The organism is Acidilobus sp., assembly GCF_049973875.1.
Classification (GTDB): Archaea; Thermoproteota; Thermoprotei_A; order Sulfolobales; family Acidilobaceae; genus Acidilobus.
The window spans coordinates 110,501-165,094 of sequence record NZ_JBMFJI010000001.1 but is presented as its reverse complement, the minus strand read 5'-3'; the positions used below and the strand labels follow the sequence as shown (position 1 = coordinate 165,094).

Genomic DNA, 54,594 nt, shown 5'->3' with positions numbered 1-54,594 from the left:
GCTTCAGATAATGTCATGGAGCTCTCCCTTGACGGCTCAACAGAGAGCATAGCCAGGCTTCTTTCCCTGCTGCCGCCTGGCACTAAGCTCGTTCAGGCAACCGCCACTGAGGAGGGCCTAGTGGACGTTCTGGAAGCTGCTAGGAGGGCTGGCATCGACGTCGCTTCCTCCAAGCTTTCGCCAATGAGAACGGCGTTCATAGTGGCCGCTGTAGTGGCTAGAGGAGGGGGCCAAAGCGTAGGCTTCAGCAGGGAGAAGACGTACATAGTGGTAAGCAGGGGACGAAACACTAAAAGTGGAGGATGGAGCCAGGCAAGATATCAGAGAAGGATAAGGGCCTCCGTCAAAATAGCTGCAGACAAGGTGAAGGAGGCCCTAGATAATGCCAATATAGACTATGACGTCTTCTACAAGACAAGCGAAGGAGGACTTGATTCAGCCATATTCATTATATACGCGCCTCGCGAGAAGCTGATAGGAATAGTCAGGCCGCACCGTGGCATAGATTATTCCATAAGAATAGAGACCAAATATGAAGGTGAGCTAGTTTTTGGTGACGCGACGTCGAAGCCGTCAAGGCCCCTTATAGTCGGTGTCGACGCTGGCATGACTACAGGCCTCGCTGTGCTTGACCTTGAAGGTAGGGTACTGCACCTGGGCAGCTATAAAGAGCTTGACAGAGGCAGGATAGTCAGCATAGTCTCAAGTCTTGGAAAGCCCGTTATTGTGACTACCGACGTCGCAGATCCACCTGAGCTCATTAGAAAGCTTGCCGCCCAGTTAGGCGCTCAGCTCTACCTGCCTAATTATAACATGTCCGTGGCCGAGAAGGAGTATCTCGCTTCAAGAGCTACCGCGGATTCAGAGCTTAAACCAAAGACCCCACATGAAAGGGATTCCCTTGCGGCGGCGTATAGGGCGTTCATAGAATATCACAACAAGCTCTCACAGGTGGAGGCCTACGCCTCAAAGCTAGAGTTTGACATAGATATAGATGAGCTTAAAGCCGATGTAGTGAAGGGGGCTACCCTGGCTGAAGCTGTAGAGAAGCAGATAGCAAGGCTTTTAGGCAATGTTGATGAGAAGTACGAGCACATGAATGTTACTAATAGGCGACAGGTGCAACAGCCATGCGCAGATAGTTCAAAGGTTGAACTCCTCGAAGCTCAGAAGATGTCGCTCGAGAAACAGCTTGAAGACCTGCGCCAGAGGCTGTTCTATGAGGAGAGGGAGCTCTATCTTGCCAAGAAGCAGCTCAAAGCCGAGCTACTTAAGGATGATGAGATAAGGGCCCTCAAGGGAAGGGTCTCAGAGCTTGAATCCTCGCTTGCCAAGCTTCAGGGAGAGCAGGAACACCTTCAAGAGGAAATTCAGAGCCTCAGAAGGGTACTCGTTGACGTGGCCTCAGGGAGACTAGTTGTCGCCCGGAGAGTAAGTGAGCTGAGAAGCTCGCAGCTCAAAAGGTCTGAGGAGCAGCTTGGCCCCATAAGCGCTAACGAAGTAGTTATAGTAGACAATGTTACAGCATTTGACGGTAACGCCGTAGAGTACCTTTCTAAAGCTGGGGTGAAGGCCATACTTGTTAACGACACTGACTCGCCGCTGGCTAACGCAGCCAAGAATCGCGGGATAGCCCCGCTCAGAGTTAACGAGTACGCTATAATACAGGTGGCAGGACTATACCTCGTTAGCTCTAAGGTAGTAAGTGATGCCATGGAATTCGTAGCAAAACTCAAGTCTCAGGAAAGCTCTGATGCCGCTCTGTTAAGTCTGCTTAACGAGTACAGAGCCATGAGAGGCAAAGGCTCTACACCTTAAAGATCTTAGGTTGTGAATATGCGACCCTAATAGAACGCCGTGCGGCTGGTAAAGAAAATGAAAACGAATGCCCTAACTCTAATAGAGCTGTACCTCTCCCTTAAGGAACCTGTCCGAGAGCGTTGGCAGCCTGGACATGTACTCGTTGATGAGGCTGGCGATTTCCTGCCTGGAGTCAGAGGTAAGCTGAGCGCCCTTGTCCGGTATTACAGACACGTCAGCTATTAGCGGGTCGTCTATGGGCCTCCCTATCTGTCCGAGGAGCCTTACATAGACCTCCCTTATGTTAGGCACCTTAGCGTATATCAGCTGTGCGATCTCCATAGCTGCCACGTTGTAAATCTTGCCTACGTGGGTTACAGGGTTCTTGCCAGCCGCTGCCTCAAGGCTCATAGGCCTCATGGGAGTTATCAGCCCGTTGACCCTGTTGCCTCTTCCTGTGGCCCCGTCGTCCCCGTGCTCGGCGCTGGTCCCTGTGACTGTAAGGTAGAAGACCTCCTCTTCAGGTATATCGCCGCTGTTTATGTAAACCTTCACGTCATAGTCTGGCGCCAGCTTGCTTGCTAGATTAAGAACGGCATCCTTTATCTCCTCTTTCGCGCTCATGTACTCTTCTGGGCCGTTCACGAAGCGGCTTACTATGGCGTCGGCTACTGTCAGCTCTATGCTCTTGCCTCTCCTGAGGCCCATTACTTTGACGTCCTCGCCTGAGGCTGGAACCCTTGACTTAAACTCCTTGCTGTTGAGCAACCTCTCGGTTTCAAAGACCAGCCTCTCAAGCGTGCTGAGGGGTGCGAAGCCCGCTCCAAAGCTGGTATCGTTCGCCCTGTAAGTTGCAGTTCTCGACTCGAATATCCCCCTGAGATCCGCGCTGCCTTTTCCTACCTTGTAATCAACCACTACATGGACCTCGGGGTCCAGGAACCTGAGATTTCTTGATATCCAATCCTTCACGGCCTTTATTATAATCCTTCCTACCGGAACCTCCTCTATTCCTGAGGAAGTTCTGACCTCTGTCGTGGCTCTTCCAGACACTATAATGTATATAGGAGTTATAACATCGCCTCCTCCCCACTTGGGCGAGGCCTGGCCTCCTACCAGCAGCACCTTGTCCAAGTTATGATGCATTATGGTGCCGAAGTGCTCCTTATAGTAAGCGCTGAGCTGCCTGCTGGCCTCTTCAGCCACGGCGTCGCTTATGTAATCGGGATGACCAAGTCCTTTCCTCTCAACTAGCTCTACTTCCGTGTCCTCTATGGGCTGTTGACCTAACTGCCTCACCACTATGTTCCTTGTCACTTATACGCTCACCTGCGCGGGTTTCAGACCCCTCACAAATTTAAATTATACCCTAATTTAACGGAACGCCCAAGGATGTTAATCTGTTGTCAATACTCGCTCACAGACCTAAATCTTTGCTTGCAGACCTTATCCTTCTCTTAACATCGTCAGGCAGCGCCAGGTCCTCCTTACTGAAGTTGGCGGGCCCTAGTATTGCAAGCCCTTCGCCGTCCCTTATGTCGATATAATTAACCCTGAGATCATGAGGGGTCTGCCTCATCTTTTCAACTAAGATGTACCTTTTAAGCTCCCCACCTATAACTTTTCTTCCAAACCTTATTATACCATCGGCCACATGCTCAAGTCCCCACCCAAAGGCGCTGGACGTCGTTATAGCATACTGACTTGTCATGAGCACAGTAAAATCCCACCTGTAGAGGACCCTCTTTACGGCATAACTGTACTTCCTAGCCATGGCGGGTTTGTCAAGCCAGAACGTGCTCATACTGTCAATTATCAGCCTTGATCTGCCGTAGCCCAGCTTCCTCTTGGCCTCTATTACTTTGTTGACAAGGGTCTCGACGTCAACCTCTTCCAGGGACCACTCGTCGTTCTGAGACTTAAGAAGGGCGTCAATTACTATAGCCTTGCCTTCGTCAACAGCCTTATCCAGGTCCATGTTAAACATTTTGGCCTGCTTTATTATGCTTTCCCGGCTCTCCTCCGTGGTCACATAAATCACCTTGTCGTTATCCTTTATGCCCTGCCATGCGTAGTGAAGTGCGAAAACAGTCTTCCCAGTGCCCGGCTCCCCAACAACTGCCACAAAGAAGCCCCTAGGTATACCGCCTGCCAACATCCTGTCTATACCAGGAACTCCTGTTGAAAGCCTCTCTATGTGCACGGTCATCTTCGGCGCTTCCTAGTACTTTGTAGGGCTCAAAGTTAATATTTTGACTTTAGGCCTAAAATCTCTTTCATGCTTTCTGAAAGCCTTCCCGCCATCAGCTAGACGCTACCCCCACCGCCTTAAGCTAGACTTAAGAAGCCTGGCAGCCGTGGCCCTTAGGCCCTTGTCTATCAACACTATAATCCCATAGTAAGCTGCAAGGTACGGTATGCCCATCTCGGCAAGGACATATATTGATCTTAAGAGCCCCTTGCTGGGGGGTTCCAGCGGCTTAAAGAGGAGCGAAAGCAGAACCGCCAAAGCCGCATAAGCTAGGAGTTTCCCAGCGTAACTTCTTATGACCGACTTCCCGTAGCCAGAGACGAACTTGGAGTAGTAAATCGTAACGGATATCATAAACCTGGCCATGTATACCAAGGACCACGCTGTTATTAGCACAGCCACGGCCTCTCCTTTGAGCACAGCCAACGCGGCCGCCAACATAACCACATAAATTAGAGAGGGCACCGAAGCCATGATGTTAAGCCTCTCAAACTTGGGCAAGCTTTCCTCTCCAACCTCGCTTATTGAGCCCATAACAACGTTTGACAGTCCACCGTTGACTATCTCAATAATGGCCGTTATCATAAAAATAGTCAAAGCCATGGAGGCCCAAGAATACTTATAGTTAAACACATAGATGATATAGAGAGGATGAACGGCAGCGTATATCAAGAGCGGAGCCGCGAGCATAGCTACCAGGAATGTCGATCTCAGGCCGCCGGCCACGTCACTAGTAGTAAGTACGTACGTATGAAGATACCTTAGTCCTGTATTTGACGACTCCCTTACCAAAGTGGCTATCGCGGCCGCTATGAAGAAGGCTGCAACCACGTTGGGGCCTGCGAGTGGGTACGCTATTGTTGCGTCTAATGATGCTACAAACCCTGTAACGTAAGCTATTATCAGGGGCCTTGAGGTCCTGGCCCATTCATTTAAAGTGCTCCAGGGCGGCTCAATGGCCTTCCTTCCCAGAGCCTCGTAAAGCCACCTGAACCCAAGAGCCGTAGCTATTGATATTGATATTGATGTAGCTATAAAGACGTGAAGAAGCGAGGGCACCTCAACGTATAGGGCTAGAATTATCAGTAGTGAGTAAAGCAATCTATAGATTAGTAGGAGGAGGCCCAGCCTGAGGGGCCTCACCGCATCCATCATGGTAGTTATACCGCCCATTATAGATTGTAACATTACAGTAACTCCCGCAGCCATGGCTACTAAAAGGCCCACCTTTGCCTCTACATACTCCAACGCGAAGCCCAGGACGATGCCCATGAGGCCGCTCAGAAGGGAGAGTGCAAGTCCTGCAGTAAAGGACCCTCTTCTCCTGGTAACTAGATACCTATACATCCAAACTCCAAAGAGGCCTATAGGTATCGTTGCGTAGGTTATTATTCTCTTTGTCGCATATTGATATACAGCGTAGTCTACGTCGCTTAACCTTCTGGCCAGCAGTATGCTTACAGCGATATTTAGAACGAGGGCTGCGCCGTAAAGTACTATCCTTCCAAATATCAGCCTTGTTGGAGTGCGGCTCAAGGCGTTAAAGCACCGTTATTGGAGCAGCTTAAGCTCCTTAAGCTGAGATATAACATAAGACCTTATTTCGCCAAGCGACGGCAGATCGCGCACGAGCTTTCCGTTGTCTAAGTACTTAACCAACAGGGGAGTCGCCCTCCTGCCATCATCACATGTAGGGGGCTCTGCGCTCCACGGTACCACGTGGTGTTTCAATGCGCCACAGGAGTAAACCATCTTAGCCCCTGGCATCTTGCCCCTCTTCGAAATAGGCTCCCATCCGTTACCCCTGTCGACCTCCACGATATCCATACTGAGGTCGACGCTCTTAGGCATGGCTACGCTTGTTCCTACCCCAAAGCCGTCTGCCACGTCACGGAGTTCCGCTATCTCTTGCTCATCAAGCCCCCCACTGACTATAACCTTGACATTGTCGTAGCCGTGCAGCTTGAGCGTCCACTTGACCTCCTCGACAATGTCATGCATATTGCCTCTCCTGCTGGAGGGCGTGTCTAGCCTTATGCCCCACAGCTTTTCCTTAAGCAGCTCAGCCGCCGTGAGGGCCTCTATTCTCTCGTCATCAAAAGTGTCTGCCAGCGCTACTATGTTTATCTTATTGCCGTAAAGCTCTGCAAAGAGCTGCCACGCCTTCTTCTGGTCTCCCACAGTTATTATCAAGGCGTGAGGCATGGTGCCTTGGGGCGTGAGCCCTAGGTACTTCTCTGAGAGTATGCCACTCACCGAATCCGCCCCACCTATGAAGGCGGCCCTGTCAGCGGCTGGAAACACTGCAGGGTGCAAGGCCCTTAACCCAAAGAACAGGTATAGCTTGTCGCCGGCTGCAACGCGTATTCTGGCTGACTTAGTAGCTATGCTGCTCTCAAATCTTAGAACCCCAAGGACTGGCGCCTCAAAGGGGGCAAAGGCCTCATATGGAGCCTCTATGAGCATAAGCGGCGTCTTTCTCCTGAAAACCGTTCCCTCGGGAACAGAGTAAACGGTGAAAGGCTTGTCCTTAAGTATTGCTAGAGCCTCCTCCAGCCCCGCGTAAACTGCCCAGTCGCCCTCTGGAGGGTTGCTGTACAAGTGGACCTCCATTCTGACCTTCACATTACTCAGGTTAGCGAATCTTAGGACTTCCTGGGTGCGCTTGAAATATATGTCGCTCGCCTCACCGTTTGTTATCTCCTCCTTGGTGGCAACAAATATGCTTGGCTCCCTGGGCACTACGCTTCGCCCCCTCATTTAGACCATGTTAGCGATTTTAAAGTTCCCTAGGACAACGCTTAAGAAATCTTTGACTAGCTCAAAAGTTTAATCGCCATAATCCATTGAAATAGCAAGCCCAAGGGTAGCTACTGTGTAGTTTTAACAAAAGCTTATCTAGGCCAGTTCTCCTAATGAAGAAAACAGAGGCGAGCAAAGTGAAGGTTAGGGCCGTTGAAGCGAGAAGAATGAAGGGCAAGAAGGAGGTTGACGGCAAAGTCTATGAGTATGAGTACTACGCGCTGCCTCTGAACCTTTACATTAAGAAGTACGTTATTGAGAGGTGGGGCAGGGATTTCGTTGTAGAAGTTGATGAAGATACTGGAGTAGTGTGCATTAAGCCTAAGCAGATAGGTGACCTCCTGGGCCTTGCCAAGTGCCCTGCCATACCCCTCAAGGGGGGAAGCTGAGCTCATGGCCTGAATTTTATTATTAAATAATATCATTAATAAAGATGCTACTGGAAGGACTTTTGCGCCAGGGCTCTAGCGGCTAAACGACCTTGGCATTATGTGGCCTGCGCCTAGTATTAAGGCCTAAGTGACCTAAGGCAGCTATTATTGCGATTGCTCGATGAGCCCTCTCCTTTTGACAAGACTCACCACATCACCGTACCAGTGTTGCGCGACACGGGCTTCTCCGCGAGACACTTTATTATAAAATTAATATTAACCATCGTAGCAGTAGAGCGCTGAAGGTGAACTAGTTGCCACTCTTCGGGACAGCTGGAGCCAGGGGGCCGTTCCCAGAGAAAGTGAACCCTAGGCTCATATACGACATCTCGCTGACCGCCGCCAGATTAATAGCTAGCTCTAAGGGAAGCGCCGTAGTTGGTCACGACTCAAGACTGACAAGCCCCTTGCTCTCACTGGCTGCTGCCTCAGGCTTTATGGCTGGGGGGCTCGATGCCATCCTTATAGGCATAGCGCCGCTACCAGTAATAGCCCACGAGGTCAAGCGCTCCCGATCATCCCTTGGCGCGTCAATATCTGCTAGCCACAACCCTCCCATTGATAACGGTATAAAGCTGCTGAAAAAGGATGGCATGGAGCTCTTTAGGAGTGAGGAGGAGTCCATCGAAAGTAACCTTGGGTCTGTTCACGAGATTTCTTGGGACAAGGTGGGATCCTTTACCATGGAAACCTACGCCGTCGATTCATACATAAATGATGCCTTAGAATTTATAGATGCTAATAGCTGGAAAAGGCTTGAGAAGCCCAAGGTACTGGTGGACTGCGCCAACGGAGCCGCAAGCATAGTGACCCCAAAGCTGTTGAGGGAGGCCGGCATCGAAAAAATTGTGAGCATAAACTGTAACTTGGATGGGACTTTTCCTGGCAGGCTCCCAGAGCCCAGGCCTGACGTGATGGCGTCTATACAACCAATGCTTGAAAGCTCGGGAGCCGAGATGCTGCTTGCCCATGATGGTGACGCTGACAGGCTGGCACTGCTGGTGAGGGGGCTCGGCTTTGTCAAACAGGACCTCGTAATTGCTATGCTAGCCCGCCGTAAGTTAATGGATAAGAGAGGCGACATAGTTGTCTCAGTAGATGTTGGTTACGAGGTCCAGCAGGTTGTGGAAAGAATGGGAGGCAGAATCGTTAGGGCCCCGCTTGGGAGGTTACACGAGTACATAACAGGCAACACCCTGATGGCTGCCGAACCTTGGAAGCTTATAGATCCGGCCTGGGGGCCCTGGCCTGATGGCATCTACCAGGCGCTTCTGATAGTTGACGAAGTGATGAGAAGCGGCGCCTCAATCGATGAACTGGTGCTCTCCCTGCCATCATACCCTAGTGCGAGGCTCTCCTTTGTAGTGAGGGAGGATCACGACAAAGACCTCTTATACACGGGCCTCTCGCATCACATAGAAGAAGCCATTGGAACCAAGGTAGTTAACATGCTCACCCTGGACGGTGTTAGAGTCGAAGGTGAAGATGGAAGCTGGATACTTGTTAGAAAAAGCGGCACCGAAAGCAAGGTAAGAGTTTATGCCCAGGCTACAAGGCCTGCAAGACTTAAAGAGATAGTTGACAAAATTAAATCTATAGCTTTAAGTTCAGCGCAAGAGCTTAACATAGGTTTGGTCAACATCGAGGAGGCAGTAAGCATGATATAGCAGCTTTCACTTTTAAAGGGGCCTCGCTCAGCAGACGACTAGGTGTAAGCGTTGAACGGAGAAGAAAAGGGGGCTAACCCCTGGATTGACCTCTCAGAGAAGCTGGAGGAAAGGGCCCTTTACCTGGAGAAGGTATTGAAGGAGTTCATAATAAATGTCAGCTCCGCGAACCTTGACTCGCTACTTAAGGAAAACAGGATAGTGTTCCTTTATTTTACGGCCGAGTGGTGCGGCCCCTGTATAAACTTTTATAAGACCTTCAAGGACGTGGCGACGGAGCTACTAGTGCCCAGAGTCGCCTTCGGCAAAGTTGACGTGGACGCTGCTTATTCTGTTGCAGACAAGTACCAGGTAAGGCACATACCCTCAATACTAATAATATCTGACGGCAAGGTAGTTGATACTATAGTGGGCCAGGTAAGTAAAGACGAGCTCAAGAGAAGAATGAGCGCGTACGTTGGAAGGGCCTCCAAATAGCTCCTGAGGGCTGGGTCCTAGCCGTCCTTGAAACGGGTCTCCAAAACTGCCATCGCCGCGTGCACGTGCCAGCTATTGACTTAAGAGATTGCCAACTATACCGATACTTAGGCTACATTAGGCGTGGCCCTACGGATACTTGTACAGGCTTAAATAACTGACGCCTCCGTAAAATAATCTCAGGAGGTAACATAATTGGCTGTAACTGAAGTATCAAGAGCCCGCGTAGAGGGGCCGCCTACCCTGGCTGCCCCTGGCAGGCTTGTTAAGGAAGGCAATGAGGTATTTGTAGAAATAGCTGGGAAGAGAATTCCGATAGGTGGGCCTCTCCCTGAGCTGAGGGAAGGTGAGAAGCACGTAAACTACACGACGAGCCTCTGCCCAGTGTGCATGAGGCTCCTGCCAGCAAGAATCATAGAGAGGGACGGCAAGATCTACATAAGGAAGGTCTGTCCAGAGCACGGCGAGTTCGAGGAACTTTACTATGGGGACGCCAAGATCTACTATAAAATGATGAAGTATGAGGAGAGCGGCAAAGGAGCGGGCCACGTGAAGGCTTATGTAGCCCTTACGTTGCCATGCCCATATAACTGCGGCCTGTGTCCAATGCACGAAAACCACTCGGCGCTCGTAAACCTGGTGGTGACGAACAGGTGCGACCTGAGCTGCTACTACTGCTTCTTCTACGCAGAGAAGGCCGGTTATGTTTACGAACCATCCATAGAGCTGCTGAGGTACCAGGTTAGGCAGATAAAGAAGCAGGGCTTCACCATGGCAATCCAGATAACCGGCGGCGAGCCAACCCTAAGGGAAGATCTGCCAGAGATCATAAAGATGTTGAAGGAAGAGGGAGTAAAGCACATACAGCTTAACACCGCAGGAATTAAGTTCGCCGAGATGTACTTTAACGACCCAGAGGCCGCCATAAACTACGCGAGAACGCTCAGAGAGGCAGGCGTAAACACCGTCTACATGAGCTTTGACGGCGTAACACCTAAGGCTAACCCCAAGAACCACTGGGAGGTGCCCTTCATATTCGAGGTCTTCAGGAAGTCTGGCATGACGAGCGTGGTCCTCGTCCCGACGCTTATCAAGAACGCCAACTTTAACGAGATGGGCCTCATACTTAAGTTTGCAGGCAAGCACATGGACATAGTAAGGGCCGTCAACTTCCAGCCTGTGAGCCTAAGTGGGCAGCTGAAGAGAAGCGAAAGGGAAAAGATGAGGGTAACCATAGCTGACGCCATAAAAGGCATAGAGGAACAGACTGACGGCCAGATACCCGCAGATACATGGTACCCAATACCCGTGGCCGCCAAGTTCGCTAAGTTCGTAGAGGCGTCAGTTGGCAGCGAGCAGTTCTGCATGGCCAATCACCCCATGTGTGGCGCCGCTAACTACGTCTTCGTTGAGAGAGGACCTGACGGCGTGCCAACTAAGTTCGTTCCACTGGGGGACTTCTTCGACATAGAGGGCTTCATAGAGTTCCTTGACAAGGAAAGGTTTAACGTAGAGGACTCGAAGTTCAAGAAGTTGGCGTTGCTTAAGGGAGTCATAGACCTCAGGAAGTTCACCGACAAGGAGAGGATGCCGAAGGAGCTCAGCTTCTCCAAGCTGCTCACTAGTGTCCTGATAAGGAGGAACTATGACGCCCTGGGAGAGCTGCACTACAAGATGCTCTTCATAGGCATGATGCACTTCATGGACCTCTACAACTACGATGTGGAGAGGGTCAGGAGGTGCAACATACACTACACCATGCCCGACGGCAGGGTGGTGCCCTTCTGCACCTTCAATGTGATGGAGAGCCTCTATAGGGACTATATACAGGCTAAGTACAAGAAGATGGACCTACAGGTAAACAAGATGGAGGGCTTCAGCCCAGGAGAAAAGTACAACAGATCCAAATACATACTGAGGATAAAGAAGGACCCGCTCTACTATGAGACGTATAAGGGCCTTATTTACTAAAACCTTTCAAAAGCCCTCACTGCAAAGTTTACTCCTTTTTGCTATCCACGTTGATGCAGCTATCACTCACTTTGTTTATTTATGGCTAGATTCCTCTCTCACTTTCACCCTTAATGACCTTATACCTTAAGTGGATCCAGCCACCGCACAGTACCTTGAGTTCCCTCAGGTAGAGGTCCTGAAGCAGGCTCCTCTCGCCATTAATTACGCTTATGCCAGAGCCAAATACTACAGGTGAAAGCGTGATCCAGAGTTCGTCTACAAGCCCCTCCTTCAGAAATCTGTAACTGGTAGTTCCTCCGCCCTCTATCATTAACCTTCTTACGCCCATTTCAAATAGGGCGCGCACGGCAGCGCTTAGATCAACTTCAGGCCCTACGCCGGCCCTTATTATTACTATGCCTCTCTCCTTGTACTTAGCCAGCTCTTCTTCGCTATGATTCTCCGTGGTTATTATAACGCCCTTTCCAGGAATCGAAAACATGTCAAGAGTGGGAGGCACCTTGAGTGACGCGTCCACCACGACTCTTAATGGGTTTTTGCCGACGGCCTTCCTGACCGTCAGGGAAGGATTGTCCTTTATCGCAGTGTTGGCACCCACTAAAACTGCATCTGACCATGCCCTTAGTTTATGTTGAACTTTAAAATCTTCGTCGCAACTGAGCCTTGAAAAGCCTTCCTCGGTGGCTATACGCCCATCAACGCTCATAGTTGAAAATATTATAGTATAGGGCCTCATCTGATCCCCTAACGGTTTATGTGCTTTAGTTTTAATAAAATCGAAGGCCGTATACGGTACGGGGTGAACGTTGAAATTCATTAACGAGACTCTAGATGTTAGAACCAGGGACAGGTTTGACGTAATAGACGTAACTGATAGTGTCAGGGAGTTTCTTTACAGGAACAACGTAACAAACGGCCTCCTCATAATATCGGTGCCTCACACAACCGCGGCTGTCACTATAAATGAAGCCGAGGCAGGGCTCATGGATGATATACTAACCGCCGTAAAGAGGCTCTTTGAACCGGGAGGGCCATGGAAGCATAACCTAATAGATAACAACGCTCACGCGCATATAGCGGCATCATTCATAGGCAACTCTAGGTGTCTCACCGTGATAAATGGTAGCCCTAAGCTAGGTCGTTGGCAAAGGGTTCTGCTCATCGAAATGGATGGCCCAAGGACAAGGCATCTAGAGCTGACGTTCATCGGGGAGTGACCTAACTAAAGCGTTTTCAGCTCAACCCGTGGTAGTCCTTCACCTAGAGTAATAATTGCATATTTACCCATGCTCAGAGGCCCTGGATTTACCGAGAGCGTTACATCATTAAACTCTACTCCCGGGGACTCATGTACATGACCGAAGAGGTGAATCTTCGGCTTCAGTTCCCTGACCAGAAGCCCTATCTCAGGCAGTCCTATGTGAACTCCTATATACGCCAGGTCCAGCACACCTCTAGGCGGGTAATGAGTTACCAGCAGGTCTATGGGCTCGCTCCCGCTCACAGTCCTCCTCAGCTTCACAATGTCGCTCCTGAAGTCTATGCCCCCAACTCCCGCTATATTGAGGCCCTGCACCCTAACGAGCCTGCCGTCCACTAGAACTCCTCCTCCGTCCAAAGCCCTCCTTATGGAGGGATCATCCAGGTTGCCGGTCACCGCCAGCGCCTTCCCTGGACAGCAGGACGCCAGGAGCTCGGCGGTCTCTAAACACTCAAAGTCTCCAGAGGCTACCAGGAGATCGAACTTCTCAGAGGACAAAAACTCCCTAAAAATCTCGTGGTTACAGTGTATGTCAGAGATGTGAGCAATTATCATAGTACCACACCATATCTGGCCAGGTACTGCCTTAACCTGGCCATGGCCCTTAGCCTTTGTGCGTTTCCCAAAGCTGACTCCTCTATGGCCCTCGCCAGGTACTCTATGGCTTCCTCGGCAACCTTCCTGTCAAATGGGTATGGAACCCCATCCTTACCCCCAACCGCGTAAGCGTAAGCGAAGGGGTCCATTGACAAGGTAACTGGGTCCCTCTCCGAGGTTGGCACAGAATATATTACATCGGCTATGAGGGCCAAGGCCCTCACCACAGCGGGCCCGAGGCCTTCCACAGTGGCTAAGTCTTTCTCGTCCTGAGGCGGGTTCTTATAGATTATGTCAAGCGATCTAAGCAGCTGCCTCGAGGGCACGACCGGCCTATAATAGGCCTTTGGCTCTGACGCTTTGACTTCCCCCTCAATCTCGATGTACCTTAGGAGGTTAGGCGCGCCCAGGGCAGCGTTGCTCTGGGCCAGCAGCCTTAGAAGCCTCTCTTTGCCCTCGGCAATTATATCAAGGTAAGTTTTCCTGGCGGCTCCGCTCTCCTTTGCAGTCGCGTTGAGCGTTATTTTGCTGCGATATCCTGTGACGCCAGAGAAAGGCTCCTCTATCGAAGCCCTATCTATATGATACCGCCTTGCCATCCGTGTCCTTAAGTTCATACCCTGTTGAATTACAAGCTGAGGTCCCTTGTCCGTGAGCACCAGCGCATGTACGTACGTTTCATAACCGTCTTGCAAGAACGTCGAGGCGGCGCGGGCGGCTACCTTACTAAACGTGAAGGCCTCCTCAGAGTTTACCCCTAACAGCCTCTCGGCCTTTTCAGCCTCTTCCTTCACCTGCAGCATCCTCTTGCCCTTACCGCCAAGTACTAGAAAACCCAGCTCGTTGGACCAGCTGATCTCCTTAAGCAACGTTACCACCACGGTTGTGCTCCCGCTGCTATCCCAATCCATCCCAATGACGTTGTTAAATGCCTGGAACCAGAAGGGGTCAGCCAAGGCCCTCACTAGGCCATCAGGTCCTCTTTCGTCAACGATAACCTTAACTATGCTCTCTGTAAGAGACCTCATAACCTTTAGCATCCAAGGAGGTACGTGGCCGTCATGTAATGGGAGGTCGGCGGCGCCTGTCAACTGTTGGCCCCGTAAAAGGTTGCCCAGCGAACCTTAATTGTTTTGGACTTCGGATTAGCTTTGCGCCATTTAATGCAAAACGTGGCCGTCAGGCTCGATTTATGCGGTCAGCAGTTTAGCTCAATGCCGTTACGGCTTAGGGCCTCCAAGATCTTCGAACTATTAGACAGCTTAGCTATCACGTCTTTAGCTTCTTTACATGAGGAAGTAACTATGTCAGATACCTTAAAGCCAAGGGCTTCATAATAGCGACCCTGAAGCACCGTTGAGACCAGGTCACCCACCTTAGCCGCTTGGGCCTCAGGGGTCTTCCCTTCAGAGTATTCCATGGCAGAGGCTTTTATAAGGCGACTGATTTCTAGGCCTTCTATGGCTCTCCTTTCGGCGGCCTCCTTTTCCTCCTTAATGTCCGCGCTCCTTGATATATCGCCTATAACTGATTCGCCTATGTCGTGAACTAACGCTATGAATGCCGCCTTAAAGGGGTCGAGGCCTGCTGAAGAGGCCACTTCCGCCGCTATGAGCGCTGAAGCGAACGAGTGCTGAGAGACGCTTTCAGCCAATGAAGATGGGACTCCCCTTAACATCCAGCCAGTCCTTGAGAGCGAGTTCAGGGCTACTATGACATCGGGCAGCCTCATCCTGGGTCACCCATATGGCCGTTGATCACAAATCTATAAAAGAAAAGATAGGATTCAAAGTGAGCTGAAAACCTCGCCCCTTCTAGAGGCGGCGCAGCTCACCTTGAGTTAAACCTACGCGACTAGGTAAGTTCATCTTCATCACTTAGAAACGTATATGGCTGGCTTACCTGGCAGAGCGTTGCTCTTCCTTGGTGAGACGCCCTCCTCCTCCTCCTCAATTCTTATTTCAATTCCTCCCAGCTCTCTTGAAAGGAAGTCCCTGGCCTCGGCCAGAGCTTTAAGCTCCACGTCCCTTGAGACCAGCAACTCTAGCACCTCTGGGCTTCTGAGCACGCTCTGCAGCACTTTTGACAGCTCCTGGCGGGGCACGCCATAATCTTTCCCCATGACATCTTTAACAGCTTCCTTTAATGGTTTGCCAGCGTCCACTGCCCTCTTGAGGTCGCTGAGAACTGCGTACTTCCACTCGGCCGCCACGGTAACTGTAACGCTCTTGGCTGCACCTAGGAGGCCTATGACGTCCCTTACATCGTTTAACAGAACCTCTACTATCCTCTCCGCCGTTTCAACGTCATCCCTTATCAGCCTCTCATCGTATTCAGGCCACTTTTCCGTGACAACAAATGTGGTGTGGCCGGTAACATGCCAAGCCTCCTCAGCCGTGTGAGGGGCGAAGGGGGCCAGCATCAAGGTGACGTATTCGATGTACTTCTTCAACAGGTCCCTGTTAGGCGTCCCAGCCCTCTTGAGGTACCACCTGAACTTGTTCTGCAACTCGTAGAAGGCCAAAGTAAAGGCTGTCTTGAACTTCAGCTGCTCCATGCTCTCAGTTACTCTCTTAACGGTTGAGTTCAGCGTGCTCTCAAACCAGTCGTCTATAGCTAACCTCTCGTCCCTACCTTTCCCGTAGTTGTCCTTAACGAAGTCAAGCCAGTCAACTAGGCCTGAGAGCGCGGTATCCACGTCACGTAAGGTGAAGTTAGCGTCATCAAGTCCGCCGTCAGCGCCGGCTAGCACCTCTGCAATGCGCGTGGCGTCAGCTCCGGCCTCATTGAGCATTTGACGTAGTGTTATAAAGTTCCCAGTTGACTTGCTCATCTTGGCGCCATTTATCAGAACCCAGCCGTTTATTCCTATGCCGCGGGGCCAGAGGCTCTCATCAAATATTGCCGCGTGATGGTACATGAAGAACAGCAGATGGTTCTGCATCAGGTCCTTGCCGCTTATCCTAAGGTCTACCGGGTACCAGTAGGTGAACTCCCTCCTCGCTGCCTCTATGAGCTCCAGGGGCAGTCCCGTGGACCTTGATACTTCCTCGGCTGATCCCCTGCCAAGGAATACGTAGTCGAAGAACTCAGGCTTAAGCTGTTCAGGGTTTACCTTGCCCTGCAGCAAATAGTCTATGGTGTAGTAGGCCATGTATATTGTAGAGTCGCTGAGGCTCTCTATGACCCAGTCCTTATCCCAAGGCAGCGGCGTGCCCAGCTCGTTCTGATGAGTGCACGCCCAGTCCTTGAGCCAGTCGACGAGCTGCATGAAGTCTGACTTAAGGTGCGGAGGGTAGATGTTCATGTTAGAGAGCAGCTTCTTAGTCCTCAGCTTCCACCCCTCGTCACTGTAGGTGAGGAACCACTGGTTCTCGACGAACTTAACGTGGGTCCTGGCGCCGCACCTGCAGTAGACCTTAGAGGGAAGGGTGTAGACCTTGATCGCGTGGCCTAGTTTAACGAGCTCGCTCTCTATGGCTGGCCTGGCCTCTATAACTTTAAGTCCCTCGTAGCTTCCCACCTCGCCTTTCATTACACCCATGTAGTACTCCCTTGAGTAGAGGTCCTTAGTTGCCTTCTCGAGAAGGTCCCTGTCCTCTTGGCTCTTAGCGCCAAGCTTAGATACTATGCTCTCTGCTGGTATCCCCTTAAGCCCAGGCGTCTCTATTATCTTCTTGACCCTTATTGAGCGAACTTCTGATGGGTCTATGCCATACTCTCTTAACGCGTCCTCGTTCATCTTCTTTAGGTCCATCAGTGCGACGTAGTCATAGGGGGCGTGTGCCGGAACGCTCATGACGAGCCCAGTGCCCTCGTCTGGCACGACAAATGTGGCCGGCAGGACAGGCACCACTGCGTTTGTCAAGGGCACTATGACTTTGACTCCTATGAGCTCGCGGGCGGAAACCCTACCTATAATCTTAACCTCGTGCCTCTGATCCGCCAGCTCCTCAGCCATATACTCATTAAGTATAACCCTCTTTCCGTCAACCTCTGCTAGCACATATTCAGAGGCGGGATTGACCCACAGGTTAGTCACGCCTAATATGGTCTCAGGCCTGTATGTTAGGGTGGCTAAGTAGGTATCGCTGTTCATCTGCTTGAACAGCACTATAGTAGCCTCAACAGGACCTATGCCTACATACTCATCAGGCCTATCGTGGTCGCCTACGACTTTCTTCTCGTGGGGGCACCAGACTACGGGGTGCTCTCCTTTCCTTATATAACCCAGGTCTCGCAACTTAAGGTACTGCCACTCGACAAACTTGCTGAAGTAAGGATTAAGACTTGTAGTGAAGAACTCCCTCCTCCAGTCTATGCTAAGTCCATACCTCATGAGGTCCTTCTTCCACTCCTGAGTGAAGTACCTGACCCACGTGGCGGGGTCCTTAAACTGCGGTATCACGGATTCGGGCACTCCCATGGACTTAAGTTCGTTCAGTATTTTTGCGTCGCCCTCGCTGAGCCTGCGAGCGGCGGCCACTATTGGACCTCCCGTGGCGTGCCAGCCCTGAGGAAAGAGGACGTTATAGCCCCTCATCCTCTTATACCTTGCCGTTATATCAACCCTGAGTATGGTGAACGCGCTGCCCAGGTGAGGTAAGCCATTCATATACGGAAATGGAAATGTGACGAAGAACTTAGGTTTTGATGGATCGACGTTAGCTTCATAGACCTTAGCTCTGCTCCACTCGGCTTGCCACTTATCCTCTATGGACTTCAATCTTTCAGCCGCTCTTACATTTGTTATTAGCGTCAACCGCTCCACCTTCTCTGGGCATTACCTAAGACCCTAACTTAAAAGCTGTTGCCCACTCGCAGCTTAAACTAGGCTATAACCCAAGAGAACCTTAAAGTTTTCAACGAGCTTAACATATATAATAAGCTCAGCTGTGACAGCCTCAGTGGTAGTAAGAGATGAGCGGGGAGGAGAGAGCTGAGATAGTAAGGCATGTGCAGGCCGAGGCAAAAGTAGGCAAGGCACTTAAAAACATTGCCATGATAAGCCTTAAGCCTGATGACCTAGCGAGCCCCGCATCCTTCCAGATGGCTATATCAAGGCTTTACGAGTCCATAATGAAGATGATGGAGTCAGGAGGGCCTGAACAGACCTACATAGCCGAGGTGAGGTTCACTGACGACCTGGGTAACCCGGTCAGCATCGCAATAGATTTAGGCAAGGAAACGCCGCCCTTCTCATCGCAGAAGGTTAAAGCTGAAATAACCATTAGGCTCTACGAGGAGGAATGACGGAGGCCACGCCTCTTTAAATCCATGATATTAAGCCCTGCCCACTCTATATTCCTAAGATAAGGCAAGCTCCTCAAGCCACTTGTTTATAGCTGCAGCAAATGACACTAGCACTGCCGCCCCTCTCTGCTCGTCGCTGAGCATTTTATGCGGCGACACCAGCCAGCCCATGCAGTCGGCGAAGAGCTCCAGGTCACTTCTGTAGGCTTCCAGGCTCTCACCCTCCAAGGCCTTAGATGCGGCCACGAGAAGCGAGGCTACGGCCCTATAGCCCATGCAGTCAACGACGTCGGCAGCGCTGGAGAGGGGCTCGCCCATGAGGTTAATTATTCCATCAGCGTGGTCCCTCAAGTTAACCTTAGCTATCAGCTCATCATAAAGAAGTGACGCATAAACGGACAGCTGGGCCGCGGCGCTGCCTCTAGTGGACCCTGCTATAAAGAGGAGCCTGGCGACCTCATCGGCTATCCCCTTTATATCCTCCATGTAAAGCTCCGCGGCAGCGGGCTGCGAGCCAGTCTCTACGTCGCTGGACATAGCACGCACCTCTGGAGAGAAAGTAAGGTGAAGGCCTCCCTTTTTGGAAGGAGGCCTATACACTAACCTTGACGCCTAATATACCTACAGCTTCAGCTTAAAAGGCACGTCCACTAGAAGTTAAGAACTTGCCTGCTCGGCTAATTTAACTTAAAGGCTGCTGTAGGCTCTTCTCAGCTTAAAGATCGTGTGAGTCCCTTAGAGAAGAAGTTTAAGCTCCCTGGCTGTGCCTAGACAATAGGATGAAGAGTAGAACCCGGACAGCGGAGGGCACCCCCAATGATGAATCCTAGTCCATCAGACCCCTGACGATTCTCCCTTAGGTTACATCAAAAGCGGCGTTAGCCTTCAACGTTTTTAATAACTAACTACATATTTATCAAAATAAATAACATTATATACGTTATAATGTACTAGGTGAAACATTTTTATAAAGGACACATATACTTATACTTAGAATCTAAAACTGGCGGTGCGAGGTGTCCAGCATCAACGTATGGCAACAGCTCGTGGACTACGGCTCGTGGAGCACCAGGGCCATGTCGATTGTCGGCATAGGTATACACTGGGGGATCCTCCAGTACGTCCTCGGTCTTCCATTCATGGCCTTCATAGCGGAGCTCATATACTTCAAGACGAAGGACCCTGACTGGATGAGGATAGCTAAGGTCCTAGTTAAGGGCACAGCGCTAGTCTTCGCCGTAGGGGCTGCCACGGGCACCCTAGTGGAGTTCGGCCTCATAACCGTGTGGCCCAGGGTCCTCACAGCCGTTGGAAAGTGGCTCTACTTCCCGATGTACGCCGAGGTCTTCGCGTTTATCATGGAGGTCCTGGTCATTTACATGCTGTGGTATGGCTGGGACAAGCTGTCGCCTAAGGCCAGGCTAGTCCTAACGTTCTTCGCGTTCGTGGGCCCATGGTACTCAGGTGCCATGATAGTCGCTGCAAACGCCTATATGCAGGTGCCCACTGGCTTAATACCTGACTATAATGCAACTACCGGCCAGTGGCTTTATGCTGAGGGCTATCCAAAGCTGACCCTCGTGATACCTAACAGCATAGCGTCACTGCTGAACATAACGACCCTCCAGTCACTTCACGTCCAGATAATGGGCACCACCAGCGATGGCGTTATAGCTGCCGTGCCAGTTACTATAGTAGACAGGCTAGTCTATGAGTCGTTTGCGGGCTACACATTAAACCAGAGCATACTAAAGCTTGTGCTGAAGCCAAGCGCCTTAAATGACCCAGGGCTGGCGGCTGTGCCGGTGCTCAACGTAGTCAACTCAATAATGGACTCCACTGTAAGGTACTACAACATATACCTGTACCTGTTTGAGAGCCCTGACTTTGCCCCTTCCGTGATGCACTCCATAGGTGCTGGCCTAACTGTATCAGGCTTCACTGCAATGGCCGGCTTCGGGACCAGGCTGCTGAGCGTCAAGGATAAGAGGTATAAGGAGTACCTGCTCAAGGCGTTCAAGTTCTCAGTGGTCTTCTCACTCATAGTGATCATATACCAGGGCCTCATAGCTGGTCACGAGATGGGCGTAGCTGTGGCGCACTATCAGCCTGAGAAGTTCGCCGCCTTCGAGGGTCTAGGCGTCCCAGGCTTCACCTCCATAGCTGAGCTGCTCCACACTGGACCCATAGAGAAGCTCCTGGCCTATGGCACCTTGAGCGCGCACCTGCCAAACTATGGCTACCTTATGACGCACTACAGCAGCTGGGGCAACCTCTCGCCAACATTAGGAGTGCCCGGCACTTCGACTTACCTGCCGCCACTAATAGCAGATTACGCTTACTACGCCATGGTAATTCTTGGCGTAGCACTAGGCGTCTATGCTCTGATACTAACAGGTTACATAGTGTTCCACAGGGCTGACAGGATACCCAGGTTCTGGCTTTACCTCCTTGTTCCAGCCGCCGTGCTAGCGCAGCTCTCAAGCTACATGGGCTGGGCTGCCAGGGAAATAGGAAGACTGCCATGGGTAGTATACGGCATGATGACGCTAAGCGACACTATTACAGTTAACGTACCACCGGCCTGGGGCGAGGCCCTCTTCAGCGTGTTCTACATAGTCATAGGCGCCGCGCTGGTCTATGCTGTTTACAGGTTCCTCTGGGTGCCCTCCAAGAGGGAGGTCCTTGATGAGGTGACGTATTAAGGAGGTGGGATCATGTTCTACAGCTCCATATTCTGGCTGGCCTTCAACTTTGGCATACACATAGTTATGGTAAACCTGGTCATAGGTCTTGCCGTCCTGATACCGCTCCTTAAGTACCTTGGCATGAAACGCGGCGATCAGCTCACTGTAAGCATGGCAAGAAGGCTCATGAAGTACTATGCAGCCACATATGGCATAGCTGGCGTCTTCGGGACAGCATTTACCGTGTTCCTCTTCTCCTATTACCCGTTCGCCACCTTAGTGATAGGAACCGTGGCCATAGTTCCGTTTGCCATAGCCATAGCCATGGTAGCGCTGAACTTCTTCTCGCTCATAACATACTGGTACGGCTGGGACAGGTGGTCGCCAAGGACTCACAACTTAATAGGCTTCCTAATGGCTGCGTCTGCGGTCCTCATACCGTTCGGCTTCAGAGGGGTATTTGCGTTCCTTAACGAGCCAGTGGGCCTTTACTTCACTCAGTCGGGGCCCTCGCTCAACGTTGCTGAGGCCTACTCCAACCCGACGTTCTGGCCGCTTTACCTCTCAAGCGTAGTGGGCGCGCTGACGGCAACTATGATAGCAATAATGGCTGGCTTTGCTATAGCTTATTTGAGGCACCCGGACAGCGAGAAAGCCTATTTTGAGGCCGCGCTGAGAAAGTTCTTTATACCCTCGCTGGTAGGCCTCCTGCTGATGGTTCCACTCATGTTTGCCTACCTTATGTCGCTCACCGGCGTTCCCTACAAGTTCAACAACATAATGGTAGGATTTGGAGTTACTATCGGAGGCGACGCAGCTTATAACTTCACCTGGATATTTGCTTTGCACCTAGCCCTGGCCGCCCTACAGTTCATAGCCCTTCTGTACATAGCCTATGCCGCGTTCAGAGGCAACCTGCTCTCCAGGCATGTGGCCTTCTGGTCCGTCATTGGAGGGGCGGCAGCCTTAGGAACCATAGAGGCCGGCGAGATGCTCAACGCGTTCTCTCAGTTCCCAAGATTTATAGCGTCGCTTAACGCCACGCAGGCCGCGTCCTTCCCGAAGCCGTGGGACGCGCTCATAGCGACCTACAATAACCTTACTAATTATAACACTCTAGCCGCAGCGTCGTTTGGCCAGTTCTTCACGAGCTTTATGATGGCCATAATGATAGTGGTTATAATAGTGTTCATTTATATAGTCTTCTTTAAGGGTTCTTCTAAATAACATTAATCAATTAGCCGCGACTAAAAGCAACTCGGCTTTTTTCCGCTGGCTATTTTATGGCAGTGGACTAAGGCAGACGTAAAACTGCTTTCGAATATCCGATACAAGGAGTCGGTGAGCGCAATGGAAGAGGCCAAGAGAATATTGATGATATCTATAACAGCTGCCGCTTTAGCTTCCGTGCTTAACACAGCAGGAGGAGTGGTCTTTCACAGCCGGCTGCTTGTTATCAATGGACTCACCTGCATAGCCAACCTAGTGGTAATCATATCTAATACCTACTTTTACAGGAAAGAGCTTGAGCCCGAGGACTTAGATCACCCGTTTGGTCACGCCGGTTACTCGCTGAGCGCCTCGGTGCTAACACTTCTCGTGTACGCCTTCATACTTGGGCTTGGAGTTGACGAGGTGCTTAACCCCTCCAGTTACTCAGTGGCGGGCATGGCCTGGCTAGTGCCGCTAGTAGTGGCCGGACTCTACACGGCCAGCGTTATAACAATAAGAAGGCTTGGCGAGCAGTTCGTAACGTACTCTAATGTGACTACCAGTGAGATAGCTGAGAGCCTTGTTGCTTTAGCTGTCCTGCCGCTGGCCCATTACATGTCATTTGAAATAGACAGGCTCGGGGCTGCGGCTATGCTAATTTACTTGGCCTATCAGGTAATAGCCAACTCAAAAACTATACTTTACAAGGTTACCGGGCCAGCGCCTCCTAGGAGCGTATCTGAAGGACTTACTAAGGACATAAGCTCCATGGGAGTTAAGGTCAAGGATCTTAAGCTCAGGAGCGTCGGGGACAACTACGTAGCTGGCTATGTGATAATAGAGACCCCTCCCACGGAAAGCGTGGAGGCAGCACATGAACTTGCTGATAAGATAGAGACTATGGCCCTGGAAAAATATAACGTCAAACTGGTGGTCCACATTGAGCCTGAGCGGGCCTAAACTTTTAAAGGGACCTTTCCTCAGTCAGCGCGGGTGCGGCTATGCCTAAGGAAATGACTTGCGCGTTCTGCGGTAGGCCCATAGAGCCAGGCACAGGTAAAATGTATGTCGGTGAAAGAGGGGAAATACTCTGGTATTGCAGCAGCAAGTGCTTTAAGAGTGCCATTAAACTAAAGCGTAACCCGAGAAAGCTCAAGTGGGCCAGGCCCTGGATCCTTAAGTCACTAGCCTAAGATCCTCATCAGCAAGGCTAACGCTACTCTCCTGCTTATGAACTTAAAACGTGGGCCGGGTTGTTGCTTGATAATGTAAAATACAACCTAATTATATCATAGTTATGCCATGTCGCTGAATAATAGCAAGGGGTCTTTAACTAAAGCGATATCTAGAGGAAGTTACCAATAGATACTTAAAAATGTGTGCCTACCGAACTGCTGGGGTATAGAGAATGGCTATGGCCGCGCCTCCGTCTGCTTACGATCGTGCAATCACCATATTTTCCCCCGACGGAGAGCTTTATCAGGTAAGATATGCCTTTGAGGCTGTTAGGAAAGGCTGGACGAGCCTAGGCGTGCTAACGGACAGCGGTGTAGTTTTAGCTGCCGAGAAGAGAAAGATAACGCCGCTCCTGGACCTTGATGGTATAGAGAAGATCTACAAGGTTGATGACCACATAGGCGTAACCTTTGCCGGCATGGGCAGTGATGGAAGGGTCCTGATAGACTATGCCAGGCTTGTAGCGGTCAGACACAGGTTGACGTATGGAGAGGCGCCGAGCACCGAGTATGTAGTTAAGTCCGTGGCCGACCTAAAGCAGCTTTACACACAACATGGCGGCGTTAGGCCCTTCGGCGTTGCGTTAGTATTTGGCGGCGTGGACTCCGACGGAACTCCGAGGCTTTTTAGGACGGAACCGGGAGGTCAGTACTTCAGTTACTACGCTATAGCTATCGGCCTTGGAGGTGACGCCGCTAACAGCTACCTGGAGAAGAACTACAAGAAGGACCTCAGCCTTGACGATGCCATAAAACTGGCTATCATAGCGCTGTTCAAGGGAAGGGTTGCCTCCTCCGACGAGAAGAAGGAGGACTTAGCGAACGCCTTTGACGAATATGTAGAAGTAGCTTATATTGATACTAAGGAGAGGACTTTTAACAAGGTAGGTCGCGACGTTATCAAGGAAATAGTGAAGTCCAGCAAGGGCGAGATGTTATCCTCATAAGCATAACATGGACGCTCTGTTGCCATAGGTTCTTGCTTAAGCCTTTTATAGCTATTAAAGCTTCTTGCACTTATGGATCGAAAGCTGCTGGGGCGAGATTTTGCCTAAAAAGCAGGACTATGTAATTGCCTGGATTGATATAAAGGGGCAGCACTTTGAGATCCTGGTAAAGCCCGACGAGGCCTTTAAGTTCAAGGAAGGGGAAAAGGTATCTATATCAGACGTGCTCTGGTCCGACACTGTCTACAAGGATGTTAGAAAGGGGTTGAAGGCCAGTCCAGAGGCCATAAAGAAGGCCTTCGGTACGGATGATATCAACTCTATTGCTGAGCGCATACTCAAGGAAGGGCAAATTCAAATAACTGAGGAGGAGAGGAGGAAGATCATTGAGATGAAGAGGAGGCAGATAATAACATATATCGCTAGGAACGCCGTTGACCCTAAGAGCGGCTCCCCAATACCTGAGCAGAGGATAGAGAACCTCTTTGAGGAGTTAAGGATAGGGGTGGACCCCTTCAGGCCTGTAGAGCAGCAGGCTCTGGAGGCCATTAAGAAAATGGCCACGGCCATTCCCATAAAGATTGCAAGGGCCTTAGTTGAGGTTACTATACCCCCTGAGTTTGCCGGAAGAGCTATAAGCGAGGTTAAGAGGCTAGGTGACGTGAAGAAAACCACGTGGCTTGATGACGGCAGCCTTAAGGTGGAGCTTGAGATACCAGCGGGCATGCAGCTTGAAGTTATAGATAAGATCCAGGGCCTCACGAGAGGGCAGGCGCAGATTAACGTGAAGGTGAGCTCACCGTGAGCCAAGAGGAGAAGGTTAAAAAGGTGCTAGTGCTGCCGGGGGATAAGGTAGAGGGAATCAAGCAGGTCCAGAACATTTACCTCTTTGATTATAACGGAGAGAGGAGAGCCGCGGTCGTTGGACTGTTAAATATAAAGGATGAGGGCGCTTCCTTCGTGCCGCTAAAGGGCTTTTACTTCCCCAATGAGGGCGATATAGTAATTGGCCTAGTAACTTCCCACGCTGCCGCCAACTGGTTCCTCGACATAAACTCGCCTTACCAGGCCACGCTCAGCATTCAGGACTTCTTCGGGGTCAAGCAGGGAGGCCAAGTTCCCGACGATCCGTTTACATACCTCAAAATAGGTGACTACGTTAAGGCAAGAATAGTTGCCTTTGACAGGGTGAGGAGCCCTGCCCTTACGGTTCAGGACAAGGGCTTGGGGAGGATTACAGAGGGTACCGTAGTTACCGTGAGACCAGTTAAGGTGCCAAGGATAATAGGCAAGAAAGGCTCGATGATAGAGACTATAAAGAGCGCCAGCGGCTGCGATGTCTTTGTAGCGGTGAACGGAAGAGTACATATAACTTGCCAGAACGAGGTTCTTCAGGAAATAGTGGCTGAGGCCATAAAGATGATTGAAACTCAGTCCCACACGACAGGTCTCACGGCCAGGGTGAAGCAGTTTATAGAGGAAGAGAGAAGGGTTAGGGGGGTCTGAGAGGATGCACGTAAGGCCAGCTAAGTTCTTCGACGAAAGCGGCAGAAGGCTTGACGGAAGACTGCCCGACGAGATGAGACCCGTAGATATGAAAGTCGGCGTCTTAAGTAACGCCGACGGATCAGCCATAGTTTCCTATGGTAAAACTAAAGTCTTAGCGGCCGTTTACGGCCCCAGGGAGCCTTTACAGAAGTACACAGTATTGCCTGACAGGGCGTCATTGTTCGTCAGATATCACATGGCCCCATTCTCTACAGAGGAGCGCAAGAGCCCTGTGCCAACCAGAAGAGAAGTGGAGATCTCCAAGGTCCTAAGGGAGGCTTTAGAGCCCGTCGTAATAACGGAACTCTTCCCACGGACTGTAATAGAGGTCTATGTAGAAGTGCTCCAATCCGACGGGGGCACCAGGACTGCCAGCGCAACCGCTGCCTCGTTGGCCCTAGCCGACGCCGGCATACCTATGAGAGCCCTCGTGGCAGGGGTCGCTATCGGCAAGGTAGACAACGTTGTAGTGCTAGATCTTAATGAACCAGAGGACAACTTTGGTGAGGCTGACATGCCTGTAGTGGCTGCACCTGACCTGGGCCTGATAACGTTGTTCCAGCTTAACGGCGTTATGACTGTGGAGGAGACGCAAAAGGGCCTTGATATGGCGCTTAAAGCTATAAGCGAGCTAGTTGAAAAGGAAAAGCAGACCCTAAGGAGCTCCATAGAGGAGGTCGATGTGGAGTGAGCTACACGCCATACAGGGTACCTATAGTGTCAAAGATCAGGAGTAAGAGTCTAATTAGCCTTTACAAGAAGGGCGTGAGGAGCGACCAGCGCGATTTTGCTACGCCTAGGAACCTCTCAATACAGGTAGGCGTAATAGATAAGGCTGACGGCTCGGCGTGGGTCAAACTTGGCAACACGCAGGTGCTCGTCGGCGTCAAATTAGAAGTGGGAACCCCATATAGGGACACGCCAAATGAGGGAGTCCTTCAAGTTAACTCCGAGCTGACCCCAGTGGCCTCGCCTACGTTTGAGCCAGGACCTCCTGATGAAAACGCTGTCGAGCTGTCAAGGGTCATAGATAGAAGCTTAAGAGATCCCAAGGCGATAGACCTGAGTTCCCTTGTGATAAGGCCCGGTGAGAAGGCCTGGGTCCTTTGGATAGACGTCTACGTTCTCGACTATGATGGCAACTACTTTGACGCTAGCATGTTAGGAGTTATGGCTGCACTAATGAACACTAAGGTTCCTGAGTACGAGGAAACAGAGTCAGGGGAGATAATAATAAACAGGGAGAAAGAGACCCCGCTTAAGCTAAATAGGCGTGTCGCGCTAGTCACGAGCGTGAAGGTGGGCGACTACATACTAATAGATCCCAACCTCGATGAAGAGCTGCTTGCAGACAGCAGAATGGTCATAGCATTTGATGAGCAGGGAACTATAGTAGGCATGCAGAAGAGCGGCATGGGAGGTTACACCAGGGACGAGCTGCTCAAGGTCATCGATATTTCAAGAAACGCCTCACAAGTTTACTTTAAATTGCTAGACCAGGCGCTTCAGAGCGGCGGCAGCCAAGGGTGAGGCCCTGTGGTCTATAGTCACACCAAGTCAGTGGGGATAACGGGAAGATATGGTGCTAGATATGGCTCCACGCTGAGGAAGAGGGTCAAAGCGGTTCTTGAGAAGAGGTACGCGGACCACACGTGCCCGTTCTGTGGAAGTGTAGGCACCGTCAAGAGAATTTCGACAGGGGTGTGGAAGTGCACCAAGTGTGGCAGAGTGTGGGCAGGAGGGGCTTATGTGCCGCGCACTGAGGTAGCCACCTACCTGCCTCCATACTACTCAACGTCAGGGATGTGAGGTTTTTGAGCGAGAGGCCCCTAAGGCTCGTAAGGAGACTGTCAGGGAGGGCCTCTGAATTTACAACACTGCTCACTAGCAGCAGAAGGCCTAGCAGGAGGACCCGCACCCTCATAAAGGATCTGGAGTCCGCCATATATGGAGTAGTTAGGTTTACAAGGGGTCATGAGTCCTTAAGAGACCTCAACAGCATAGCCATCGCCAATGGATTCAAACGCGTTGTTATAATAAATGAGTGGAGGGGCAACCCGGGCCTGATGGTGATATATTCCCCTTCTGAGGAGAACCTTGTTGAGATTGGAAGACTAAAGATAGTTGGGGTTAAGCTGAGGAGGGAGCTGGGCCGGAGGGACGCTGGGCAGTGCAGAGAGGTGGTAAGTTCAAGTAAAGACGAGACCACTATCTACATAACAAAGCTGCTGGCTGATGCCTTTCAGCTCAGGGCTGCTGAAAGGCCTGATGCTGACTACCTAGAAGTTTCCTTAGATGGGGATCAAGTAGCCATAGCGCCGCGGAAGCGTAAAACTAACGCCATCTTTGGGCCCCTGTTAAGGGTGGTGGTCCCAAACGGGCCTCGCAAAGGCAGAGCTTGAGCTCTGCGGGGAACTTAATGACGTAACTGCAATATATAGGGCCTTAGTTGCAGAGGCCTCTCAGCCGGGCACTCCAAGAAAGGGCAGCATCAACGTAGAAGTTAAGGATAACTGCCTTAAAATATCTGTGACCTCTGATGATTTGGGCGACTTGAGGGCTATTGTAAACTCATACCTTTATCTAGTCCATGCCTCCTACTCTGTTGTAAGAGGCTTATCGCTGGACAGGCATGAGGAACCTTAGGCGTCTAAAGGCTAATGTTAAGTGATTAGCCTGTCAAGGCCTCTAAAACCTCGAGCCACCACTTTACTTCATCGATTGAGAGGGGCCTTCTTCTATCGCCCTCCTCTACATAAGCTTCTATTGGCGCCACTTCGTTATCTTGGCTCAGTTTAAATAATATGATCATGCGACGGGACTCCGCGGGCTGCGCCTCAGTATCGGAGGCTGCCTCACCAATGCTTGGGGTGGTTGCTATAAGCTCTACGGCGCCCTCCATTAAGTTAACCTTATACATAGGATTTCCTGAAACGAACTGCAAAAGCTTATCTAGCTTCATCTCTCAGGCCTGCCTTTCTATGTGGAAAAGCTAAGACTAAAATCTCCATATATAGGGCTCTTGAGAAGATGCTAACTAGTCGAACCTTAGCAAATAGTTATCCCGAGTTTCATGATTTCCCTTATATCAAAGCGAGCCGCTGGGGATGCTGTCAGCTTAAAAACCCAAACCTGCAGCAAGTGAGTAGGAGGCTGCAGGCTATGGCCTATGGACTATACCACTACATAGCTGAAGCGTGGAAGAGGCCCTATGATGGCGATCACGGTAAACTGATGAAGGAGAGACTAGTAGAGTGGAGGGATGAGCCTACAATAGTCCGCGTTGATAAACCCCTGAGGCTCGATAGGGCCCGTGCCATAGGATATAAGGCAAAGCAGGGCTTCGTTGTAGTCAGAGTAAGGGTCAGAAAGGGAGGACAGAGGAAGGTAAGGCCTGACTCAGGCAGAAGGCCGAAGAGAATGGGGGTAGAGGGCTATACCTTAGCTAAGAGCCTACAGCAAGTCGCGGAGGAGAAGGCGCAGAGAGCTTACCCCAACCTAGTGGTCCTTGGAAGCTACTACCTGGCCGAGGACGGCCAACATAAGTGGTATGAGGTAATAATGGTAGACCCCAACGCGCCTACCATAAAGTCTGACCCCCAGCTTAAGTGGGTTGCCGTCAGTGCCAGTGCTAGGGGAAGGCCCTTCAGAGGACTTACAGCAGCTGGGAAGAAGGCCAGAGGCCTGCTGAGCAGCAGAGGGCTTAAGGGAACCCATATACAGAAGTGGAAGGAGAAAGCTAGGGAGAGGGCCAGAAAGGCTAGGCATGAGGCTAGCAGGGGGGCAAGGCTAATAGTGCCCCACACTAAGAGCGATAACAAGTAAGCCAAAGAAATATTAAACTTCCGAACTAAGCCCTGTCGTAATTTAACTCTTAGAACGCGGTGAAGTTAATTGCGCGTTAGGTTGTTAGAAGCCAGGGTTTACGTCCATGCTACTGAGAGCGAGGAAAAAGTTGTTCAGGCACTACATAACTTGATAGGTTCCTCTAACATAGTTGTAGAGGAGCTCAGAGGATACTTTGGCAATCCTATAACAGTAGTCTCGACCTCGAAGGAGAAGGAGGAAGCGGAAGAGGCCTTTAACAAGATGATCTCAATGCTGACGGAGCCCGACAGGAGGTTCCTGCTATCATCACTAGAGGAGAGGGTAGACAAGGAGGGCTCGCTGCACCTGAGATTCGATAAACAGAAGGCCTACTTAGGCAAGGTAGTGCTTTCCGACTCCGATGACGTAATAAAGGTTAGGGTTAGATTTTTCAGAGAATCGAGGGAGCAGCTGATTGAGGAGCTCAGGAGTGAAATAGAGGGCCTAAAGAAGTGACGCATAGCATATTTGCGGATCTTTCCGTCAGGTTAGCTAGGGAGCCAAAGGAACTTGTAGAGAGAGCCTCTAACCTTGGCTTCAAAGTTATTGGGGTCGAAGAGCGTGCAGAATATAGTCATGGCAGTTTAGAGGACCTCTTTAAGGTAACAATGGTGAGGAGGGTGACCTTTGAGGTTGATAGCAACACCGACCTTGACAGCTTGCTGAGAAAAGTTGACAGTAAAACCTTAGTGTCTGTGGTTCCGCTAGACTTTCGCACGTACAGGGAGGCAGCTAAGAATGAGAGGGTTGACATGATAAGATTTGCGCCAGGGACCCCAGTTCGCCCTGATAAAGAAACGCTTAACTTACTGCTTCAGAGGGGCGGCGGCGCCGTTGAGATACCGCTCAGACCGTTAATTAGCAATGAAAGATGGCTGAACTTCCTCTACGAAGTCCTGATAAGATGCTATAGAGTTGGACTAAGGTCTGTAGTCGTCAGCGACGCTGAAAACCCTTATGAGCTCTGGCACCCCCTTGAGATTATTGGCCTACTCTCAAGCCTTGGAATTCCTAGGGAGTACGCGATTTCTTCACTCACTAGCTCCCCCGGCTTCGTCCTCTCCCGCAGAGGACTCAGGCTCGAGGGGGTTCCCGCTCAGGGAACGGGAGGCAAACAGTAAGCAGCTTTGTATGTTCCTGTTCGACACCAACTCAGGACATTTAGCTATGACGAACTTTGCCTTACCTGATAGGTAGTCCTCAAGGCCTGCCGGCTCCTCTAGTTGGCCGTTGTTAAGCAGCACACAGCTAGGCCCAGCGTACCTGAAGAGCTGAGGGTGAACCTTCATGAGCTCGGACCACGTTAGCCAGGCTACATGCCTTATCTCCCACTGAGCATGGGTGCACATCCTGAGGGGCAGGAATGAGGCCACAAGCTCCCTCCCATTCATTGTGAACGTTAGCTTAGTCCTCACAGCCATGGGGATGACAAACCTTGAGTCCTCCTTCGGGGCGCCCGTTGAAAGCAGCCTATAGTAGGTGGAGGTCGCCAGCAGCAGACCTCTCGCGTAAGCCTCAAGCCTCTTCTCATCGTTCAGCGAGGGAGGTATGACGTAGGCCGCTGAGGCCAGCCTTGCCATCTCCTCTAGGGACAGCCCCTCCGCCGCCCGCCTGAGGGACTCTGAGTAGCAGGCGTAGGCTTCCCTTGCCCTCTCGCCCTTGGGCCTCTGGGGACATTCAAGGCCAAGCTTTGAGGCTGCCGTCAAGGCCATCTCCCTTAGTGAGGCCTCGGTGTACCTCATGCTCTGCTGCGTAAAGCTCGCTATCCTGTGCCTCACAAGCTGATGAGAGCAGACCCTGGAGCAGCCCTCAACTATGAACGTGTAGCTTGAGTGCTCCCAGGGGCTCAGGTGGCCCCTCTTTAGAGTCTCCCTTATCCAGGTCTCGACCTCGCCCTCGTCTATCTTCAGGAGTTCAGAGGAACCCTTCCTTGACGTGCTCATCTTTGAGGCCGCGGCAACTATCCTAGGCGCGTCAGGGGTGTACTGAACCAGCGTCACTGTTATGCCAAGGCTTATTTGTAGGGCTTCCAAAGCGCCCCAAATAACTCGTTGAGCGGCTACAGTTTTAAGCCAACAGGCTTCTTGACATGTTTGCTCCTGAAGTTGTTTTAAAAGTCCTTAAAGGCTCTTTTACATAAGCTTAGTCCGACGTAGGGTCTACACTACTTAAGGCGGGGCTTTTCATAGATTCGACGGTGAGAGGGCATCTCCGTGTTCGCTGAAGCCGCTAAGAGATGCGAAGAGTCGCCGGCGGAATGCCCTCAAATAGCTGAGGGCGTTCTCAGGACCATGTGTCCAAATGTAAACGTGTGCAGCGCTGCTGCTGTCAAGAGTAGGGGCGGCTTTTCATGGATAGAAAGTATACTGAGCACTGGAGTTCCAGACGGGAGGCATAGGCTCATACTTTACGTTCTTTCAAGATATTTAGCCAATGTAAAAGGCCTAAACGAGGCAGATGCTGTGAACGAGATAAGAGGTTTCCTTGAGAGAAGCTGCAAAAATTTTGGCAACTGCAGCAAGGTGTACGATTCCTGGATTAGGAATGTTGTAAGTAAAGTTAAGTCCGGAGGCTGGAAACCGTGGAGCCTCGAAAAGTTAAAGGAAAAGGACCCAGACCTCTACAATACAGTACTTAAACTGACCAGCGAGAGCGGCAAAGGGCAGGTCGACACCCTAACTACTACTAGGTCGTAGATTTTGCGCTGTCAAATGAAGGGGCTACACTATCGTAGGTTGCTTTAGCCTTTCTGGCATCATGTCCCTACAGCAACGATTATATCAAGGGTCGTCCTTACAACCCTAGGCCTACAATCCTTTTAAACCCAAAACGAAGGATCTCTGTACGGGTAGCCGGGTCGTCTAGCGGCCAAGGATGCGGGGCTCTGGACGCGCTGGCCGCTAGATTGCGGAGGCCGGGAGAGCCCCCGTGACCGGGGTTCGAATCCCCGCCCGGCTACCACATCGTTGCTCATATGACTCTTTGATTAACCTTTTAACCATGAAACCTTCTGCTAGAGAAGTGAAGAGGGAGAGCTTTGACTTTCAACGTAGCCAAGATGCAGGTGTTTGGTAACAGTAACGTAGGAGTGTACATATTCGCCAATGACAAGATAGCCCTCGTACCCCCAGACATGGAACAGAAGGATAAACAGCTAATAGAGGATATACTTGGTGTTGACGTTTATGAAGTGACAATTATGGGGACCAGGCTGATAGGAGTTCTTGTTGCTGGCAATAATAACGGTCTCCTAGTGCCGAGCACTATAACTGAGGGGGAGCTCCAAACGCTCAAGGAAGCCTTAGGGAGCTCCATGAACATAGGTGTCGTCCCTTCGTCTAGCAATGCGATAGGTAACTTAGTGGCGGCCAATAGTCATGGAGCGCTGGTGTACCCTGGCCTTGATAACAGCGCGACTAAGCTTATCTCGGATGTACTTGGCGTGGAGGTGGCGAAGAGAGCTATATCAGGCATAAGCACCGTTGGCGCGGTCGTAGCTGTGACTGATATAGGAGGGCTCTCTCACCCTGACACCGGCGACGACGAGCTCGAGTTCCTGAAGGATTTATTTAAGGTGCCGTTCAAGACAGGCACTATAAACTTTGGGGTGTCTTTTATTAAGACAGGCCTAGTTGTTAACAATAGAGGGGCAATAGTAGGTGCCAACACCAGTGGCCCTGAGATAGCAAGGATACAGATGGTCTTCTCAGGACTTTAACCAAAATCCCGGACATCAGAGATTATTCAGCCCCTGTCTGGAAAAGGTTTATCTAAGTTTTACCGACTCTTCTCCTTGAGTTCGATCTTGCCTGGCCTTAGCTTCTTATTGGCCATCTCAACTAGGGCCTTCACGTTCCCTTCCTCGTCCTTGATAACCTTTACTAATATCTTGACCCTTCTTGGTGGCCTTTGTATGCCCCGGCTCCAAATGTAATTATTAACATCATCGAGTATCTTTACCGACTCCGGCGAGACCTTGGCGTGTCTGGCCACCAGAGACCTCAATAGGTCCACTGCTCTCTTGGCCCTGTTTGATCTGCGGCCATAGTAGACTTTGCTTAGATTGAAAGTATATACGAAGGCCTCTCCAGGCTCCATGGCCATTCACCTCACACCTTCAGCTTTGATACCCTCCAGTGTCTTCTTCTAGGATTCAATGTAAACTTCCTTAAAGTTTTTACTATTACCCACGCAGGCACCGGCTGGTTGCTCTTGAATGCCTTGGCCAGGCGCAACTTCCTGGCGAGAGGCTTGTGCCTTGACATGTAACCTCCCTCACTTCCACTTGAACTTTATCTCGTATTCCCTGCGAGACCTGCTATCTAGCTGTATTAAAATGTTTTTCACGGTATCATCGTTTACCGGAGGTACGAGCCTTCCTGCCTGCACTAGTGATATTATAGTCTGAATGGCGGCATCTGCGAGCTCGGGCTTCACAAGCTTGAGGTTGTTTATCCTGTTTAAAGCTTCAGGATCAAGTATAGCCCTTAAGATTGCCATCAGCTCTGCCTCGCGTTTGGCCGCCTCCTCCTGCTGCCTCCTCTGGGCCTCCGCCTGTCTCCTCAGCTCCTCAAGCCTCCTCCTCTTGATCTCCTCAAGCTCCTCATCATACTCGTCTGAGTCGTCGTAGTCTCCGTACCCGCTCACTGCCGATCCCAAAGAACTTTGGCCCAGAGGCCTAATAAAACATCTTAAGGGTGCAAGTGACACAGCTCAAGGGAGCAGCGTTGAGGGCCTTCATAGCAGTTGACATAGACAGGCCAGAGCTAGTTAACAAGCTTAAGGAGCTAGAGCTGGAGCTGGAGTCAACAAGGGTCAGGATGAAGCTCGTGGAGCCGGAGAACTTTCACGTAACCCTTAGGTTCCTCGGGGAAATACCTGACTCTGCAGTAAGCGACATAAGGTCTGGTGTGCTGCCTAAGCTGAGGTTTAAGCCTTTTACTTTGAAGCTCTCTGGAGTAGGCGCCTTCCCCTCGCCAAGCTCCGCGAGGGTAATCTGGGTCGGCATAGTTCAGGGCTTCGATGAGCTCAAGTCAATAAGGGATCAGCTGGATAAACTACTTAGAGATACTGGCATTAAATATGAGAGTGACGAGGAGTTCACACCACATATAACTATAGCAAGATTCAAGGAACGCTCTAATCCAGAGGTCGCCAAGTTTATACTAGAACACTCCTCATACGAGGTTGGCGAGATGGTAGTTAACGCAGTTAGACTTAAGAAGAGCATTTTGACACCAAGAGGTCCCATCTACGAGACCATAGCGGAGGCCCGCGTTGGATGAGCCTTAATGATCATCGGCGGCTTGAGGAGGAGGTCCTGGAGAGGCTAAGGCCCACGCCACTCCAGTTAAGGACCCTCTCTAAGTTCTATGAAGTGATTAAGTCACGCCTGCAGGCCAAGCTTAGCGAGAGAGGTCTTGGCTTTATTATAGAGCCCGAAGGCAGTTTCGCAAAGGGTACGCTGCTTGCAGACCACTGGGAGCTGGACATTTTTGTTCTACTTAAAGGCGTCAGCGACGAGTGGATAAAGAGCAAAGGAAGGGAGCTGCTCGAGGGCTCCCTGAAGGGCCTTCCAACCATAGTAAAGTATAGCGAGCACCCCTACGTTACCGTGTCCTTGATGGGAATTGAGGCAGACGTCGTGCCAGCAGTTTACAGAGAGAAGCCTACGGGAAACCTGATGGGGGTCAGCAGAACCCCATTTCATACTAGGTACGTGGCCTCCAAACTTGACAAGGGTAGCGCCGATGAAGTGAGACTGCTCAAGTCCTTCTTCAAGGGCGTGGGAGTCTACGGGGCTGAGGCGCACATAGGTGGCTTCTCAGGCTACCTCACGGAGCTTCTGATAATAACCTATGGCAGCTTTGAGGGAGCCCTTCAGGCCATCTCTAAGTGGAAACCTCCTGTCTATGTGGACCCTGAGAATGTTGGCGATAAGAACCTGCTTTCTAGGCGATACCCTGACTCGCCGTTAATAGTTGTAGACCCTGTTGACCCCACAAGGAATGCCGCCGCCGCGGTAACCCTAGAGAAGCTCTCAACTGCAGTGGCCGCAGCCAAGCTTTACCTTAAGAGGCCTCGGAAGGAGTTCTTCCATATCTTCACCAAATACGCTAGCATAAAGTATGGTATCCCAGTGGCCATAGTGATCTGCGAGGGCGACTATGCAAACTACCCCCCGGGCGATGTGTGGGGAAGGCTTGCAAGGGCGTCAAGATCTATAGCTACCTTGCTGACCAAGTATGGGTTTAAGTTGATTAAGCACTCATTTTACACCGACGAGCAGTCTAAGGCCGCGGCGGGTTTCCTAGTTAACACGCTACGGCTAAACAATTTAGAGGTCGTAGAAGGTCCCGAGCCTTACATCAACGTAGACTATTTGGAGGACTTCATAGCCAGCAGAATTAATGATGGTATCTGGATAGGCGAAGGGAGGTTAATGAGCGTAAAAAGGCTTAGCCGTCCGGACATAGAGTTTTTCCTGAACCTCGCTATCAGGCAGGCGCCCCTTCCCGAGGGCACCAGGAACTGTAAAGTTATGGTATCTGATGACGCAAGGAACGTCGAGCTGGCTGACTGGGGGCTTAAGGAATGGATTCGCAGGGAACTGGCGTCAATGCCTGCATGGTTAGTGCCCCCCTCTGCTCCTTAGCGGCGAGGCTCCTGCTCTGCTATCCTAAAGCAACTGCAGGCTGTGACGTAAGCAGGCTCATATCCGAGGCTTCCTCGCTTGGAGTTGACAGGATATGCCTAGAAGGCCCCACAAGGCTTGACTTTATCCTAAAGGGACTTAGGGTATTAGGTAAAGGCCATGCTGGTATAGTGGTGAAAGTTTTAGCGGATGGCGCCCTAAGAGCGCTTAAGATCAAAAGGACCGACAGCAAGAGGGCAAGTCTGTCTGACGAGGCCAGAAAACTTATTCTGGGCTCCCGCTATGGAGCAACTCCTATGGTCTATGGGTACACCGACAACATGATACTAATGGATTACGTAGGTTCGACGTCATTAAAGCAGGTGATAGACCTGTACTTCACACACCTGTACAATACGGATGACTTGGCTACCGCTGTCAGAGGAGCCCTAAGGGCTGCGAGAGCGCTAGATTTGGCTGGCCTGCTTCACGCAGAGCTAAACAGGCCCCTGAGTAACGTAATGTATCCTGATCCGTTGAATTTAAATAGTGCCTTAATAGTAGACCTTGAATCTACCTCCTATGGCTGTGGTAACGTAAACAAGGTAGCAAGCTTCTTTCTCATAAGGTTCCACGGCGGCGTTTCTAAACGTATACGTGAGTTGCTCAGAACTTATGAGGCTGGCTGTAGCTTTCGGGAGTATGCTGAAGTAGAGGGTTCCATCATAAAATTAGTACTAAACAACATAAAAAGTAGGAGTTTACAATAAACCCTTTCAAAACTCACTCGTCATCTATATCAACAGTACTGTCTGCAGGATGCTGTGCGGAAAGCAGGCCGCTTGGCAAGGAGCTCCTCAGCAGAAGCCTATATTTATCTTCTATGTATAGATTTCCAAACTCTTCCATTGAGTGGAACCTGATACTTACAGGCCTTAGCGACAGCCTAGCTCCGCACATGGGGCACGTCATGCCGTCGAAGCCGCTAAGGGCCTTCTTAGGAAGCGGTGGTCCATTAAATTTGTTTCTATCGCTCTTATCTCCTATAGCGTATTTGTAAAGGATTGCGCCGCACTTATGGCACCTTATAATTATTCTACCGACCCCTTCTCTGGCGCTCTCCATAAGGCCTCCACCAGGCTTCCTAAGTAATACCTACCCTGAAGTTACATTAATAGAAATCGAGGTCTCTCAGCAACGGCTTTTTCCAAAGGATCGTGATAGAGCATGTGGCTAGTAAGTTGAAAGTTGTTAAATGCTATTACATAAAACACCTCTGAAATAATATTATGACAAGGTATACTTTTACACAGCTTCTATGAAATCTTAAGAAGTTGAAATCCCGTGTTGTTAGTATAGCAATATTCATTCCAATTTCAGTAAATGTTTTAAAGGTAATGCGTTATCATAAGTTCTATTATCTGCTGAGAGCTTGCACCTCAGGTCAGGCAAAGGACCTGGTTAACAGTTTTAAACCCATAGAGCTTCAGTGTGAAGTATGGTGGGGCCGTCGTCTAGCCTGGTAGGATGCCAGCCTGGGGAGCGGATCCCCATGCCAGGCCCGCCTAGATCGCTGGTGGTCCGGGGTTCAAATCCCCGCGGCCCCACCACTCTCTTCAAAGACGCTATAAGCGATCTTATTGACACGAAAGTTGGTTCTACAATTAATATTGGGCTATGAGGTTAAATGAAGCCACCCGGTAAGATCTGTACCTCAACATTAAGAGTTTCAATAAGAGTACGTCACTGCAAAACCTTTGTCAGCCCAGCCTGAAGCGCTCAACACTTTTAAACCTAACAACCTGAAAGTCGCTGGGAGGCTATATGGAGAGGCCCAAAGTTAAGATTGATGATAAGGAGATAGAGCTTACTGACGAAGTAATAAAATTGCTTAGAAAATACGTTAAGACGAATATGACGCTGGAGCAGCTGGCCAGTGAGCTGTCATTAAACAGTTGGGAGGAGGCCTACGAGCTCGTTAAAAACGTCCCTTCATGGCTTCTGAGAAACTACACCGGCTAGCCGATGGTTTTACTGCAGTCCCTGAACTTTAACTAAAAATTACTGCCTAGCCTAAGCTTGAACCATGATGCTTGAGGGGATAAGTCTAAGCAATCTGGTCTGTACCTCACGTGATATAATGACATTTGTCACTACAACCGCGGCACCTCTATTTGGTATCCCATAAATTATAAGACTGTTGGCAGGCGCGCAGGAAAGCGCTGCGAGTGTAAGCATGTCCTCCTCACCGTTTACTTTAATAGCCGTTCTGCCATTGTAACTGTTTATAGCGTCACATAAGGTCTCCATAGCTTCAACGCTGAGGCCGCCTGGAGGATTGCTTACTTCAATTAAGCCAAAGCCCACGCCCCTGAGCAGATCCTCCTTGACAAATCTGCTCTCAGTGCGCTGGGTCTTGCCATCAAAGACTATCACATCGGGGAGCCTGGCGCTTTCCATACAGTAGGCTGACACCACATCACCAAGGCATATCACTTTAACCCAGTCTTGCATCTCTATAATACGCCTAAGCTGTCCACTCACGAGAACTCCTCTTGGGCTAGAGAAGTCGATCCTTGCAGGAGCTGGTATGACATAACTTATTAACGCATCAGCGGTTCTCCTACTTGAACACATAGGAGCCTGACACCTTGAGCGCAAACATGCCCTTCTTTGCGAACTTTAGTCTCGCAGCAAGCTCTGAATTATCTAATACCACCACTACCCCGTCCCAGTCGTCAACGAAGGTCGTCCCACCACATACAGGGCATACGTTTGAGTCCCTGGGAACCAACGCGCCGCAGTTTTTGCATGCTTTGTAAGGCATTCTCTTTGTTGGCGCTCTAACAGGCACTTTTGCTCTCCTTGTTAGGTAAGGTTATAGCAGCTGCTTAAAAGGCTAGTTACCTTCAAAAATACCTTATAAATCCTCCTGTCAAGTCTGCTCACCACATATTATCATGTATTGCTATTATTTTATGTTTAGGGTTACCCATACCGTAGCATCTCACAAGTAGACACTTATATAATTTCACGCAAAGAGCAACCAAAAAGCGCCGAGGTGAATGCACGTGCCCAAGGATATAGAGTTCGAAGACGAGGAGGGAGAGGAAGAGACCGAGGAGCCTGAGGAAAGCGAAGAGGAGGAAGGGTGGGACGAAGAATACGTAGGCGACGAGGAGGGAGAGGAAGAGGAGGACTGGGGAGAGGAGGAAGAGGGCGGCGAAGAGAGCGAGGAGGGAGAGGAAGAGGAGGAAGAGGAGTTCTAAGATCATATATCTCAAGTTTTTCGGAAGCGCCAGCCTTTTAAACATAACAGGCGTAAAGTTTAACGAGAGTTAGAGAGCCTATGGAGGGCGGCAGGGAAAGCAGCTCTAAGGATACTGCAGGACCCTTGCATGACACCAGCACCTCGCAGCAGGAGTATACACAGATGGTAAATGGTGACAGTAACCTCAAGTTCCTCCTGTTTAAGGTGCTGAGCGCGCTTAAGCACTTCTATTCCTTTAAGGAACTCGAAGGCAGACTCGGAGTCTCAGCGCAAATACTTTGGCGCTACGTCTCGCTCAGGAGCGTCCCAGAGAGGGTGACGGCAGAGAAGCTACTCCAAAAGATAGAGAGGGAGGGGCTCATAGATGAAGCCATAAAGAAGTCCCTGCAAGACAGCGATGAACCGTGGCAGATACTCAGCAACCCTGGTATAATGACGTTGGCTGAGCTTAAGGCCATGGAACTGTTCAAGGGCGAAAAGGTAAGCGCTATAGTGACAGGCAAGGACGGGTACTCAACAGCCTTTGGGGCCATGCTCTCTGACGCGTTTCACTGCAGGTTATGTGCCCCTTCAAGCACCCCATATTCACGCCATATAATAGTTAAAAACTATAAGGTTGCGCAAGATTACTATGACTCGCTGATCTTCCCCAAGGAGTGCGTCCCACGTAAAGGCAGGGTAGTCATAGTTCTCGTAGATGGAAATAAGCTTTACCAGCTCTCATCGCTCATAGATGTTGTCAGGGTTAGGCAGGCCTCTCTAGCCGGGGTCGTTGTAGTAATGGGGTCTGAGAGCAAGCTCAAAGAGTTCTTAAAGAACAAGCTTGGCATCGAAGTAAAAGTTGTTTCGCTCATGGAATTTTGCGACCGTAATCCTCAAGAGTGCAGAAAAGTCTCGCCAAGCGAAACTATAACGGAGTTCTAAGTTATTGTGTCAAGACTAAAGATCCTGAAGTGGCGCAAAACCTAAGCCAACACTTTATGACTTATTGTTAATGAGCGCGCTGTGCAGTTCTAGTTATTATAATTTAAATCCTTTAAAAGCCATAAAATATTGGGGACAGCTTGTGTTATCTGGCACAAAGAAGAGTTCCTCATTAGGCAAGATAGGTGAACTCAAGATAATGAACGTTATTGATTTAGGCCGTTCCTCCAAGATTTCAGTAAACCCCCAGACGAAGCTCTCAGAAGTAAGAAGGATCGTACGGGAAGAAGCCGTTAGGAGCGTTGCCGTCGTTAATAATGACGGCAGATTGCTTGGCGTCATAACTAGGGGCGCCATACTCACTGTGGCGTCCTCTAAAACCGAGGCCGTGGCTGGTTCTCTGGCCGAGCAACCCTTAGTTACTTTAAGGCCTGATCAGTCCGTTAAGGAGGCAGTGTCCCTTATGATAAAGGCTGATGAGTGGGCATCCCCAATCGTTGGCCTTGATGGCCGCTTCCTTGGCTTCTTTACATTTGATGACCTGGTCTCGCTGGCAGCCAACTATTGTAAGGACGACCTTAAGGATCTTGCGGTTGAGAATTATATGACTAAGGGACCTGTTGCCGCGGAGGAGGACGAGTTCATTTCTAAGATATGGAATAAGATGCGGGAGCTTAGGTATGCAGGCCTCCCAGTGGTTGATTCCAACGGAAGGCTCGTAGGTATGATAACTCAGTACGACCTAATTAGCAAAGGTTACAGCAGGATACACCTTGAGAGCGAGGCCGGAGCCTCACGGGGGCCTCGCGTTAAAGAGGTTATGACGCGGGGACCCGTTTATCTGTTCCCTTGGTCCACGGTCTACGAAGTCGTGAGCCTGATGTCAAGGCGCGGCTATGGAAGGATCCCTGTAGTTAACTCCAGTAAGGAACTTAAACTAGTAGGCATCATTGATAGAGAAGACATAGCCAGGCTAGTGACGAGGTGAGATAAAAGTGAACAGGCAGAGCAATCTCAGACTATCGAGGAGCGCCAAGGTAGTGTCCACAGTGGGAGTTCGTAGGTGGGAAGGCACTAAATATCTTAGAGCAGACTCCGAGCCTAACTGGAGCCAGAGGGTCAAGGAGAAGGAGGGCGACATTGTTTCGATAGCGTCAAAACCAGCCATATCTATAACCTTCACTAGCACAATACTAGAAGCCCTGGAGCTTATGTATTCGAAGAGGGTAAGGGGGCTGGTGGTCGTTGATTCAAGTAATAAGCTGAGAGGCACCATTATGGCAACTGACATCGTGAACTACCTGGGAGGAGGAAAGCTTTACTCTATAGTAGAGCAACGCCATAAGAGGGACGTATTTAGCGCGTTGAGGTCCGAGAGCGTTGAAAGCCTTATGAACCCGACCCCCCTTTATGCTACTACCTCGTCAAGGCTCTCAGAGGTCCTTAGGATAATGGTACTCAATGGCATAGGCCTCGTACCCATAATTTTAAGCGATGGCACGCCTTACGGAGTAGTTACAGAACATGACCTAGTAAGATACCTTATAAACAAGGACGTCAATGTTAAAGTAAAGGACGTCATGACAACCAGTCTAGTTGCGGCCTTTGAAACTGACTCTCTTAAGAGGGCTGCGCAACTGATGTCTTTATATGGATTCAGGAGAATACCCGTGCTCTCTGCAGACGGCTCCTACCTAGTTGGCGTTGTAAGCGCTATGGACTTTATCTCATACTTTGGATCCCATGAGGCTTTTGAGAAGCTATCCAGCTATGACATAGAAGACGTGCTCTCCACCAGGATTTCAGAGATTATGAGCAAAGACGTCGCCACTATTAACGAAGACGCTGACATCGCAGAGGCGGCTTCTCTGATGAATGCCCGTAACACCAACAGCCTCATAGTTATAGATCAGAATAACGAAGTTAAGGGTATAGTTACTGAGAGGGATGTACTTATCTCGATTGCCTTGAGGTGAGGTATGTGGCCCCGAGAGTCTCCACTTATATGAGCAGTCCAGTCTATGTCGTAAAACCTAACGATACGCTTGCTCATGCTAGAAATCTGATGCTCAAGAAAGATATAGGGAGGCTTGTCGTTGTAAATGAGTCAGAGAAGCCTGTTGGAGTTATAACCATGACCGATATCATAGACTCGCTTTACGGCTCGAATTATTATAGACCCCTCGATGACATAAAGGTCTCCGAAGCTATGAGCAAGAATGTAATAACCATAGATCAAAATAAGAGCCTTAGAACTGCGGCCTCGCTCATGATAAGGCACAAGGTGGGTGGGCTTCCAGTAGTTGATAAGGATGGAAAGCTTGCGGGTATAATCACCCGCACAGATGTCGTAAGAGCCTATGGAGATAGGTACGAGGGCAAACTAAAGGTTCTGGACGTCATGAGAACGGACTTCCCTAAGGCCAGCCCGACCCATAGCATATATTACTTAGCAAAGCTGATAGAATCGAGCCCAGTGCGCAAAGTAGTAATTGTGGACAGCGACGGAAGACCTATAGGCGTGGTCTCTAAGAAGGACCTAGCCTTTGCCTATATGCCGTCGACCCTCTTCATGGCCAGGGGCAAGGACAGGTATATAAAAAACAAGGTCGTAGACCCACTTAAGGGCAAGATAGTGAGCCTTAGGAGTTACTTAGTGCCAGTAGCCGAGGATATAATGTCAAAGGAGCTTATAACGGCCAGAGGCGATGAGGATTCCGCAGCAGTTGCAAGATCTATGTCAGCTGAAAGAATAGGCTGCGTGCCCGTGATCGATGATTCAGGAAAGTTAATTGGAATAGTTACCAAGCAAGACATAGTGCAACTGGCAGCCAGGGTTCTTTAATTACCAAATATCGCATTAATTATATAATCTGGGCTGAAAGGCTTTAGGTCGCTGTAGTTTTGCCCTACACCTACGTAAATCACGGGTTTCTTGGTGGTTGCTGCAACGGATATGGCTACGCCCCCCTTTAGGTCCGCGTCCAACTTGGTGAGTATTATAGCATCGATGCCCACGCTCTCGTTAAAGCTCTTCGCCTGTTCAACAGCGTCATTACCTGTAAGGGAATCGACTACCAGCACTTTCAAGTCAGGATTGGCCACCCTGACTATCTTCTTAAGTTCGGACATTAGATCGGCATCTACGTGCATCCTGCCGGCTGTGTCTATTAGAACAGCGCAAGCTTTTCTATTCTTAGCGTAATTTATGGCGTTGTAGGCCACGCTTGCAGGGTCAGCGCCGTAGCTGCCACCTATAAATGCGGCCCCCAGCCTCTCAGCGTGCGTTCTCAGCTGTTCCTGGGCCCCTGCCCTGAAGGTATCAGCGGCAGCTATAACTGGCGTCAGCCCTGAGCTTTTTAGCATGTAAGCTACCTTTGCAATAGTCGTCGTTTTCCCAACTCCATTTACGCCGAAGAACGTTATCACATAGGGCAGCCCTGAGCTGCACTTCCTCTTAGCCTCAGACACTAGGTCAATGCCGTTACTGAATAACGTAGCTATGTAGCTCTTAAGAGAATTTAAGACGTAATCCTCTACATCGGTGCCCCTTGGTACCTTACTTCCAACAAGCTTAGTCTTAAGCTCCATTACTATGGATTCTGCAACATCATAGGCTACATCCGCTTCGACAAGGTTAACCATAAGCTCCTCCAGGGGGGTTTCCAGGTCCTTTTCGCCCAGCTCCTTTTTCTCAACAGCTTCCTTTATAGACGCCGCAAAGCCCTTCAGAGCGCTTCTCAGCTTATCGAACACAACGGCTCAACCCTGCCTGGTCCTGCCCTGCTGGGCTGATGCCACGGCCTGCTGAATCACGCTTTCATATTGAGCCTCCAGGGACTCCAGCTGGGCGAGCCTCTGGCTCACCTCATTTATTAGCTTGTTAAGCTCGCCCTCCCGCTCGCTCAGAACCTTGAGGCCCTCAGCCACATCAAGCTTTGCATATATGTCTGCCCCAAGATGAATTATCACTTTATTTCTGTCGCTTGGCGTTGCCTCTACCAGGGCCTCGTAGCCGCTGCTCAAAGGAAAGAGCACTGGGGAGCCCTCAGGGGACCTGGCAATAGCGTCAAGGCCTTCCTTGGTCTTGGTGACGGAGTCCCTCTGAGCTACTAGTTGTGTGAGGAGATCCCTTAAGTTTGAAACTTCGGCCCTTATTGCGTCAAGCTGAGCCACTAGGTCGTCAAGCGTTACGACGCGCTTTTGCTGCTCAGCCAAACTTTACTTCACCCTGGTAGCCTCTGCTAGGGAGAGTATATGTGCATCTGTCACCTGTTCTAAGGGAACTTCCTTCACATTGAGAATCCTTATATGGTACCTCTTCAGCTTATGCCTGCTCCCTAGCTCTGAGTAGACCCTTTCGAGAGCATCCCTTTCCTTGACTGCTCTTACAAATACCTTAAATTTATGCCATTCTGGGAACTTATCGTGAGATAGCATCATCTGGCCCTCTATCAGGTATACCCTCGGCCTCGCGTCGCTGCTCATTAGTAAGCCCCTCTCAGCAGGTAGAACCTTACCTGAAATAAAAGCGTACCGCCGCCTCAAACGCATTGGCGACAAGATGTGATAGCATGGCCTCTTATCGACGCTGCGAGTTGAGTCAGCGAACTCACAAATAACAGGTAACCGAGTAGCAGCACAACTTCTTCGAGAAGGTCTTACTCCGTTTCAAAATAACTTAATAACGCAGGGTCACAGCAGGTATGAGGTGCTTAACTTATGCCAAAGAAAAGGGAGAGCAGAGGAAGAAGAAAGGGCGACAAGGGCAAATCTAAGATGATTCAGTGTGACAACTGCGGAAGGCTTGTTCCTGAGGATAAGGCCATCTGCGTCACAAGGAATTACTCTCCCGTTGACCCGCAGCTTGCCGCAGAACTTGAAAAGAAGGGGGCTATAATACCCAGGTACCCAGTCACCAAGTGCTACTGCATAAGTTGTGCCATACACTACGGCCTAGTTAAGATAAGGCCTGAAGATGAAAGAAAGCCAAGACTGAACTTAATCTAAACCTGAGGGCTTAAAATAAACTGCCTAAAGAGAGGGCTGCGCAGGCTATCTTTCAGCACCTGTTAAATCCCTTTCTTCAATCGAGTTAATTTTAACGTAATGTGGCAGGAACCAACGCTATAGAATAACGACCATAAGGCTGAGACGTCTAGCTATTTTGCCTCCAATAAGGGCGTTTAGGCGGCCTTTACCTTAGCCAGCTCCTTCCTCTTAGGCCTCAGATCCTTACTATGGCACCTCCTGCACTTAGTGGCGCCTGGAGGGTTATGGGCGCCGCACTTCCTGCATATGAGTACATTGAACACCCTGTTCTGGACGATCTTAACCAGCTCTGGGTCAGTTACTGGCATGCTCTGTACCTCCTGCAGATCTCATATTTCATCCAATAGGTTTTTAAGCGTTATAGAGCCTTAATTAACTTAAAAATTTTTATACTAGAAAAGACATTCTAATTAGTGGCGCGATACATATGTACGCAAGTTCGGGCAAACTTTCCATAGGCGAGGAGGCTTACTTAAGGGCCCTCACGGGCAGGCTAGTGGGCATAGGGCTCTTCAAGGGCTTCAACAGAATTGCAGTCATACCTTATCCTGACAGAATATGCGAGTCCATAGCTGCGGCGGCTGCAACGGCGTACCTAGACACCTATGGCTACGGTCCCGGCAAGGTAGCCTTCTTTGACTACGCAGATAACATGGATGACGTTGCCAAGAGAATAGTTGCATGGGGCGCAGAGGCCGTCTATATAGCCTTCGGCGGGGAACAGAGGATGAGCGACGTTGCTAAGATGGTCCTGCAGACGCTAAAGTCACTCAGGTCAGCTAATTATAGAGGATCGCTCTTAATACACGTTAGGGCATGGCTGGCCACCAAGCAGTTCTCGACCATAACGTCTGACCCAGACCTGAGGGAGTACCTGAGATCGCTGAAGGAGATCAGGCTATTCACTGCAGATGCGAATTCAAAGAAGTTCTTCTTCCACACCGTTAATGTAGCCCCTGATGGCAGCATGTCGCTAGCCAAGTACATGGAAATTGACATAACTGATGAGCATGCAAACCTGCTGAAGCTTTCCCTGCCACCTCAGTGATGCCACTAATCTTTTTAAAACTCAATAGCCACCTGGTCTCCGAAGGGCCCGTAGCTCAGCTCGGTGGAGCGCCCGGCTGATATCAGCCAGGTACGTCAGAGACCGGGCGGTCGGGGGTTCAAATCCCCCCGGGCCCATCACATAAAAGGCCTGAGGCCTCCTGCTTAGGGGTGCTCGCAATGGATGTGAGGGATATAATACCTTCGGTCGTTGAAAGCGCTGACAGGTTTCTTAAATCGTTAGACTCTGACAGAGAAGAGATAGTCAAAACGTCAAGGGATGTCATAAGGTACAGCGGCTGGAGCATTACATACCTACATCAGGGCGATATAGCCAAAGCTAAGGAAAATCTGGACAAGTGTGAGAATCTCACCAGAAGAATGCTTGACCTCTCCTCTGCCCATCCTGAACTTGCGTACTCTGGGCTAGTATATAATGCAGTAAGTGAGTACGTGGAGGCCAAACTCTTTTACTCTATAGTAGTCGAAGGTAAAGTTCCCAGCTTTGAGGAACTCAAAGTACATCCGGTGCCCTATCTGCAGGGGCTAGGTGATGTGGTTGGAGAACTTAGAAGGTTATCGCTTGAAAAGCTAAGACAAGGCGACATAGATCTTGCGTGGAGACTCTTAGAAATCATGGAGGCCATATATACTTCGATGAGATCTCTCGACTATCCTGATTCCGTGCTTCCTGGAGTTAGGCATAAGGTAGACGTCGCAAGAAGCCTTATAGACGACACTAAAGCTATCCTGGTTGACATACAATCTAGGGAAGAACTTAAAAGAGCGCTAGCTGAGGCTAAAAGGGTCTAACACGAAAACCAAGGCTCCGTTCCTTTGTTGACTTCCCCTACGACCCCTTTAAAAGCCGATTTAAGTCCTCTTTAGCCTAAGTTTTTCCATGGAAGGCGTATGACTAGAATAGAAGTGGCCAGCCTAGGATATGCAGCCGCTGAAGCGATACCCCTTTTCCATATGTTAAGCGGCGGGTCCGTCGTGAGAGTGGTAGTTTTCGCCAAGACTTCATATTCCGCGGAAAACTGCGACAGTTTTAATGATCTCAGTGAAGTCTACAGGCTCTCTGCAGAAGGTCCCTCCTTGAAGAGCCTTGACAGCCAAGACATCTTAAAGGTTGTAGAGAGGTGGAAGGCCTCAGGACTAGTCTTTGATGTAATTAAGCCCGGGAAGGAACTTGGCGAGCTGGCTAAAGAGATAAGAAGTCACAAACTTAAGGTCGGCATTAAGACGCCATCGCTGGAAACCCTGGAAGGCCTGGACTTTCTCGTAATAGATTACCTGAAGCACTGCTGCAGCAGCTATACCTACAGCGGGCTTGACCTTGATAGAACTCTTAGGCTCGCAAAGGAGCTCGATCAATGGGTTGAGGTAAACACGTACCTGGAAAGGCCTAGGGTTGAGGACGTGCTCGGGGAGGCGGAGGTAACCGCAAGCTACGGCTTTCCGCTTCACGTACATTTGATCGAACATGAAGGCGGTGGCGCGGTTAGATACCTCTATAACAGCCTGCTTAGGGTTAATCCCTACACATACGTCCACGTAGATCTCTATGAGCAGCTGAACACCTATTGCCCAAGATGTGGAAGCCCTGTGGCCTATAGGGAGGACGGCGCGCTCAAGTCGCTTGAGCTAAAGGATGGGACTAGGTGCTGGAAGTGCGGCTTTGAACTTCCGTTCCATTATGTAGTATCAAAGAAAACCTCCGCCCAGCTACTAGCTCTAAGCGGTGGAGGAACTAGGTGGTACGACCCTAGAGCGGTGATCATATAATGAACAACGAGCAGAAGCCTAACCTGAGGGAGGCTAAGTTCTGGGAGCCCCTTGCAGACAGGAAGGGCTGGGTCAAGTGCAACCTCTGCCACAGGCGCTGCCTAATAGCGCCAGGAAGGTGGGGCGCCTGTGGCGTTAGGAGGAACCTGGATGGAAGGCTTTACACCTACGTGTACGGGCTCCTCACGGCCTATAATCTGGACCCCATAGAGAAGAAGCCTCTGAGCCACTTTAACCCAGGGAGCGAGGTGCTAAGCATATCCACCGTTGGCTGCAACTTCTACTGCCAGTTCTGCCAGAACTGGGAGATAAGCCAGAGCAGGCTTGAGAAGGGCCTTTACGGCGAGTACCGCTCCCCCGATGATGTTGTTAGAGATGCTGTCAATGTTGGTGCTGACGGCATCTCATACACCTATAATGAGCCAACCATAATGTATGAGTACATGTATGACGTGGCTGTCCGCGCCAAAAAGTTTGGCCTCTTCAACACTATGGTCACCAACGGCTACATGACGCCGGAAGCCGTGGATGAGATCGGAAGTCACATGGACGCCGCCACAGTAGACTTCAAGGGAGGCGGCAACAAAGAGTTCTATAGGAAGTTCATGGGAGTGCCAGACCCTGAGCCGATATTCGAGACCCTTAAGGCCATGAAAGAGAAAGGAATGTGGATAGAGATCACAAACCTTGTGGTCCCAAAGTACGGTGATAACGAGGATGACATAAGGAGGCTTGCGAGGTGGATAGTTGATAACCTAGGCGACCGAGTGCCCTTCCACTTACTAAAGTTTTACCCTGAGTATAAGATGATAGACCTTGAAAGCACGCCTGTCAAGACCCTTGAGAGGTTGGCCAAGGCAGCCAAAGAGGAAGGCCTTAAGTATGTCTATATAGGTAACGTACCTGGTCATCCACTAGAACATACTTACTGCCCCAACTGCGGCTACCCCGTGATAGAAAGGTATGGCTTTTATGTAACTGCGTGGCGTCTTACCAAGGACAACAGGTGTCCCAGGTGTGGGGCCAAGATTGATATAGTTGGCGCCTTTAGAAATAAAGCCGGAGCGACCTCTATATCACTAATGTGAGCCTTGATATGCTACCTCTCTTCTCTGGTACCTGATTTGACCCGAAATTCCACAGAAAACGATATTAGCTCTACAGAGCCCCTTTCTTAGGCCTGTGAGAGAGCCTAGGAGTGAGAAGTATGAGGTTCTGTCCCAGATGTGGAGGCGTCATGGTTCCAGTAAAGAAGGGAGATAAGACCATACTCAAGTGCACTAGGTGTGGTTATGAAATGGCGCTTGACAAGTCAAGCGAGAGAGATTACAAGGGTGCCTCCAAGGCTGACGAGAAGAAGGTGCTGACAACTACTGTCGTTAGTAAGGAGGTTCAACAGAACAAAGAGGAGAGCAAAGAGGAGCTAGAGCAGGCCAAAGAAGATTATTATGAGCTTGTGCTCGATGAAATGGGTGAATATGGGGATCAGACCTCGTGAATGAGAAATTGCACAGACGTTAACCACATTCTTCTAGGCCTGCCCACTTTTCACGGCTGTACGGCCAGAAGAGCGCTTATATTGCTTAGGCTTAAGAAATCACGGCACTTTGTTGGCCTGCCTTTGCAGCCTGCTGAGCCATTGGCACAGCTGCCATCGAGGTAGCATAAGAGGGTGGCGTGAGAACCTTTACCTTAGCTATCTCGACTTTCCTTATAGAGCATATCTTTCTCACTCTCGCCGTTATTTCTTGCGCTAGGCTGCCCTCCTGGTCGCTGAACACGGCAGCCTTTACGAAGTCGTCAAATGCCATCTGAGGTACCTTGCCTTCAAGCACTTCCTTCATGAGAAGCCTTATAGAGCGATTCTGACTGCTTTTGCACCTAAACTGGGTCCACGTCACTGCAGTTACTCTCACCGTCACACCGTCTTTAGTTGTGAGCTTATGTATGAGAGCTATCTTACTGCTCTTCCTCCTTGTAAGGCTCCTTAGGTAATCTCTCATAAGTTCTACGCCCTTAACGAAGGTCTTTGCGGTAGTTCCGTCAACAGTGTATATTTGGAACTTTAGCTTGGTGTTAACGTGCGTGAAATCGCCAGTTATGTCGTAAAGTGTTATCTCTACCGTTCTTCCCGGCAGATAAGAGGGGTCCAGTGCCGGAACGGAAGCTATTACCATGCCTCCGAGGGACTCGGGTGCCACTACATCATACCACTTCTTTATCCTCCAGCTCTCCCTCGTAGCCACTTTTGGCCTTGGCATTACCGCTCCTCCCAGAACCTCTCACCGTTAGGGATTATAAAATGTTCATGTCAGCTGCAGGCCGCCGAATAAAGGTTTAAATCCAGTATGGGTTCCAGGAGGCTGGGATGAGCGAATGCACAAGAAGAGCAGGAAGGGTCAATCACACTCCACAAGGCCCGCCCACCCGAGGCCTCCCTCATGGCTGTCTCTCACGCCTGACGAGATAGAGACCATAATTGAGCAGCTGGCGCAGAAGGGGTACACGCCAAGTCAGATAGGCTTAATACTTAGGGATCAGTTTGGAGTCCCGCTAGTGAAGCCCATACTTGGCAAGAACATAACTGACGTGCTAAAGGAGAGAGGCCTTGAGCCCAAGATACCTGAGGACCTCTTCAACCTCATGAAGAGGGCAGTGAACCTGAGGAGGCACCTCCAGGAGCATCCCAAGGACTTTGACAGTAAGCGCGGCCTGATACTCATAGAGTCCAGGATAAGAAGGCTTGTAAGGTACTATAAGGAGGTAGGCAAGCTACCGTCCGACTGGGAGTATGACCCGGAGAGGGCCAGACTCTTGGTCGCAGGCTCCTCGTAGCATCCTAAGCTCTTTGTAAACAGTATAGGCTCTCTGACTATATTTAACGCCTTTGCTAATAAAACATAGCGACTGAGCGGTGATTGAAAGGTGCTAGCAATAAAGATAGAGCCAGGGCAGAACTTAGATAAGTCGTTAGCCTCTGCCGGTTCCGCGCTTAAAAATCTCATTAAAGCTGCCTCCGAGGAGGGCTTCTTAAGGATAGTCTCGACAACAAGCTCGGAATCCATAGTAGCCCTGCTGATAGCCTTCTCTATTCTCAACAAGAAGAGCTTCACGGTCTCCGCGTCAGTGTTGCCTAAGCCTCCTACGGCTATTTACGAGCCTACCCTTTTACTTGGATTTCAGTCGCCCTTAGGCTACACCAACGAGACCACGAGGGATTCCGTGGTAGCTATTTCCTCGAACATCAATGAGCCTCCACCGCTCAACGCCTCATATATATCCTGCGAGGGCAGCGTCGGCGCGTGCACCTATATGGCCTTAAAGAGCGCCAATGAGACTGCTATTGAGCCCGAATACGCCGTCCTCTCGATTTCATCTACATATGCCAGCAGGTACATAGATGTCGCAGGGCATATGGCAGGTCTAGATAAAATATTAGCCTCAGCTCTGGCGAACGATGATAAGGTCTCCCTCTTTATGCTAACCTCTGTAAAGAGCTACAGGGCTCACCTGCTTGATGTTTGTGACTCGCTTCAAGTTACCTTAGATCCGTTCTACAAGGGACTCACAGGTAACAAAGAACAATGCATGGTTCTGTTTGAGTCAAGCGGCCTCGGAGGCCTAGCGAGAAAGAGAGCCTCTATAATGGATGTAGAGGAGCTTAACGCGCTCGCAAAAACCATTTTAACATACCTTAAAGATGTTGTAAAGAGGCCTTTTGACGTCACAGAGTTCGTTGGAGGCAATTATCTTGCATCGGAGAAGCTAATTATAAACGACCCAAGAGAGGCGCTTAACCTAGTAGAGTTCTCTAGTGATGTCTGGGGGCTTCAAGTGGCCGTGTCTTTAGCTTCCAACTATGATGAGGAATACCCTCAGGCGTCTTCCCAGCTAAACCTTGTGGCTAACGTGATGACCGATTTAGTCGATAATGCCAAACTTGTCGACGAAGGTTACATATCGGGCTTCAAGGTCTACTCCATCAGGGACGTCAGCCCTTCCGCGCCCCTTCAGTTACTCTGGAGAGCCCTGAAGCTGCTCGGGTATATAGATCCACGCTCGCTCCTTGCAGTTGAGAGCGACGATGGGCTTCTCATCTCATTGCCGCAGGTCTATGAAACCTTCGATTATATAGGAGTTAGCAAATTGACCTCGCTGGAGGGGGCAGAGCTCAGGGGCGTAAGGATATGGATTCCTCGCCAGCGTCAGTAAGTTTGCAAGTTATAGTGTCACGTAATGATGTCGATATGGCTGCCGTGGCCAGAGCCTTACAGCCCGATAACATAAGGGCTCCGAAAGACCTTAAGATAGCCTGTGAGCCTAATGGCGGTGAGACCCTCGTTTGCAACATAGAGGTTTCGCTGGTTGAGGACCCCGCAAAGATACTAACGCTAAGAAACACCTTTGATGACCTCATTATTAACATGAAGGCAGCCATAGATTCCTTAGCAAAGGCTTCCAAATTCATAAGGTAGCAGTCCATTTGCTACCCACGTGCAGCCATTATACCCTTCGAGTCTTTAGCGCACAAGGAAAGGTTTTAGCTGTCTCCACCTCAGTGAAAGGGGGACCTAGGTTGGTGAAGAAGTTAATTTACGTGGTCCTTGACGGCGCTGCTGATGGCCTTAACGCGCCCAAGAGTTCCCTTGGAACGGCGTTCAAGCCAAATATAGACAGGCTTGCATCGAATGCCGTCTGCGGGCTTGTCTACACTGTAGGTAAGGGCATCGCGCCGGAGAGCGACGAGGCGGTTATAAGCATACTTGGCTATGACCCGCACAAGTACTACACGGGCCGCGGCCCTCTCGAGGCCGTGGGTGCTGGAATAGCCTTCAAGGAAGGCGAAGTCGCGCTGAGATCTGATCTAGCAACTGTAGATCCAGCCACAATGAGAATAATAGACCGCAGGGCTGGGCGCAACGTATCTGACGCCGAAGGCAAGGAATTAGCTAAAGCCATAGATGGCGTGAGGCTAGATTACGGGCATGGAGTAGCGCACTTCGTCCACACCGTAGCACATCGCGGAGTTCTCGTGCTAAGCCATGATGAAATAAAGCTCAGCGCCAACATAAGCAACACTGACCCTGCCTACGAGAGGGAGGGGCTCATAAGTAAAGCCAGGCAGAACTTTGAGCCCTACGTTCTTAAGAGCAAGGCCCTTGACCCCTCCGACAAAGGCGCCGTTAAGGCGGCCGAGCTGCTTAATGAGTTCACGGAGAAGACCATAAACATACTAGACAAGCACCCAGTCAATGAGGCCAGAAGGAGGGCTGGCAAGCTGCCCGCCAACGCCGTGCTCTCAAGGGACGCTGGGGACAGCCTGCCAAAGGCGCCTAGGATAAGCGAGCTTCACGGCCTCAACTTTGCCAGCGTAACTGAGATGCCCGTGGAGAGGGGCATTGCAATAACTTTCGGCTTACATGACCTGCACTACGAGACCGAAGGCAAAAGCAAGGAGCAGATACTTAGGGAGGAGGCGGACCTAGTTATAAACAACTTAGATAAGTTTGACGCGTTCTACATCCATTTGAAGGGCCCGGATGAGCCAGGTCATGATGGCAACTATGAGGCTAAGAGGGCCTCTATAGAGCTTATAGACAAGCACTTCTTCTCACGCCTCCTCAGCTCTATAAACCTCGATGATGCCCTAATTATAGTGACCTCTGACCATTCAACTCCCTGGTACCTTAAGAGCCATAGCGACGATCCAGTACCAATAATGTTTTCCAACCCATCTATAAAGGAAGGCCATAGTAAATTTGATGAGGTCACCTGCTCCAGGGGATCGCTCGGGGTGCTTAGCAGCGGAACGCTCATAGTGCCTACCGCCTTAAAAATTATGAAGTCCACTGGGATGCCTTAAGGTCCT

At 50.3% G+C, this 54,594-nt stretch carries 65 protein-coding genes, 3 tRNA genes and 1 pseudogene (1 of these 69 running past the window's edge); 46 read left to right on the top strand and 23 right to left on the bottom strand.

Annotated elements, in window-relative coordinates; all coding sequences use genetic code 11:
• A protein-coding gene (locus ACP5H1_RS00975; RefSeq protein WP_427970725.1) for a DUF460 domain-containing protein crosses the window boundary here: on the top strand, positions 1–1,818 show its 3' portion. It extends 195 nt beyond the left edge of the window; the window shows 1,818 of its 2,013 coding nt (coding positions 196–2,013); its start codon lies off the left edge, out of view; its stop codon occupies positions 1,816–1,818.
• 78 nt (positions 1,819–1,896) lie between these two features.
• Here the strand turns inward: ACP5H1_RS00975 and ACP5H1_RS00970 are convergent, their stop codons facing one another.
• From ACP5H1_RS00970 to ACP5H1_RS00955, 4 genes are all read right to left on the bottom strand, one after another.
• Positions 1,897–3,117: a methionine adenosyltransferase gene (locus tag ACP5H1_RS00970; RefSeq protein WP_427970723.1), complete on the bottom strand. Its 1,221-nt coding sequence runs from the start codon at positions 3,115–3,117 to the stop codon at positions 1,897–1,899.
• Between the two features lie 100 nt (positions 3,118–3,217).
• Positions 3,218–4,009, bottom strand: coding sequence for a KaiC domain-containing protein (locus ACP5H1_RS00965; RefSeq protein WP_427970722.1), 792 nt, complete (start codon positions 4,007–4,009; stop codon positions 3,218–3,220).
• A gap of 105 nt (positions 4,010–4,114) precedes the next feature.
• Positions 4,115–5,587 carry a hypothetical protein gene (locus tag ACP5H1_RS00960; RefSeq protein ID WP_427970720.1) on the bottom strand — a complete coding sequence of 491 codons (1,473 nt, stop codon included), beginning with the start codon at positions 5,585–5,587 and terminating at the stop codon, positions 4,115–4,117.
• Between the two features lie 15 nt (positions 5,588–5,602).
• Positions 5,603–6,811: a nicotinate phosphoribosyltransferase gene (locus ACP5H1_RS00955; protein ID WP_427970718.1), complete on the bottom strand. Its 1,209-nt coding sequence runs from the start codon at positions 6,809–6,811 to the stop codon at positions 5,603–5,605.
• A 179-nt stretch (positions 6,812–6,990) separates the two neighbouring features.
• On the opposite strand from ACP5H1_RS00955, the gene ACP5H1_RS00950 reads away from it, so the two are divergent.
• The 4 genes from ACP5H1_RS00950 to tes all read left to right on the top strand — a co-directional run bounded on the left by ACP5H1_RS00950 (position 6,991) and on the right by tes (position 11,399).
• Complete coding sequence (locus ACP5H1_RS00950; protein ID WP_427970716.1) at positions 6,991–7,242, top strand: hypothetical protein; 252 nt, start codon at positions 6,991–6,993, stop codon at positions 7,240–7,242.
• Positions 7,243–7,538: 296 nt separating this feature from the next.
• Positions 7,539–8,951: a phosphoglucomutase gene (locus tag ACP5H1_RS00945; protein ID WP_427970714.1), complete on the top strand. Its 1,413-nt coding sequence runs from the start codon at positions 7,539–7,541 to the stop codon at positions 8,949–8,951.
• 51 nt (positions 8,952–9,002) lie between these two features.
• Entirely contained in the window at positions 9,003–9,428 is a 426-nt protein-coding gene (locus ACP5H1_RS00940) for a thioredoxin family protein (RefSeq protein ID WP_427970712.1), read from the top strand.
• 195 nt (positions 9,429–9,623) lie between these two features.
• On the top strand, positions 9,624–11,399 hold the full coding sequence (gene tes, locus ACP5H1_RS00935; protein WP_427970710.1) for a tetraether lipid synthase Tes: 1,776 nt from the start codon (positions 9,624–9,626) through the stop codon (positions 11,397–11,399).
• 85 nt (positions 11,400–11,484) lie between these two features.
• On the opposite strand, the gene ACP5H1_RS00930 is transcribed toward tes, so the two are convergent.
• A complete protein-coding gene (locus ACP5H1_RS00930) occupies positions 11,485–12,138 on the bottom strand; it encodes a dihydrofolate reductase family protein (RefSeq protein WP_427970760.1) in 654 nt (217 codons plus the stop codon).
• 70 nt (positions 12,139–12,208) lie between these two features.
• Here ACP5H1_RS00930 and ACP5H1_RS00925 point away from each other — a divergent pair, with 70 nt between their 5' ends.
• Positions 12,209–12,619, top strand: a complete 411-nt coding sequence (locus tag ACP5H1_RS00925) for a secondary thiamine-phosphate synthase enzyme YjbQ (protein ID WP_427970708.1) — start codon at positions 12,209–12,211, stop codon at positions 12,617–12,619.
• 5 nt (positions 12,620–12,624) lie between these two features.
• Here ACP5H1_RS00925 and ACP5H1_RS00920 read toward each other — a convergent pair whose 3' ends face one another.
• The 4 genes from ACP5H1_RS00920 to leuS form a co-directional block, all read right to left on the bottom strand.
• On the bottom strand, positions 12,625–13,218 hold the full coding sequence (locus ACP5H1_RS00920) for a metallophosphoesterase family protein (protein WP_427970706.1): 594 nt from the start codon (positions 13,216–13,218) through the stop codon (positions 12,625–12,627).
• Positions 13,215–14,351 carry a DUF763 domain-containing protein gene (locus ACP5H1_RS00915; protein ID WP_427970705.1) on the bottom strand — a complete coding sequence of 379 codons (1,137 nt, stop codon included), beginning with the start codon at positions 14,349–14,351 and terminating at the stop codon, positions 13,215–13,217. Before ACP5H1_RS00915 ends, ACP5H1_RS00920 begins: the two co-directional genes overlap by 4 nt.
• 107 nt (positions 14,352–14,458) lie before the next feature.
• Positions 14,459–14,992, bottom strand: a complete 534-nt coding sequence (locus ACP5H1_RS00910) for an HD domain-containing protein (RefSeq protein ID WP_427970703.1) — start codon at positions 14,990–14,992, stop codon at positions 14,459–14,461.
• Positions 14,993–15,133: 141 nt separating this feature from the next.
• Positions 15,134–18,031, bottom strand: a complete 2,898-nt coding sequence (leuS, locus tag ACP5H1_RS00905; RefSeq protein WP_427970701.1) for a leucine--tRNA ligase — start codon at positions 18,029–18,031, stop codon at positions 15,134–15,136.
• A gap of 149 nt (positions 18,032–18,180) precedes the next feature.
• On the opposite strand from leuS, the gene ACP5H1_RS00900 reads away from it, so the two are divergent.
• Complete coding sequence (locus ACP5H1_RS00900; protein WP_013267064.1) at positions 18,181–18,513, top strand: hypothetical protein; 333 nt, start codon at positions 18,181–18,183, stop codon at positions 18,511–18,513.
• Between the two features lie 54 nt (positions 18,514–18,567).
• Here the strand turns inward: ACP5H1_RS00900 and ACP5H1_RS00895 are convergent, their stop codons facing one another.
• Positions 18,568–19,050 carry a hypothetical protein gene (locus tag ACP5H1_RS00895; RefSeq protein WP_427970699.1) on the bottom strand — a complete coding sequence of 161 codons (483 nt, stop codon included), beginning with the start codon at positions 19,048–19,050 and terminating at the stop codon, positions 18,568–18,570.
• Positions 19,051–19,529: 479 nt separating this feature from the next.
• Between ACP5H1_RS00895 and ACP5H1_RS00890 the strand changes: the two genes are divergently transcribed.
• The 12 genes and pseudogenes from ACP5H1_RS00890 to ACP5H1_RS00835 all read left to right on the top strand — a co-directional run.
• Positions 19,530–21,218 carry a cytochrome ubiquinol oxidase subunit I gene (locus ACP5H1_RS00890; protein WP_427970697.1) on the top strand — a complete coding sequence of 563 codons (1,689 nt, stop codon included), beginning with the start codon at positions 19,530–19,532 and terminating at the stop codon, positions 21,216–21,218.
• A 12-nt stretch (positions 21,219–21,230) separates the two neighbouring features.
• Positions 21,231–22,427 (top strand): cytochrome ubiquinol oxidase subunit I, encoded by a 1,197-nt coding sequence (locus ACP5H1_RS00885; RefSeq protein ID WP_427970696.1) that lies wholly within the window; start codon positions 21,231–21,233, stop codon positions 22,425–22,427.
• 123 nt (positions 22,428–22,550) lie between these two features.
• Positions 22,551–23,372, top strand: coding sequence for a cation diffusion facilitator family transporter (locus tag ACP5H1_RS00880; RefSeq protein WP_427970758.1), 822 nt, complete (start codon positions 22,551–22,553; stop codon positions 23,370–23,372).
• A gap of 41 nt (positions 23,373–23,413) precedes the next feature.
• Entirely contained in the window at positions 23,414–23,605 is a 192-nt protein-coding gene (locus ACP5H1_RS00875; protein ID WP_427970694.1) for a 50S ribosomal protein L24e, read from the top strand.
• A 215-nt stretch (positions 23,606–23,820) separates the two neighbouring features.
• On the top strand, positions 23,821–24,594 hold the full coding sequence (psmA, locus tag ACP5H1_RS00870; RefSeq protein ID WP_427970692.1) for an archaeal proteasome endopeptidase complex subunit alpha: 774 nt from the start codon (positions 23,821–23,823) through the stop codon (positions 24,592–24,594).
• A 100-nt stretch (positions 24,595–24,694) separates the two neighbouring features.
• Entirely contained in the window at positions 24,695–25,399 is a 705-nt protein-coding gene (locus tag ACP5H1_RS00865) for a ribosome assembly factor SBDS (RefSeq protein ID WP_427970690.1), read from the top strand.
• On the top strand, positions 25,396–26,100 hold the full coding sequence (gene rrp4, locus ACP5H1_RS00860; protein ID WP_427970688.1) for an exosome complex RNA-binding protein Rrp4: 705 nt from the start codon (positions 25,396–25,398) through the stop codon (positions 26,098–26,100). The genes ACP5H1_RS00865 and rrp4 overlap by 4 nt, the downstream gene beginning before the upstream one ends.
• Positions 26,101–26,104: 4 nt before the next feature.
• The gene (gene rrp41 / locus ACP5H1_RS00855) at positions 26,105–26,833 is read left to right on the top strand and encodes an exosome complex exonuclease Rrp41 (RefSeq protein WP_427970686.1); all 729 of its coding nucleotides are present in this window, start codon (positions 26,105–26,107) and stop codon (positions 26,831–26,833) included.
• Complete coding sequence (gene rrp42 / locus ACP5H1_RS00850; RefSeq protein WP_427970684.1) at positions 26,830–27,672, top strand: exosome complex protein Rrp42; 843 nt, start codon at positions 26,830–26,832, stop codon at positions 27,670–27,672. Before rrp41 ends, rrp42 begins: the two co-directional genes overlap by 4 nt.
• 6 nt (positions 27,673–27,678) lie before the next feature.
• Positions 27,679–27,951, top strand: coding sequence for a 50S ribosomal protein L37ae (locus tag ACP5H1_RS00845; protein WP_427970682.1), 273 nt, complete (start codon positions 27,679–27,681; stop codon positions 27,949–27,951).
• 5 nt (positions 27,952–27,956) lie between these two features.
• On the top strand, positions 27,957–28,544 hold the full coding sequence (locus tag ACP5H1_RS00840; protein ID WP_427970680.1) for a hypothetical protein: 588 nt from the start codon (positions 27,957–27,959) through the stop codon (positions 28,542–28,544).
• Positions 28,545–28,566: 22 nt separating this feature from the next.
• Positions 28,567–28,788 (top strand): annotated as a pseudogene (locus ACP5H1_RS00835) (KEOPS complex subunit Pcc1); the annotation flags it as partial.
• Positions 28,789–28,813: 25 nt separating this feature from the next.
• Here ACP5H1_RS00835 and ACP5H1_RS00830 read toward each other — a convergent pair.
• Positions 28,814–29,104 carry a hypothetical protein gene (locus ACP5H1_RS00830; RefSeq protein WP_427970678.1) on the bottom strand — a complete coding sequence of 97 codons (291 nt, stop codon included), beginning with the start codon at positions 29,102–29,104 and terminating at the stop codon, positions 28,814–28,816.
• Positions 29,105–29,304: 200 nt separating this feature from the next.
• On the opposite strand from ACP5H1_RS00830, the gene ACP5H1_RS00825 reads away from it, so the two are divergent.
• From ACP5H1_RS00825 to ACP5H1_RS00815, 3 genes are all read left to right on the top strand, one after another.
• Complete coding sequence (locus ACP5H1_RS00825; protein WP_427970756.1) at positions 29,305–29,967, top strand: 50S ribosomal protein L15e; 663 nt, start codon at positions 29,305–29,307, stop codon at positions 29,965–29,967.
• Positions 29,968–30,036: 69 nt separating this feature from the next.
• Positions 30,037–30,465 carry an RNA-binding domain-containing protein gene (locus tag ACP5H1_RS00820; RefSeq protein ID WP_427970676.1) on the top strand — a complete coding sequence of 143 codons (429 nt, stop codon included), beginning with the start codon at positions 30,037–30,039 and terminating at the stop codon, positions 30,463–30,465.
• The gene (locus ACP5H1_RS00815) at positions 30,462–31,130 is read left to right on the top strand and encodes an RNase P subunit p30 family protein (protein ID WP_427970674.1); all 669 of its coding nucleotides are present in this window, start codon (positions 30,462–30,464) and stop codon (positions 31,128–31,130) included. The genes ACP5H1_RS00820 and ACP5H1_RS00815 overlap by 4 nt, the downstream gene beginning before the upstream one ends.
• Here the strand turns inward: ACP5H1_RS00815 and thyX are convergent.
• Positions 31,041–32,042: an FAD-dependent thymidylate synthase gene (gene thyX / locus ACP5H1_RS00810; RefSeq protein ID WP_427970672.1), complete on the bottom strand. Its 1,002-nt coding sequence runs from the start codon at positions 32,040–32,042 to the stop codon at positions 31,041–31,043. The two genes, ACP5H1_RS00815 and thyX, sit on opposite strands and share 90 nt — an antisense overlap.
• Positions 32,043–32,222: 180 nt before the next feature.
• Between thyX and priX the strand changes: the two genes are divergently transcribed.
• From priX to ACP5H1_RS00795, 3 genes are all read left to right on the top strand, one after another.
• On the top strand, positions 32,223–32,705 hold the full coding sequence (gene priX, locus ACP5H1_RS00805; protein WP_427970670.1) for a DNA primase noncatalytic subunit PriX: 483 nt from the start codon (positions 32,223–32,225) through the stop codon (positions 32,703–32,705).
• Positions 32,706–32,859: 154 nt separating this feature from the next.
• Positions 32,860–32,970: transfer RNA gene (locus tag ACP5H1_RS00800), tRNA-Gln, on the top strand.
• A 76-nt stretch (positions 32,971–33,046) separates the two neighbouring features.
• Complete coding sequence (locus tag ACP5H1_RS00795; RefSeq protein ID WP_427970668.1) at positions 33,047–33,727, top strand: translation initiation factor IF-6; 681 nt, start codon at positions 33,047–33,049, stop codon at positions 33,725–33,727.
• Positions 33,728–33,786: 59 nt separating this feature from the next.
• On the opposite strand, the gene ACP5H1_RS00790 is transcribed toward ACP5H1_RS00795, so the two are convergent.
• Genes ACP5H1_RS00790 through ACP5H1_RS00780 form a run of 3 tightly spaced genes read right to left on the bottom strand, consistent with a single transcriptional unit; the run spans position 33,787 to position 34,656 of the window.
• Positions 33,787–34,107, bottom strand: coding sequence for a 50S ribosomal protein L31e (locus tag ACP5H1_RS00790; RefSeq protein WP_427970666.1), 321 nt, complete (start codon positions 34,105–34,107; stop codon positions 33,787–33,789).
• Positions 34,108–34,118: 11 nt separating this feature from the next.
• On the bottom strand, positions 34,119–34,274 hold the full coding sequence (locus ACP5H1_RS00785; RefSeq protein WP_013267044.1) for a 50S ribosomal protein L39e: 156 nt from the start codon (positions 34,272–34,274) through the stop codon (positions 34,119–34,121).
• Positions 34,275–34,284: 10 nt separating this feature from the next.
• Positions 34,285–34,656, bottom strand: coding sequence for a DNA-binding protein (locus ACP5H1_RS00780; RefSeq protein ID WP_427970663.1), 372 nt, complete (start codon positions 34,654–34,656; stop codon positions 34,285–34,287).
• Between the two features lie 56 nt (positions 34,657–34,712).
• Here ACP5H1_RS00780 and thpR point away from each other — a divergent pair, with 56 nt between their 5' ends.
• The 3 genes from thpR to ACP5H1_RS00765 are packed head-to-tail and all read left to right on the top strand — an operon-like array spanning position 34,713 to position 37,413.
• On the top strand, positions 34,713–35,294 hold the full coding sequence (gene thpR, locus ACP5H1_RS00775) for an RNA 2',3'-cyclic phosphodiesterase (protein WP_427970661.1): 582 nt from the start codon (positions 34,713–34,715) through the stop codon (positions 35,292–35,294).
• Positions 35,291–36,664 carry a CCA tRNA nucleotidyltransferase gene (gene cca, locus ACP5H1_RS00770; protein ID WP_427970659.1) on the top strand — a complete coding sequence of 458 codons (1,374 nt, stop codon included), beginning with the start codon at positions 35,291–35,293 and terminating at the stop codon, positions 36,662–36,664. Before thpR ends, cca begins: the two co-directional genes overlap by 4 nt.
• Entirely contained in the window at positions 36,604–37,413 is an 810-nt protein-coding gene (locus tag ACP5H1_RS00765) for a hypothetical protein (RefSeq protein ID WP_427970657.1), read from the top strand. The genes cca and ACP5H1_RS00765 overlap by 61 nt, the downstream gene beginning before the upstream one ends.
• A 13-nt stretch (positions 37,414–37,426) precedes the next feature.
• On the opposite strand, the gene ACP5H1_RS00760 is transcribed toward ACP5H1_RS00765, so the two are convergent.
• A complete protein-coding gene (locus ACP5H1_RS00760) occupies positions 37,427–37,768 on the bottom strand; it encodes a hypothetical protein (protein ID WP_427970656.1) in 342 nt (113 codons plus the stop codon).
• Positions 37,769–38,146: 378 nt separating this feature from the next.
• On the opposite strand from ACP5H1_RS00760, the gene ACP5H1_RS00755 reads away from it, so the two are divergent.
• Both ACP5H1_RS00755 and ACP5H1_RS00750 read left to right on the top strand, forming a co-directional pair.
• Positions 38,147–38,253: transfer RNA gene (locus ACP5H1_RS00755), tRNA-Pro, on the top strand.
• Between the two features lie 214 nt (positions 38,254–38,467).
• Positions 38,468–38,665 (top strand): hypothetical protein, encoded by a 198-nt coding sequence (locus ACP5H1_RS00750; protein WP_427970654.1) that lies wholly within the window; start codon positions 38,468–38,470, stop codon positions 38,663–38,665.
• Between the two features lie 51 nt (positions 38,666–38,716).
• Here ACP5H1_RS00750 and ACP5H1_RS00745 read toward each other — a convergent pair whose 3' ends face one another.
• Both ACP5H1_RS00745 and spt4 read right to left on the bottom strand, forming a co-directional pair.
• Positions 38,717–39,280 (bottom strand): GTP-dependent dephospho-CoA kinase family protein, encoded by a 564-nt coding sequence (locus tag ACP5H1_RS00745; protein WP_427970652.1) that lies wholly within the window; start codon positions 39,278–39,280, stop codon positions 38,717–38,719.
• Entirely contained in the window at positions 39,267–39,470 is a 204-nt protein-coding gene (gene spt4, locus ACP5H1_RS00740) for a transcription elongation factor subunit Spt4 (protein WP_427970650.1), read from the bottom strand. The genes ACP5H1_RS00745 and spt4 overlap by 14 nt, the downstream gene beginning before the upstream one ends.
• A 244-nt stretch (positions 39,471–39,714) precedes the next feature.
• Here spt4 and ACP5H1_RS00735 point away from each other — a divergent pair, with 244 nt between their 5' ends.
• The 5 genes from ACP5H1_RS00735 to ACP5H1_RS00715 all read left to right on the top strand — a co-directional run bounded on the left by ACP5H1_RS00735 (position 39,715) and on the right by ACP5H1_RS00715 (position 43,683).
• Positions 39,715–39,912, top strand: coding sequence for a hypothetical protein (locus ACP5H1_RS00735; protein WP_427970648.1), 198 nt, complete (start codon positions 39,715–39,717; stop codon positions 39,910–39,912).
• A gap of 80 nt (positions 39,913–39,992) precedes the next feature.
• A complete protein-coding gene (locus ACP5H1_RS00730; RefSeq protein ID WP_427970646.1) occupies positions 39,993–40,838 on the top strand; it encodes a hypothetical protein in 846 nt (281 codons plus the stop codon).
• A gap of 142 nt (positions 40,839–40,980) precedes the next feature.
• Positions 40,981–41,826 (top strand): CBS domain-containing protein, encoded by an 846-nt coding sequence (locus ACP5H1_RS00725; protein WP_427970644.1) that lies wholly within the window; start codon positions 40,981–40,983, stop codon positions 41,824–41,826.
• Positions 41,827–41,833: 7 nt separating this feature from the next.
• The gene (locus ACP5H1_RS00720) at positions 41,834–42,814 is read left to right on the top strand and encodes a CBS domain-containing protein (RefSeq protein ID WP_427970642.1); all 981 of its coding nucleotides are present in this window, start codon (positions 41,834–41,836) and stop codon (positions 42,812–42,814) included.
• Positions 42,815–42,843: 29 nt separating this feature from the next.
• Entirely contained in the window at positions 42,844–43,683 is an 840-nt protein-coding gene (locus ACP5H1_RS00715) for a CBS domain-containing protein (protein ID WP_427970640.1), read from the top strand.
• Here ACP5H1_RS00715 and ftsY read toward each other — a convergent pair.
• The 3 genes from ftsY to rpl18a are packed head-to-tail and all read right to left on the bottom strand — an operon-like array spanning position 43,680 to position 45,326.
• Positions 43,680–44,594: a signal recognition particle-docking protein FtsY gene (gene ftsY / locus ACP5H1_RS00710; RefSeq protein WP_427970638.1), complete on the bottom strand. Its 915-nt coding sequence runs from the start codon at positions 44,592–44,594 to the stop codon at positions 43,680–43,682. The two genes, ACP5H1_RS00715 and ftsY, sit on opposite strands and share 4 nt — an antisense overlap.
• Before the next feature lie 6 nt (positions 44,595–44,600).
• Positions 44,601–45,056: a prefoldin subunit alpha gene (pfdA, locus tag ACP5H1_RS00705; RefSeq protein ID WP_427970636.1), complete on the bottom strand. Its 456-nt coding sequence runs from the start codon at positions 45,054–45,056 to the stop codon at positions 44,601–44,603.
• A 3-nt stretch (positions 45,057–45,059) separates the two neighbouring features.
• Positions 45,060–45,326: a 50S ribosomal protein L18Ae gene (gene rpl18a / locus ACP5H1_RS00700; RefSeq protein ID WP_427970634.1), complete on the bottom strand. Its 267-nt coding sequence runs from the start codon at positions 45,324–45,326 to the stop codon at positions 45,060–45,062.
• A gap of 234 nt (positions 45,327–45,560) precedes the next feature.
• Here rpl18a and ACP5H1_RS00695 point away from each other — a divergent pair, with 234 nt between their 5' ends.
• Entirely contained in the window at positions 45,561–45,848 is a 288-nt protein-coding gene (locus tag ACP5H1_RS00695) for a 30S ribosomal protein S26e (protein WP_013267027.1), read from the top strand.
• Positions 45,849–46,024: 176 nt separating this feature from the next.
• Here the strand turns inward: ACP5H1_RS00695 and ACP5H1_RS00690 are convergent, their stop codons facing one another.
• Complete coding sequence (locus ACP5H1_RS00690; RefSeq protein ID WP_427970631.1) at positions 46,025–46,198, bottom strand: 50S ribosomal protein L40e; 174 nt, start codon at positions 46,196–46,198, stop codon at positions 46,025–46,027.
• Positions 46,199–46,317: 119 nt separating this feature from the next.
• Here ACP5H1_RS00690 and ACP5H1_RS00685 point away from each other — a divergent pair, with 119 nt between their 5' ends.
• The 6 genes from ACP5H1_RS00685 (at position 46,318) to ACP5H1_RS00660 (ending at position 50,223) form a co-directional block, all read left to right on the top strand.
• Positions 46,318–46,938 (top strand): hypothetical protein, encoded by a 621-nt coding sequence (locus ACP5H1_RS00685; protein ID WP_427970629.1) that lies wholly within the window; start codon positions 46,318–46,320, stop codon positions 46,936–46,938.
• A 44-nt stretch (positions 46,939–46,982) separates the two neighbouring features.
• Positions 46,983–47,075: transfer RNA gene (locus ACP5H1_RS00680), tRNA-Ile, on the top strand.
• Positions 47,076–47,117: 42 nt separating this feature from the next.
• Positions 47,118–47,750, top strand: a complete 633-nt coding sequence (locus ACP5H1_RS00675) for a haloacid dehalogenase (RefSeq protein WP_427970627.1) — start codon at positions 47,118–47,120, stop codon at positions 47,748–47,750.
• A gap of 99 nt (positions 47,751–47,849) precedes the next feature.
• Positions 47,850–48,725: a hypothetical protein gene (locus ACP5H1_RS00670; RefSeq protein WP_427970626.1), complete on the top strand. Its 876-nt coding sequence runs from the start codon at positions 47,850–47,852 to the stop codon at positions 48,723–48,725.
• Positions 48,725–49,813: an AmmeMemoRadiSam system radical SAM enzyme gene (amrS, locus tag ACP5H1_RS00665; RefSeq protein ID WP_427970624.1), complete on the top strand. Its 1,089-nt coding sequence runs from the start codon at positions 48,725–48,727 to the stop codon at positions 49,811–49,813. Before ACP5H1_RS00670 ends, amrS begins: the two co-directional genes overlap by 1 nt.
• Positions 49,814–49,932: 119 nt before the next feature.
• On the top strand, positions 49,933–50,223 hold the full coding sequence (locus tag ACP5H1_RS00660) for a transcription elongation factor (RefSeq protein ID WP_427970622.1): 291 nt from the start codon (positions 49,933–49,935) through the stop codon (positions 50,221–50,223).
• Positions 50,224–50,314: 91 nt separating this feature from the next.
• On the opposite strand, the gene ACP5H1_RS00655 is transcribed toward ACP5H1_RS00660, so the two are convergent.
• Positions 50,315–50,986 carry a 30S ribosomal protein S3ae gene (locus tag ACP5H1_RS00655; RefSeq protein WP_427970620.1) on the bottom strand — a complete coding sequence of 224 codons (672 nt, stop codon included), beginning with the start codon at positions 50,984–50,986 and terminating at the stop codon, positions 50,315–50,317.
• Between the two features lie 115 nt (positions 50,987–51,101).
• Between ACP5H1_RS00655 and ACP5H1_RS00650 the strand changes: the two genes are divergently transcribed.
• The 4 genes from ACP5H1_RS00650 (at position 51,102) to ACP5H1_RS00635 (ending at position 54,588) form a co-directional block, all read left to right on the top strand.
• Complete coding sequence (locus ACP5H1_RS00650; protein ID WP_427970618.1) at positions 51,102–51,560, top strand: 30S ribosomal protein S15; 459 nt, start codon at positions 51,102–51,104, stop codon at positions 51,558–51,560.
• A 90-nt stretch (positions 51,561–51,650) separates the two neighbouring features.
• On the top strand, positions 51,651–52,937 hold the full coding sequence (locus ACP5H1_RS00645; protein WP_427970616.1) for a hypothetical protein: 1,287 nt from the start codon (positions 51,651–51,653) through the stop codon (positions 52,935–52,937).
• Entirely contained in the window at positions 52,913–53,200 is a 288-nt protein-coding gene (locus ACP5H1_RS00640) for a KEOPS complex subunit Pcc1 (protein ID WP_427970614.1), read from the top strand. The genes ACP5H1_RS00645 and ACP5H1_RS00640 overlap by 25 nt, the downstream gene beginning before the upstream one ends.
• A gap of 104 nt (positions 53,201–53,304) precedes the next feature.
• Positions 53,305–54,588 carry an alkaline phosphatase family protein gene (locus ACP5H1_RS00635; RefSeq protein ID WP_427970754.1) on the top strand — a complete coding sequence of 428 codons (1,284 nt, stop codon included), beginning with the start codon at positions 53,305–53,307 and terminating at the stop codon, positions 54,586–54,588.
• Positions 54,589–54,594: the final 6 nt, after the last annotated feature.

Excerpts from the sequence above, each read along its gene's own strand:
- ACP5H1_RS00965 (WP_427970722.1), bottom strand. The coding sequence starts at position 4,009 with ATGACCGTGCACATAGAGAGGCTTTCAACAGGAGTTCCTGGTATAGAC.
- ACP5H1_RS00955 (WP_427970718.1), bottom strand. The coding sequence starts at position 6,811 with ATGAGGGGGCGAAGCGTAGTGCCCAGGGAGCCAAGCATATTTGTTGCC.
- ACP5H1_RS00930 (WP_427970760.1), bottom strand. The coding sequence starts at position 12,138 with ATGAGGCCCTATACTATAATATTTTCAACTATGAGCGTTGATGGGCGT.
- ACP5H1_RS00920 (WP_427970706.1), bottom strand. The coding sequence starts at position 13,218 with ATGATAATTGCTCACATCTCTGACATACACTGTAACCACGAGATTTTT.
- ACP5H1_RS00910 (WP_427970703.1), bottom strand. The coding sequence starts at position 14,992 with ATGAGGCTGCCCGATGTCATAGTAGCCCTGAACTCGCTCTCAAGGACT.
- ACP5H1_RS00900 (WP_013267064.1), top strand. The coding sequence starts at position 18,181 with ATGAGCGGGGAGGAGAGAGCTGAGATAGTAAGGCATGTGCAGGCCGAG.
- ACP5H1_RS00895 (WP_427970699.1), bottom strand. The coding sequence starts at position 19,050 with ATGTCCAGCGACGTAGAGACTGGCTCGCAGCCCGCTGCCGCGGAGCTT.
- ACP5H1_RS00885 (WP_427970696.1), top strand. The coding sequence starts at position 21,231 with ATGTTCTACAGCTCCATATTCTGGCTGGCCTTCAACTTTGGCATACAC.
- ACP5H1_RS00880 (WP_427970758.1), top strand. The coding sequence starts at position 22,551 with ATGGAAGAGGCCAAGAGAATATTGATGATATCTATAACAGCTGCCGCT.
- ACP5H1_RS00875 (WP_427970694.1), top strand. The coding sequence starts at position 23,414 with ATGCCTAAGGAAATGACTTGCGCGTTCTGCGGTAGGCCCATAGAGCCA.
- psmA (WP_427970692.1), top strand. The coding sequence starts at position 23,821 with ATGGCTATGGCCGCGCCTCCGTCTGCTTACGATCGTGCAATCACCATA.
- rrp41 (WP_427970686.1), top strand. The coding sequence starts at position 26,105 with ATGCACGTAAGGCCAGCTAAGTTCTTCGACGAAAGCGGCAGAAGGCTT.
- ACP5H1_RS00830 (WP_427970678.1), bottom strand. The coding sequence starts at position 29,104 with ATGAAGCTAGATAAGCTTTTGCAGTTCGTTTCAGGAAATCCTATGTAT.
- ACP5H1_RS00825 (WP_427970756.1), top strand. The coding sequence starts at position 29,305 with ATGGCCTATGGACTATACCACTACATAGCTGAAGCGTGGAAGAGGCCC.
- ACP5H1_RS00790 (WP_427970666.1), bottom strand. The coding sequence starts at position 34,107 with ATGGAGCCTGGAGAGGCCTTCGTATATACTTTCAATCTAAGCAAAGTC.
- ACP5H1_RS00785 (WP_013267044.1), bottom strand. The coding sequence starts at position 34,274 with ATGTCAAGGCACAAGCCTCTCGCCAGGAAGTTGCGCCTGGCCAAGGCA.
- cca (WP_427970659.1), top strand. The coding sequence starts at position 35,291 with ATGAGCCTTAATGATCATCGGCGGCTTGAGGAGGAGGTCCTGGAGAGG.
- ACP5H1_RS00765 (WP_427970657.1), top strand. The coding sequence starts at position 36,604 with ATGGATTCGCAGGGAACTGGCGTCAATGCCTGCATGGTTAGTGCCCCC.
- ACP5H1_RS00760 (WP_427970656.1), bottom strand. The coding sequence starts at position 37,768 with ATGGAGAGCGCCAGAGAAGGGGTCGGTAGAATAATTATAAGGTGCCAT.
- ACP5H1_RS00750 (WP_427970654.1), top strand. The coding sequence starts at position 38,468 with ATGGAGAGGCCCAAAGTTAAGATTGATGATAAGGAGATAGAGCTTACT.
- ACP5H1_RS00745 (WP_427970652.1), bottom strand. The coding sequence starts at position 39,280 with ATGTGTTCAAGTAGGAGAACCGCTGATGCGTTAATAAGTTATGTCATA.
- spt4 (WP_427970650.1), bottom strand. The coding sequence starts at position 39,470 with ATGCCTTACAAAGCATGCAAAAACTGCGGCGCGTTGGTTCCCAGGGAC.
- ACP5H1_RS00730 (WP_427970646.1), top strand. The coding sequence starts at position 39,993 with ATGGAGGGCGGCAGGGAAAGCAGCTCTAAGGATACTGCAGGACCCTTG.
- ACP5H1_RS00715 (WP_427970640.1), top strand. The coding sequence starts at position 42,844 with ATGAGCAGTCCAGTCTATGTCGTAAAACCTAACGATACGCTTGCTCAT.
- rpl18a (WP_427970634.1), bottom strand. The coding sequence starts at position 45,326 with ATGAGCAGCGACGCGAGGCCGAGGGTATACCTGATAGAGGGCCAGATG.
- ACP5H1_RS00695 (WP_013267027.1), top strand. The coding sequence starts at position 45,561 with ATGCCAAAGAAAAGGGAGAGCAGAGGAAGAAGAAAGGGCGACAAGGGC.
- ACP5H1_RS00690 (WP_427970631.1), bottom strand. The coding sequence starts at position 46,198 with ATGCCAGTAACTGACCCAGAGCTGGTTAAGATCGTCCAGAACAGGGTG.
- ACP5H1_RS00685 (WP_427970629.1), top strand. The coding sequence starts at position 46,318 with ATGTACGCAAGTTCGGGCAAACTTTCCATAGGCGAGGAGGCTTACTTA.
- ACP5H1_RS00675 (WP_427970627.1), top strand. The coding sequence starts at position 47,118 with ATGGATGTGAGGGATATAATACCTTCGGTCGTTGAAAGCGCTGACAGG.
- ACP5H1_RS00670 (WP_427970626.1), top strand. The coding sequence starts at position 47,850 with ATGACTAGAATAGAAGTGGCCAGCCTAGGATATGCAGCCGCTGAAGCG.
- amrS (WP_427970624.1), top strand. The coding sequence starts at position 48,725 with ATGAACAACGAGCAGAAGCCTAACCTGAGGGAGGCTAAGTTCTGGGAG.
- ACP5H1_RS00660 (WP_427970622.1), top strand. The coding sequence starts at position 49,933 with ATGAGGTTCTGTCCCAGATGTGGAGGCGTCATGGTTCCAGTAAAGAAG.
- ACP5H1_RS00655 (WP_427970620.1), bottom strand. The coding sequence starts at position 50,986 with ATGCCAAGGCCAAAAGTGGCTACGAGGGAGAGCTGGAGGATAAAGAAG.
- ACP5H1_RS00650 (WP_427970618.1), top strand. The coding sequence starts at position 51,102 with ATGCACAAGAAGAGCAGGAAGGGTCAATCACACTCCACAAGGCCCGCC.
- ACP5H1_RS00640 (WP_427970614.1), top strand. The coding sequence starts at position 52,913 with ATGGATTCCTCGCCAGCGTCAGTAAGTTTGCAAGTTATAGTGTCACGT.